The following is a 46,918-nucleotide window of genomic DNA, read 5'->3' as shown; positions in this document are numbered from 1 at the left end:
TCGACGAGCAGGTCGCGCTCGAACTGCGCCACCGCGCCTATCACGCCCATCGTCATCCGCCCGGCCGACGAGGTCAGGTCGACCCCGCCCAGGGCCAGGCAGTGCACCCGCACCCCCATCCCCTCCAGCCGCGCCACCGTGCCCGCCACGTCGATCGCGTCCCGACCCAGCCGGTCGAGGCGGGCGCCTACCACCCCGACATCGGCGGCGTCCGGATCGGGCAGATGTTCCTGATTACCGAGACCGGGCACGAGATCCTCTCGCCCTTCGAGATCGCGGCCGAGCCCGCCGCCGTCTGACGCCATCGGGGGCGCCGTCCGGGATCAGCGCGCGGGCGGGCCGGCCTCCGCCGCGACCCCCGCCTCGGCCGCGCAGGCCGCCAGGCGCCGGTCCCGCGTCCAGAGCGCCGTGCCCGGCGCCAGGAGGCACGACGCCAGGAGGCTCGCGTCGGCGTGGCCGATCCCCCGGCCCCACAGGCGCCGGCGCTCGATCAGGGCGCGCAGCTCGTCCGGGGCGGCGACGGGAAGGCGCGGCAGCCCGTCCAGCAGCTCCAGCACCAGGGCCCGGTCCTTCAGCGATCCCAGCGCCAGCTCGGCGGCGACGACCGGATGGCCGGCGATCCGCCCCCGTCCCAGCGCCTCGGCCAGGGCGGCGTCCCCGCCGCGCAGGTGGTCGATCCAGACGGACGTGTCCGCCAGGATCACCGCGGCGGCGCCTCCGACCGGCGCCGCCCCGGTGCCTCCGCCCCCGAATCGGACCCGCCCAGCCGGGCGAGGCGCCGCGCGCTCTCCCGCTCGACCAGCGCGCGCAGGGCCTCGTTCAGCAAGGGCCCGCGGGGGCGCAACCCCGTCAGCGCCTCGGCCCGGTCCAGCAGCCCCTCGTCCAGCGTCACCGTCGTCCGCATCGCGGCCTCCCTCATCGCCATATGCATCATATGATACGCCGCGCGATGCGTTCAATCCTTTCCGTCGCCCGCCCAGCCGGGGTTCTCGGGGCGCTGCTCGGGGCTCTCGCCTCGGCGCTCGGCGCGCCGCTCGGCCCAGTAGCGGACCAGCTCGAGCAGCTCGCGCTCGCCCTGCGCCCCGATCCCCTCGTGGACGATCCGCATCTCGGTCCGGGTCCGCACGACCCGCAGGCCGGGCGCGAGGGACTCGCCCCTGGCGCTGCCCGCCCGCTCCCTCTTCGGGGCGCCGCGCACGCCCTCGTCGAGGGCCGCGGCCTCCTCGGCGGCGGTGGCGGCGTCCGCCCCCTCCAGCGCGGCGCGGATCGCGGGCCCCTGCCCCGCCTTCAGCGCGGCCGCCACGGCGAGGCCCTGCCGCTCGGTGATCGCCGGGCCGAAGCGCAGGAGGTCGCCGAGCTCCTCGTGGATCGCGGCGAAGGCCTTCACCTTGGACCGCTTCGCGTGGCTCGCCGCCCCGAACAGGCCCGCCACTGCGCCGTGGACGTCCGGATAGGCCCCCAGCCCCGCCGCGATCACCGCGATGCGCCCGCGCTCGTAGGCGGTCAGCTGGACGCGGACCTCGTTCTCCTCGACCATCCCCTCGTAGGAGGTGGCGAGGTCGGCGGGCCTCTCCCGCACCAGGGCGGGCACGGCGCGCAGCCCTGCCTCCGCCGCGGCCAGGATGCGGCGACGGCCCGAGATCAGGCCGAACCGCCCCCCCTCGACCGGCACCACCTCGACGGGCATCCGCACGCCCCTCGCGCGGACCGAGGCGACCAGCTCGGCCATCTCGCCGGGGTCGAGCACGGTCCGGTCGCGGGCGATCCACCCGGTCTCGATCAGGTCGATGTCGACGTTTCGGACCACCCTGCCCTCGCCCTCGCCCTCGGCCTCTCGCCAGAGCGCGGCATCCTGCCCGTCGAAGGTTAAGGGCGCGTTGCCCGACCGCGCGGTGACCCCGGCCACCTGCGCGATCGGCGCGATCCCGGGGCCCCTCGGGAGCTCGGGCGGGAGCTCGGCGGCCAGGTCGGCCGGGTCCGGTGTCCAGTTTCCTGCGCTTCGCCGTCAGACGCCCCCTTCCGCCGTTCTCGCAGCGAAGATCTTCGTTGTCAGAGGTTTGAGTTCGGTGAGCGGCCTTTGCGCCGGGATCGGCAAAACCCCTGAAGAAGCATCCAACCCCTTCGGGGGCAACGTTTTCGCTGCGAAAATCACGCCCCGCCCTCCATTTGCGCGTCGCGCCACCAGGTGCCCAGGAGGATTTCCTTGAACTCGGCATAGGTGCGGTCGAAGATCTCGCGCCCGCGCAGGTAGGTGTCGCGATTGAAGTCGCGCGGGTCGGCCTCGTAGATGCCGCTCACCTGCTCGCCCGCCTGGCCCACGAGGGCGGTCTGCTCCTGCCGGAAGGCGTTCATGAAGTCGCCGAAATAGGCCTGGATCACGTTGGCCAGGTCGGTCTGCTGGGCGGCGTCGAAGCGCGTGACCAGGGCCCGAACCGCGTCCCATTCGAACTTGATCGGCGGCAGGCCAGCGGCGCGCAGGCGGGCGTTCTCCCCCTCCTCGATGGAGGCGAAGGTGGCGTAGAGCATGTCGAAGAACCGGCCCGTCGAGTCGAACTCGAGGAAGCTCGCGCCGAGCGGGACGAGGAGGATGTCGGCGGCGGCGAGCGAGTTGATCGTCAGGTAGCCGAGGGCCGGGGGGGTGTCGAGGAAGACGATGTCGTAGTCGGCGAGCAGCCCCTCGTCCGACAGGAAGTTGCCGACCGCCTCCCAGAGCGGCCAGCCGGGCAGCTGCATCCGCCAGACGGGGATCTGGAACTCGGCCCAGTAGAGGTTCAGCTGCGCGCCGATGAGGTCGATGTTGGGCCAGTGGGTGCGCTGCACGACGCGTTTCGGATCGAAACCAGCGGCCTCCTGGAGCGTCTCGTCGAGGGGCAGGGGGGACGCGCCGCGGGCGTGGCGCAGGGCGTTCTCGGCCTCCGCCGTGCGGGCGTAGTCCTTGGCGATCAGCGGGAAGACGGTGCCCCACTCGTCCTCGACCGTGCCGCCCAGGATCGAGGTCATGGAGGCCTGGGAATCGAGGTCGATCACCAGCACCCGGTACCCGTCCAGCGCCGCGGACATCGCGAGGTGCGCGCAGGTCGTGGTCTTGCCGGAGCCGCCCTTGAAGTTGGCCACGGCCACGACCTTGGCCTCCGCGCCCTCGGGCTTCCAGGGGCGGTACTCCTTGGCGGCCGAGCCCTCGGCGGCGAGGTGCTTTCGCAGCGAAAGGACCTCTTCGAGGGTGAAGGAGCGGTTGCCACCCGACGCCTGGCCCTGGGGCAGGTCGGGATTGGCGTTCAGCACCCGGCGCAGGTGCGCGGGGGCGACGGGGATCAGGTAGCGGGTGACCTCCCAGAGGGAGAACCTGCGAAGGCGCTTGCGGCCGTCGGGCGCGTAGCCGCGCCGGGCCAGGTCCGCGCGGCCCCGGGCGCCGAGTGCGGCGGCGCGGGCGAAGCGGGCGGTGTCGACCGGGGGGCCAGCCTCTCGGCCATCCCCTCCGACAGGCGCTCGACCGCGACGAGGGCGGCCGCTGACCAGGCCTGCGGGCTGCAGGTCTCCAGGTAGGGCAGGGGGGGCAAGGCCTCGCGCGGGTAGCCGCCGACCAGCTCGGGCAGGCGGCGTCCAGGCAGGTGGGCGGCGAGGTCGCGAAGGGCCTCCGCGACCCGGCCGAACGCGTCCCAGAGGCCGTAGCGCGCGAGGCCGACCGCGAAGAGGCCGGTGTCGTGCGGCCAGACCGAGCCGTTGTGATAGGAGAGGGGGCGGTAGCGGGGCGCCTGCGTCGAGAGCGTCCGCAGGCCCCAGCCGGACCAGAGGTCGGGGCGCATCATCCGCCCCGCGACCTCGGCGGCGCGCTCCGGCGTGAGGACGCCGGCCCAGAGGAGGTGGCCGGGATTGGAGGAGGCGACGTCGAGCTGGCGCCCCTCCTCCGTCAGGGCGAGGGCGTGGAGGCCGAGGCGGGTGTTCCAGAAGCGCGCGTCGATCGCCTCGCGCAGGTCGGCCGCCTCCTGCCGGAGGGCGCCGGGCTCGCCGCCGACCGCCTCCTCGAGGTCGGCGCCCGCGTCGAGGGCGGCGGCGAGGTAGCCCTGGATCTCGACCACGGCGAGGCGGCCTTCGGCCAGCGTGCCCTCGGCGTCGGACATGGAGTCGTCGCTGTCCTTCCAGGAGTTGTTCAGCAGGCCGCGGCCCTGCTCGGCGGCCGGGTAGCGCAGGAAGCCGTCCGGCGTGCGCTCGGCCCGGCACCATTCGAGGGCGGCGCGCCAGTGGTCCTTAAGCTCATGGGCGAGGGCGGCGTCGCCGGACTGGCGGGCGTGGTCGCGCATCAGGATCACGTAGAGGGCGCTGGCGTCCGAGGTGCCGTAGTAGCGCCGAAAGGGGATGTCGCCGGTGCGCGAGAGCTCGCCCGTGCGGACCTCGTGGGGGATCTTGCCGGGGGCCTCGCGGGTGACGGGGTCCTGGCGGGTGCCCTGGTGGCGGGCGAGGCCGCGCAGCGCGGCGGCGGCGAGGTCCGGGGCGGAGGGCAGGAGGAAGGAGGCGGTCAGGAGCGCGTCGCGCCCGAAGAGGGTGACGAAGTTCGGGATCCCGGCGGCGATCTGGGGCCCTTCGGGCGAGGCGAGGAGCAGCATCTCGACATCGTCGAACGCGCGTCTCAGGGGCCCGCCGCCGCTCTCGCGGGCCGCGAGTGCCTCTGGCGTCCAGCCGGCCGAGGGGGCCGTGGCCTGCGTCCCCGACGCCTCGGACGCGAACCGGGCCGCGACGCGCAGGACGCGGCGCTCGCCGGGCGCGAGGCGGATCGCGTCGTCGCCGGTCCATCCCTCGAAGGCGACCTCGGTCGAGGAACGCAGCCCGTCCTCTGCGGTGTAGTCCCACCGCCAGCCGTCGCGGCGGGGCGGGGTGCGGTCGATGGAGCGCCGGTCGCGGCCGCGCGCCTCGAACACGTCGCGGAAGTCGGCATCGGCATGGAGGCGGACGCGGACCTCGTGGGGGCGGGCGTCCTCGTTCACCAGCTCGAGCACGTCGTCCAGGCCGTCGGGGCGCAGGGTGAGGCTGCGGCGGGCGCGCAGCTCCTGCGCGTGGTCGCGGAAGCGGCCCAGATGCCGCTCGGCCGTCGCGGTGCCGTCCGAGCCGGCGATGGGGGCGAAGCCGGGCAGCCCCCACTCCCACCGGGAGAGGTGGCGGGTGTCGTCGAGATAGACGCCCGCCACGCCCGGCGCGCCCGCCGGGGCGGCGGCGTCTGGACCGAGCGAGGCGAAGCAGCGGTTGCATTTCAGGGGCAGGGGGCGTGCGGTCATTTGATGCCTTCGGAGAGCTGGTTGTCGACGATCCGGCGCTGGAAGATCAGGAAGACGATCACGACCGGCACGACGGAGATGAAGGCCCCCGCCAGGACGAGGCCCCAGTCGCTCTCGCCCCCGGCACCCTGCTGGCGCAGCGAGAGGAGGCCGACCTGCACGGTCAGCGATGAGGGGGGCGAGGACAGGAGGACGAAGGGCCAGAAGAAGTCGTTCCAGGCGGCCTGGAAGGCGATGATGGCGTTCGTGACCAGGGCGGGCCGGGCGTTCGGCAGGACGACGTGGCGGAAGACCTGCCAGTGGGACGCGCCGTCGGCGATGGCGGCCTCCTCGATCTCGCGGGGGAAGCCCTCGAAGAACTGCTTCATCAGGAGGACGTGCGCCGAGAAGGTGAAGACGACGATGACGCCCCAGGGGGTGTTCAGCAGCCCGAGGTCGCGGATCACGAGGTAGTTCGAGACGAAGGTGACCTGGGGCGGGATGGCCATGGAGAAGATGACGGCCGCGAACACCGCCCCAGCCCCCCCGAAGCGCAGCCGCGCCAGCGCGTAGCCGGCGAGCGAGGCGAGCGCGACGATCATCGCGACCCGTCCGGCGGCGATCAGGAAGGAGTTCAAGAGCCACCAGGGGAACAGCCGCTCGCCCGAGGAGATGTCGACCGTCTCGTTCCAGACGCGGCGGTAGTTGTCGAAGACGAGGCCGAGGGCGCCGGGGGCGAGGTTGGACCAGGAGGCGGTGCGGCCGCGCCGCTCCATGGCGCTGACGGGCAGGTCCGCGTCGATCAGCACCTGCCCGCGCGGGACGGTGGCGGTGAAGGGCAGGCGGTCGACGAGGGGGCCGCCCCCGGCGTGGGTGATGCGCCAAGTGTGGCGGGCGGCGGGCCAGAGGGCGCCGTCCGGGCCGGTCACGGTGGTCTCCTCTACCGCGACGACCTCGACCGCGGCGTGGTCGGAGGCGTAGTCGGTGGTCAGCGCCCGCGCGATGGACGAGCCGGGGACGCGGCGCGGGACCTCGACCACGGGGGTCTCGAGGGTCTCGCCGGGGGGCACGGCCCAGGTGGCCGAGAAGAGGAGGTCGGCCCCCGGCCCGAAGCCCCCCCAGAACGCGCCGCCCCCGGCCTGCGCCCCGAGGTCGGCCGCCGCGAACCAGGCCGAGGGCTGGATCTGGGGGAAGACGAAGCGGAACGGGCTCTCGAGCGGGTCCTCCTTCAGGGAGGCGAGGAAGGCGATCACGAAGGTGCCGAGGAAGAGGCACACCAGCCCGACGAGCGCGAGCCAGCCCCAGAAGAGCGCCGCGAGCTGACGGCGGCGCAGCGCCCCCAGCGGCATCCGCCCCCGCGGTCCGGGGGCCGCGACGTCGGCATCGGCGGCGGCGGCGGCGGGCGCGAGGGCGTTCGCGCCGTTCATGCCGCGCGGTCCGAGATGCCCAGGGCGCGCTGGAGGAAGACGATCCCCAGCGTCAGGACGGCGAGGGTGATCGCCCCGGCGGAGGCCATGCCGATGCGGGGCGCGCCGCCGGGCGGGAAGGCGTTGTAGTAGGTGTAGTAGGCGAGGGTCACGCGGCTCTCGATCGGGGCGGCGTTGCCGAGGATGGCGACCTGGTCGAACATCTGGAGCGTTCCGATCAGGCCCAGCGTGACGACGGCGAAGGTGACGGGCGCGAGGAGGGGCACGGTGATGCGCAGGAAGGCCGTCCGGCGCGAGGCGCCGTCGATCTCGGCCGCCTCGTAGAGGTCGCGGGGGATCGACTGGAGCCCCGCGAGGTAGAGCAGCATCATCAGGGGGATCGTCGTGAAGACGTTGATCGCCGCGACCGACCACAGCGTCACCGGCATCCCCAGCCAGGTCCGGCGGGTGTTGAGCCAGGAGATCGGCTCGTCCGCCTCGCCCGCCGGAAGGATCTGGGCGGTGCGCAGGAGGACCGTGACGGCGAGGGCGGCCGCGACGGCGAAGATCAGGAAGTAGGGGTCGAGGGGCGCGACCCCGTCGTAGCGGCGCCGGGCGTTCCAGACGAGCGCCGTCTGCACGGCGACCAGCACGAGGGCGAAGCAGGCGATGGCCGCGCCCTCGTTCGCCACCCAGTTCGCCGCGTCCGTGACGAGCCCGCGCCGCTGGAAGAGCCAGATGAAGATCAAGGTCATCACCGTCGAGGAGACGATCGAGGGGAAGTAGAGGGCCGTGCGCGCCGCGCCCCGGCCCCGGACGATGCCGTTCACGAAGACCGCGAGGATCAGCGCCAGCACCGTCTGCGCCGTCGTCACGATCACCGCGAACATCAGCGAGTTGCGCAGCGCCAGGAGGAACAGGTCGTCCGTCAGCAGGGCGCCGTAGTTGCGCAGGCCGACGAAGCGCGCCTCCGAGAAGAGGTCGTAGTCGGTCAGAGAGAACCACGCCGTGCGCGCCGCCGCGAAGAGGAAGAACACCCCCAGGAGCGCCCCGAACGGCGCGAGGAAGAGCCAGGCGGCGCGCCGCTCGGCGGCGCCGAGGGGGCCATGGGGGTCGGTGTCGGCCATCGCGGGGCCTCCTGATGCGGGACGCGGCGGGTCGGGAGGGGCCCGCCGCGTCCCCTGGCCCCTCAGCCGTCGTGGCCGGTCAGGCGGTCGAGGGCGGCTTGGGCGTCGGCCAGGGCCGCGTCCACGTCCCGCTCGCCCAGGAGGACCGCGTTCAGGGCCGAGTTGATCGGCTCCATCCAGGCGCCGCCGTATTCGCCGAACTCGTAGGGCATGACCTGTCCGTCGCCGGTCCCCTGGAAGGCGTTGCGGGAGGCGACCTGGGCCACGTCGTCGCCCTGCAGCCATTCGTTGTCGGCGAGGTCGGCGCGCGAGGGGATGGCGAGCCCCTCCTCCAGGACCCATTGCTGGGCCTCGGGCGAGGTGAGGATGGCCGCCAGCTCCTGCGCGGCGTCCTGGACCTCGGAGGCGGGGTTCACGGCCCAGGCGACGGTGAAGATCAGGTTGCCCCGGTCGCCGGTCTCGGGGTCGCGCGGCATCAGGGTCGAGTTCCAGACCATCGAGGGGGCCGCGTCCCGCAGGTGCGCGATCATCCACCCCCCCTCGAGGGCGACGGCGGCCTTCTCGGAGGACATGCAGCCGCCCATCCAGCCCTCGCCCACGTCGGCCGCGACGACGCCCGCGCCGCTGTCCGCCATGCCGGTGTAGAAGGCGAACGCGCGGCGGAAGTCCTCGTCGAGGACGGTGCGGCCGTCCGCGTCGAAGGGCTCCCACCCGGTGGCCAGGGCGAAGGGGCCGAAGCGGGCGTAGTCGGGCACGAGGCACAGGCCGGCGACCTCGCCGTCCAGGGCGTCCGAGACGGCGACGAGCTTCTCCTCGAACTCGGCCCAGGTGTCGTCGGCGTCCGGCACGTCGACCCCGGCCTCCTCGAACACGTCCACGTTGTAGTTGACGTTGAGCGAGTTGAAGTCCTTCGGGATCCCGAGGAGCGTGCCGTCCCGCGTGAACGCGGCCGCGAGGTTGGGCAGCAGCGCGTCCGCGACGGACTGGTCGGCGATGGGGGCGGCCTGGTCCGAGCGGAAGACGGCGTCAGCCCAGAAGATGTCGACGTAGAAGAGGTCGGCCGCCGTGCCGGCGGAGAGCGCGTTCAGGATGAACTGCGAGAAGTCCCCTTCGATCGGCTCGTAGACGACCTCGATCCCCGCCTCGGCGATCCGGTCGCCCACGGCCTCGGTGATGAGCCCGTTCACGACGGCGGCGTCCTGGCCGCCGAAGCCGGCGATGCGCACGGTCTCGGCCGTGGCCGGGACGGCGGCGGAGAGGGCGGCGAAGCCCCCTGCGAGAAGGCGGATGGGTAGATCGATCATGCGGTTCCTCCCTGGGTCGTATCCTCGACGCCTCGTGCATGAATGCGCATTCATAGCCGTCCTGTCAACGTGGTCGCGGTCCGGCGCGGGGGCCTGTATGCAGTCCCGATGGTCCTCGCCCGCCCCCCGCGCCAGTCGGACGTCGCCCGCCTCACGGGGCTGTCGCAGGCGACGGTCAGCCGCGTCCTGCGCAACGACCCTTCTGTGATCCCGGCGACGAAGGCGCGCGTCTTCGCCGCCTGCGAGGAGCTGGGCTACCGCGTCTCCGTCGGCGCGCGGCTGCTGGCGGAGGGGCGGCAGGCGCTGGTGGGGCTGTCCCTCTCGACGCGGGTCCTGCCGACGGACCGATACACGTCGATCATCCACCAGCACCTCGTCCGCCATCTCGAGTCGAGCGGGTGGGGCACCGTGCTGATCCCGGCGGACGGATTCGACGCCGGCCTCGCGCAGGTCGGGGCGGTGATCCTGATCGGGGTGTCGCGGCGCGACGACCGCCTGCGGCTGGCCCGGGCGGCGGGCATCCCGGCGATCGCGATCGGGCATCCCGAGGAGGAGGCGCCGTCGGTCGCCCCGGACGACCTGGAGGGCGGGCGGATCGCTGCGCGGCACCTGATCGCGAAGGGCCGCCGGACGCTCGCCATGCTGTCGGCCGCGCGCGAGACCGGCGATCCCGGCCTCGCCCGGCGCCGCGAGGGCTTCGTGGGGGCCGCGGGGGAGGCCGGCCTCTCCGTCGCCGTGCTGGAAACGGACCACGCGCCGACCGCGGCCGTGGACGGCTACCGCAGCGCGCTGGCGCTTCCGGGCGGGGTGGACGGCCTGTTCTGCGACACGGACGAGGCGGCGATCGGCGCGCTCTGGGCGCTGCGGGACCGGGGGCGCCGCATCGGCCCGGACGGCGACTGCGGCCTGGTCGGATTCGACGACCTCCCCGGCATGGCCGAGGAGGCGGGCCTGACGACGGTCGCCCAGGACTTCGAGGAGATCGCGCGCGCCGCCCTGTCCCTAAGGGGGCCCACGATCGAGGGAAGGGACGCGGCGCCGGCGATCGTCCCGGTGCGGCTGCGGGAGAGGGCGACCTAGGCCGGCAGGCCGCGAAGGGCGGCGCCGACCCGCCCTCGCCCGTTCCTATCCGACCCTTCGGCCCCGCACCGCCGAGGGCCGGACGATGCGCCTTCAGGCGGGGAGGGGGCAGAGTCCATCGCCTCCCGCCCGAGATCGCCGAGGAGGTGCGGGCGGGCTCCAGCCTCTCCGCCGCGCTCGAGGCCCGAGCAGTCGTGGACCCGGCGAGCCTGTCGATGATCCGAGCCGGCGAGGAGGCCGACCGCCTGCCGGATATGCTCCGCTCCGCCGAAGCGATGCTGCAGGGGCGGATCGCAGCGCGGACCAAGGCGGCGACGGACCTCCTGACGCCCGTCCTGACGCTCACGATCGAGCTCCTGGTCGCCGGTCTCATCCTGTCGGTGATCGGCGCGATCCTGGATCTCAACGATGCCGCGCTCTGACCGCTTGGGCCGGACCGGGGGCTTCTCGCTCCTGGAGACCCTGATCGCCCTTGCGATCCTAGTCGCAATCGCCGCCGCGGTCGCGCCCCGCCTGCGACCGCCGTCCGATGCGAGCCAGGCGGCCCGGATCGCCGCCGCGCTCGGACGCGACCTGGCCGCGGCGCGGGACGACGCGGTGAGGGCCGGGGAAGCGATCCCGTTCGAGGTGGACGGGGCCCTGTCCTGCAAGGAGCCAAGCATCCTGTGGTTCTTTCCGGACGGCACGGCGCTCGACGGTGACCTCTGCGTCGCGTTCGGGAAAGCCCGGCTGGACCTTCGCCTCGACGGCGCTTCGGGGCGCTTGGTGTCGCGATGAGATGGGGGCGGGGCGACGCCGGCTACTCGCTGGTTGAGGTCCTGATCGCCTTCGCGGTCATGGCGCTCGTCCTCGGCGCTCTGATCCCGGGCCAGGCGCGTCTCGGCGAAGCCGCCATTCGCGCGGAGGAGCGCCTTCTGGTGCTCACGGCCCTCCTGGCCGCCACGGCCTCGCGGAACGTCGGGACGGCGACCGTCGGCGGGACGGAGCTGCGGCTCGCGCGCCAGCATGCCGAGGGGGTCGACCTCCTCCGGGCGCTCGCGGAGGGCGGGGGCAAGTTGGCCCTTCCGGAGGGCTATCGGGTCCGGCCGGTGTCCGGCCTCGTCGATCTGAACGCGGCGGACCTGGCGCTGAGACAGATCCTGTTCGACCTGCTCGAGCTCGGACCCGAGGCGGAACGGACCTACGTCGCCTTCCGCAGGAACGCGCGCTTGGCCCGGCTGGACGATCTCGCCGCCCTCGCCGGGCTCGATCCGCCCCGGCGGATGCTCCTGCGACAGGTGTCCACGACGAACTCCGGTGCGCCCGGTGTCGATTCGGACGCGGCTCCCGAAGCGCTACGCGCGGCAATCGGCCTTCGGGGCGATGCCGCCGCGGCGCCGACGAGCGGCACGGTCCTTCGTCTCGAACGCGGGACCATCCCGGTCGGGGAGATCGATGCCGCCGAGGGATCGAGTCGCGTCGTTACACTTCATTGAAGCCGGTTCTCGCGGGGACGGAAGGCGGGCCGGCCGCCTCGTGCACGACGGCGGCCGATGAAGCGGATGGCATTGCACCTATCGCGCGAAACGCCATATCATGGCGCAACACGACATGCGGAGATCGATGATGCCGAACGTCTCGCTGCCCATCGCGATGCAGGATTACGCCGACCGCCAAGTCGAGGCGGGCGTCTACGCCAACCTGTCCGAGGTCGTGCGCGCCGGCATGCGCCGTCTGATGGAGGAGGACGGCGCGGCCGCCTTCTACCTGTTGCGGCGCGATCTGGCCTCAGCCCGCGCCGAGCCCAGCGAAGAGATCGACCTGCGCGAGCTGCTGCTGCCGTGAGGCTTCGGCCGAGAGCACGAGCCGACCTCCTGGCGATCCGGGATTGGGGCACGGAACGCTGGGGCGAGGATCGGGCGAAGGAGTTCCTGGAGGGGCTGATCGAGGCCATCGAACGACTGGAGGCCCATCCCGAGATGGGCCGACCGAGGGAGGCGTTCGGGGCAGGTCTACGGTCGATACGGCATCGGGGCTACGTTATCTTCTACGAGATCGACGGCGGCCGCCCCGTGATCGTCGCGGTGATCCACGAGCGGCGCAATCTCGCTGCCCTTCAATTCGGCGACGCCCTCGAAAGTGAATGACCACGGGAGATGGGCGGCGAGCCTCGTATGCCCCTCTCGGCAACTCCCGTCGGTGGCGCTCTCGGCAAGACGAGGACGGCCGACGGGGGGAGGGGCGCCGCATCGATGACGACTGCTATCCTCTCCTTATGGTGCGAATGGCCCCACGGGCAGCGGGAGGACGACGACGCTCTACGCGATGCTCTCGCGGATCGACGTGGAGCGGCGGAAGGTGGTGACGGTCGAGGACCCGATCGAGTACGCGCTTCCGGGCATCACGCAGACCCAGGTGGACGGGCACGTGGGGCTTGGCTTCGCGCAGGCACTCCGAGCCATCCTCCGGCAGGACCCGGACGTGGTGATGGTGGGCGAGATCCGGGACGAGGAGACGGCGGAGATCGCGGTGCGAGCGGCGCTGAGCGGGCGTCTGGTGCTGTCGACGATCCACACCGGCACCCCCGAGGCGGCGGTGAAGCGGCTGACGGACTTGGGCGTGGCACGCTACCTCTTGGACGACACCCTCCGAGGGGTCATGGGGCAGAAATGCTACTACCCTTAGTCTCCTTCAATTTGAGAATCAGGATAATTTTTTGAAAAAAATTCCTGAGCGCGGTCGAGTGCTTCCATCAAGTCCTTCAGTGACACAGTTCGCTCTGGCACTTTACGGGTCCATACATGATCTTGCCAAGACGCGTCCGATTTGACTGAAATGAGCGCTCGAACATCACTACCATCTGCCTCCGCGTATATGATTACCCCCAAAAGGTCGGGAAACTCGATCTCTACAAAAATGTCATCATAATCAGGCGCATCTCCAACTTGGAAGTTGTAGCTATCACTCCTGATATGAAGGTCTTTCTCGTCGCTCATCGATCCAAGAATCCCCGAAATCGGCCATCTGGCCACCAGAGACCACCTCGGCCGGTCGGTCCTCGGACGGTCGTTCGTCCATCTCCGTCAACTTCGATTGTGGAACCTGGATCACCAAGCAGATCATCCAACATGTCTTGGCCCTGGTCGTTAATGTCATCAGGTGTGCCGCTGGTCGGCGGGTAAGGAGAATCGGGTCTGCTGCCGTGCTTCTCCGCGGATCGGCCAGCGCGCGTCCTGCCTCCATGATCTGGTTCTCTACCAGCTGCCGAAAGGCGATCTCGTTCTTCATCGGTTAGGGGGCGTGGCCCATGCGTTTCCGCGCCGGAACCAACGCCACTCCCTGCATCCTGACCCCCATCCGCTCCTTCGTTGAAGACCGCGTTGATATCGATATCGAGCAGTTCGATGATGCTCTGGGTCACGATGGCCGTCGCGGCTGTGATGGCGAGGCCCGTGCCGATCCCCATCTTCGCGCTGTTCTTCGCGTTCTGCGCGTTTGCCGCGGCGCCATTCAACCCGCTCGGGTCGGTCCATCCGTATGGATCGTTCCAGACGTACGCGTACGTGTTGAGGTCTCCTGCCGCGAACCCGATCGGGTCGCGCTGGAGGAACGTCCCCGTCCGTGGGTCGTAGTGCCTGGCCCGGTAGTAGGTGAGCCCGCTCTCTTCGTCGTGCTCGCGGCCGGTGTAGCCGTAGCGGGGGGCGGTTTGATCTGACCCCTGGAGATAGGTCCGCGCCCCGAAGGCGTCGTACTCGGCCTCCATCGCGACGCTGCCCGTGGCCACGTTCACCGCGAGCAGGATCGAGCCCAGCCGCGAGGCCAGGAGCGAGGTCACCGTGCCCGAGCCGGGGCCCGTGCCGGGCGCGCCCGCACCCGGTCCCGTGCCGGCGTAGCTCTCGACCTCCAGCGGCTCGTCCACGCGGGGGCCGAACGTCCAGCGGCGCAGGAGGGTGGGCGTCCCGCCCCCCACGCTCTCGAAGTCCAGCGCCACGTCGTTCGCCACCGGGTCCGGCGACCAGGGGTCGAGCACGTAGCTCTCCACCGCCCCGTCCACCTCCCGCGCGATCCTTCGGTCGAGCGCGTCGTAGGCGTAGCGCGCCGTCCCCGCGTCGCTCGCATAGCCCACCAGCCGGTTCTGGCTGTCGTAGCTGTAGGTCTCGACCGCCCCGTCCGCCTTGGCGGACCGGCTCTCCCGGTTGCCGCGGGCGTCATAGGCGTAGGTGTAGTCCTCGTCCTCCAGCAGCTGGTTGTGATCGTTGGACACGTGCAGCGCCGAGAGGTGCGAGGCCAAACGGTTGCCCTCCTCGTCGTACGCGTAGTCCTCCACGGGGATCGGCACGCCGCCCTCTCCCGCCGGGATCCCCTCGGCCACCTGGATCAGCCGGTCGAGCGCATCGTAGGACAGCGTCTCCGACCGGGCGGGGTCCAGGCTGTCGACGATCTCCAGAAGCTGCCCGTCGGGGGCGTGGAAATAGGCCAGGTCCGTGAGCGGCGCCCCGGACTGGGAATGCCGCAACTCGCCGAGGAGGCCGTCCACGTAGGCGTAGGCGCTCTCCCGCCCCGAGGTGGAGAGCAGAGAGGTCCGCCGCCCCTCCCCGTCGTAGCCGAACGTGAAGGCCGTGCCCCAGGGCGCGACCAGCCCCGTCAGCCGGTCCTCGGGGTCGTAGGCGTAGCTCAAGGTGACCGCGGGCTGCGGGCCCACCGTGCCGTCCGTCGTCGTGGAGACGAGCCGGTTCCTCTCGTCATAGGCGAAGAGCACGCGGCTGTCGTCGTCCGCCGCGAGCACCAGGTTGCCCCGTGCGTCGTAGGCGTAGAGCAGCACGTAGTCCGGCGTGACCACCTCTATAGGCCGCCCGAGCCCGTCATAGGCGGCGGTCTCGACCAGCCCGTCCTCGCGGGTGAGCGTCGTCAGGTTGCCCCTCGCGTCGTAGGCGCGCCCGATGAACAGCCCGAGCGGGTCCGTCCGCAAAACCATCCGGTCCAAGGGGTCGTAGCCGAAAAGCGTCGTGCCCCCCCGCCCGTCCGTCACCGTCGTGACGTTGTCCCGCGCGTCGTACCCGAACGCCTTCACGAACCCCTCGAGATCGGTGACCTCCACCAGCCGACCCACCGCGTCATACGCGTACTCGTGAACCTCGCCATCGCCGTCGATGTGGCGGACGACGTCGCCGGCGGACGGGGTCGTCGAGGCAAGCAGCAGGACGACGATAGCGCAGAGGCAGTGCATTGAACGATCGTAGCACAGAGATGGCGAACTCGAAGAAGCTCGATCCGCTAAGACCATCCGGCTCGTCAGTCCGCTTCGATCGTGCTGTCGAGACTGCGGCTGTCGATGACGCGTAGGATCTCGATGCGCTCAGGGGCAGGCCGGTAGAGGACGAAGAACGGGGTGCGCGCAATCCGCAGGCGGCGCACCTCCGGGCGATGGGTCGCCGTCCCGATGAACGGGTTGTCGAGGAGCAAACTCTCCATTCGGCGGACGGCCGCCCGCGCTTTGGGCACCCCATCCGGGAAGACCCGCCCATAGTAGGATCGCAGCCAGCGCAGATCAGCCGCGGCCGAACGAAGATAGACGACCCTCATGAAGGCGCCTCAGCGCACGCCTTCCTCTGGACGTATGTCAGCCTCCGGCAGAGGGGCCTCGTGCTCCGTGTCCCAGCCGTCCATCCAGGCGCCCACAGCCTCGGAGGACACGAACTTGCCTTGGTCTGCCTCGTCTACGGCGGCGTCGATCTGACGTCGCAACGCGTCCTGAGCGTCGAGCCAGGACCGGATGGCGCGGGTGGCGACTTGGGCCGCGGGGCGATCAAGCCGCGTCGCCTCCGCCGCGAGCCGGGCTCGCGTGTCGTCATCCAGGCGCAGGGAGACGGGAGTGGTGGGCATAGAGACCTCCGAACAATCGTAGTGTGAGAGAATACGGCCGACGACGAGACGGTGCAAGACGTCCGGCTGCTGCTCGCCGAGGCACGGCGGGCTTCCACGACAGGGATCCATTGTGGGAGGGTTGGTTTTAGCTCAACCACGCCTGGGCTGTCACTTTTCGAAGTCGCTGACAGCGCTGGTCGTTGATCGGCGGGCGTTTGTACTGTCATAGTTGACGCCATTTTCGGTCGGAGCGGTCGTCCTTGTGCGGCGGTTGTCTAATCGCGGGTTGGGGATCGAGCGCTTTCCGCCCTTTTGCCGCCTGCGCTGCCGCTTGCCGTCTTCATGTCGGCGCCGTCCAGCAGGTCCCGTCCCGGCTTCTTCAGACCCCCGTCCGCGTGGAGGTAATGGTAGAGCGTCGAGGGGCTGACGCCGCCGAGTTCCTCGCAGATCGACGGGATCGATCGCTTGGCGTCCGCCATGAGGTGCATCGCGTAGCGCAGCTTGTCGAGCGTCATCACGCGCGGGCGGCCGCCCTTGCGGCCACGGGCGCGGGCTGCGGCGAGGCCCTCGCGCACGCGCTGGCGGATCACGTTGCGCTCCATCTCGGCGAAGGCGGCCTGGATCTGCAGGAAGGCCCGGCCCTGTGGCGTGGTCGTGTCCATGGGCGAGTTGAGCGCCCGGAAGCTGATCGCGCGCGCGGCGAGGTCGTCGATCAGCTGCACGAGCTCACCGGCCAGGCGCCCGAGCCTGTCGAGATCGAGCACCACCAGCACGTCGCCCTCGCGTAGCCAGTCGAGGCAATCCTTCAGGCCCGGCCGCTCGTCGGCCTGCCTGGCTCCCGAGATGCGATCCTCGAAGACGCGCTTGCATCCGGCGGCGCGCAGGGCATCGAGCTGCCGGTCCATGACCTGCCCGCCCTCGGCGGTCGAGATGCGGGCATATCCTACGAGCGCCATCGATCTCTTCCTCCATCTCACGACAAACGCCCGGCGCGTGTCGGTATCGGATCACTGTTTCCTGCGGGGTTGTCGTGAGCGCAAGGTGGCGCTGGCAGTGCCCTCGGGGCGACGCGTGGCAGTTCGCGGCAAACAGATGGTTGTCGCGAGGCGTCGTAGGGTCCGACCGGATCGGGGCGGGCGCATATGCCGGGCTCGGGGTTGTCTTCGCGGTCGGCACGGATCCGCTGCACGGGCGGCCGCCGCACGATGATATCCGAAACGAAGTCCCGCAGGGTTAGCGAGCGCAGTTCTCCACTCGGAGCTGCCGCGGGCGGCGTAGCGCGGTGACCAGGTCGCGTCCCGGCGGACGCTCCGCCGCGAGCGACGGATCTCAGTGATCTATCCCTTTTCCAGTTCGGGTCGAATGACGGGGTGGGAGCGGCTCAGGCTGTCGCCTCACTGGCCTCGAAGGGCCGCTCGCTGCGCCACATGGCGTGCAGCACCACGACGAGCTTGCGGGCCACCGCCACGCTCACGCGCTTGAACCCGATCCGCTCGCGCAGCGCCGTGCCCCACTGGCGGATCGCGCTGTCGGTCTTGCAGCGCGTCAGAATGTGCGCAGCCGCCTCATAAAGGTACGAGCGCAGGAGCTTGTCGCCGTGTCGCGAGGTGCGTCCCTGCATGTCGATGGTGCCGGACTGGTAGCGCCGGGGCGTGAGCCCGATCCAAGCCGCCGCCGTCCTGCCCGACCGGAACGCGGTCGGATCGCCGATGGCGCCCACGAATCTCAGGGCCGCCAGGTGGCCCACGCCCGGTTTCGTCATAAGGAACTGGCATCTGGGATCGGCGCGGACGACCGCGCGGATGGTTCGGTCGTGCTGCACGACTTGCGCGCGGACCGCTTGCCAGGCCTCCAGCATCGGCATCGCGATCGGCCCGAGGTCGGGGCGGCCCGCGAGGTGCTCGCGCACGCGGCGGTCGAAGACCCGCGCACCGCCATTGCCTGGCCCCGCCGCCAGCATCAGCCCGAAGGTCCGCAACGCGCCGCGCAGGGCGTTGCCCACGTCGATCTGCGCGCGCAAGAGCGCCCGCCGGGCGTGGATCAGCGTCCGCATGCGCACGTCGTCCCACGGCTTCAGGCGCACCTCCCGATAGAGGTCCGCGCGGAGCAGGTGCGCCAAGCCCTGCGCGTCGTTCGCATCGGTCTCGTTCGTCGTCAGCGACAGCGCTGCATGCGCTTGCCGGGCATCCATGCAGACCGCCGGCGGCCCGCGGTCGCGCAGGCCATGGCAGAGCCACGTCGCCCAGCAGCACGTCTCCACGACCGACCAGGACCTCGCCCTCCAGCGCGAGGCGCTCGAACGGGCGGGCTGTACGGTGATCCGCGAGGAGAAGGTGTCGGGCACCTCGGGGCAGGGCCGGGAGGAGCTGCGGACCCTCCTTGAGTTCCTCCGCCCCGGCGATGAGCTGGTCGTCACGCGGGTGGACCGACTGGCCCGCTCCATCGGGGATCTCCAAGACATTGTTTGGGAACTGCGCGCGAAGGAGGTGGCCCTCGTCGCGACCGAGCAGCCGATCGACACCTCGACCGCTGCGGGCAAGGCGTTCCTCGACATGCTGGGAGTGTTCGCCGAGTTCGAGACCAATCTGCGCCGCGAGCGGCAGATGGAGGGGATCGCGAAGGCCAAGGCGCGAGGGGTCTACAAGGGGCGCAAGCCGTCGGTGGACGCGGAGCGCGTGCGACGGTTGCGCGAGGCGGGCCGCCGCCCGACCGAGATCGCCGCCGAGATGGGGATCAGCCGGTCGACCGTCTGGCGGGTGCTGACCGCGGACGGGCAGGGGGACCGGTCGTCGGAGACCGCCGCCGCCTCTGCCGGTGAAGACGCATGACCCAGCTCGACCTCTTCCCCACCGCCGCGCACCTCACCCGGATCGACCCCGAGGAGGACGCCTTCCGCTACTACTCCCTCGCCGTCATGCCGGACCTCTTCGGCGGCGCCGCCCTCGTCCGGCCCTGGGGGCGGATCGGGGTCAGCGCGACGGCGCGGATCGAGCTGCACCCGAGCGAAGGCACCGCCGTCGATGCTCTGCAGGCCTGGAAGATGCGCAAGACCCGACGAGGCTACAGAGAGGGGTAGACGGCATCGCGGTCACGCCCGGGCACGGTTGAGTTCAAGCAGCCGGGCGAGGGCGTCGTCCTCTGCGATGTCCTCGGGCCAGCCGTAGGCGGCGGCCACGGCGGCGTCGAGGCGGCGGTGGAGGCCGTCGAGCCAAGCGGGCCGGGCGTTGTAGAGGTTGGTGAGGGTGCGCTTCTTCAGCTCGGTCGCGGCGGCCTCGTCCACGGGGAGCAGGCGGTCGGGATAGCCCTCGACCACCTCGGGGACGCGGCGCACGAGGTCGGGCGGGTTCAGCCAGGCCTCGCGCTTGTCGTCCAGCTCGCGCGCGGCGGCGGCGATGGCCTGGGCGCGGGGGTCGGCGGCGTAGGCGGCGGCGGGGAGGTCGGGGGTGAGGCCTTCGGGGAAGGGGAAGGTCTCGAAGGTGGTGGAGGGGGTATAGCGGGGACGGTCCTCCAGCGAGGTGCCCATGCGGAGCGACCACGCCTCGTGGAAGCGGGAATGGAGGATGCCGAAGGTGGTGTCGTCGTCGCGGGCGACGCAAATAAGCTGACTGTCCGGCAGAACTGACTTTGCTGTCCAAACGAAAAGTCGATGTTTAGCAACGCGAGGCGTAGCAACGTATCGCAGACGTGCACCCAAGGCTTCGAAGAGTGCTGGTCGTGGCCGTTCATGCTCATACCAGACCTTGGCGTAGCCCTTCGATTGGATCGCCTTCCGTTTGTCCATGACGTGAACGACAAGATACTCGAAGGGCTGCTCGTATAGTGAAGCCTCCTGCAACGAGAATTGGCCCATCCCGTAGTCGATGATCCACTTGTCAGGCCAACGTCGAGTCAAGGCCATCCCGTTCGCCCAGGGTCGGACGACGTCGCTGTTCGGCTTCCCGTTGGGGTTTCCGCGCGCGCGGAGGAACCGACGTGCAATCTCCCCATCCACGTCAAAGGCCCCGCCTTTGGTATCGCCCATAAAGGCGACACCCCGGTTCTCCCCCAACCGCGCCGCCCCCGTCAGGTCCAACCCCGCCGTCAGGTCCGCCGCGATCCGCCCCACCGCCTCGCCGTCCAGCCGGGGCGCCTCCGCCTCCGCCCCGAACATCACCATCGACACCCGCACCGCCGCGCCCGCCACCGTCCACGGCTCGTCCGACCACGCCTCGAAGATCGCGCCCGCCTCGGCCGGGCCGGCCAGCACGCTGCGGTTGGCCCCGCCGCGGATCGAGTTGGTCGTCACCAGCCCCACGCGCGCCGCGCGCCCGGCCGCCACCGCCCGCCAGGCCGCCGCGACCCAGTAGGCCACGAGGTCCACGCCGCCGGGCACGTCGGGATAGGCCGCGCGCAGGGCCTTGGCATAGTCCTCGCCCAGCTCCGCGATCATGCGCTTGTTGCCGAGGAAGGGCGGGTTTCCGACGATGAACTCCGCCTCTGGCCAGGCGGCCGCCGTGCCGTCCTCCGCCAGCACCGCGTCGCGGCACTCGATCGTGCCGAGCGGCTTCAGGATCGGATCCTTGGACGCCTCGAACCCGTTGCGGCGCATCCACTGGATCTCGGCGATCCAGGTGGATACGCGGGCCAGCTCGGCGGCGTAGGGACTCAGCTCGATCCCCAGCACGCATTCGGGGCCGACGGACGGGGCAGGGCGGGGCAGCCCCATCGCCTCGGCGTCGAGGTTGGCCCGGTGCTCGAGGTCCTTCAGCGCCGTCAGCGTGAGGTTCAGGAAATTGCCCGAGCCGCAGGCCGGGTCCAGCACGCGCACGCCGCGCAGCCGCTCGAGGAACCCGAGATGCGCCTTCATCGCGCGGTCGTGCGCCCGGTTGGCCCGCCGCGTCGCCGCCCCCGCCTTGGCTGCCGCCCGCGTGGTCGCGGCGTCCTGCTTGGCGGCCCGCTCCTCCTCCAGCGCCGCTTCGATGGCGGCGCGGGCCGCGTCCCACTCGGCGCGGAGCGGGCGCAGAACGACCGGCTCCACGATCTGCATGATCTTCGCCGCGTCGGTGTAATGCGCGCCGAGCTGGCTGCGCTTGCCCGGGTCGAGCCCGCGCTCGAAGAGCGTGCCCAGGAGGGACGCGTCGATCTGGCTCCAGTCCATCTTCGCGGCCTTGCGGAGCATGGCGATGTCGTCGGCGTCGACGGGCAGGGCGGTGTCGTCGTCGAAGAGCCCGCCGTTGAACCAGGGGATCGCGGTGAAGCCCACGCGCCCACCCCGGCTCGCCATCGCGGCGAAGAGGGCGCGGCAGTTCTCCTCGAAGCTGCCGGGGTCCGAGGCGAAGACCATCTTCTCGAACATCTTCTCGGGCAGCAGGCGCACGTCCTCGGCGAACATGCAGAAGACGAGGCGGTTGACGAAATGGGCCACGACGGGGGCGTCGTGCCCGGCCTGGCGTAGACGCAGCGCTAGGTCGGCGAAGGTGGCGGCTGCGTCCTCCGTCAGGTCGGCGCGGGTCCTCTTCGGGCGGAAGCTACGCGGCTCCTGAAAGGCACGGCGGAGCAGGTCGCGCTTGTCGGCATCGCGCAGGTCGCCGATCGCGATGTCGTGCCGCTCCTGCACGGCGCCGGTGAAGGCGGTGCGGATGACGATCCGCTGCGTGTCCGAGACGATCAGAAGCGGCGGGTTGTCGAGCGCGGGGGCGTAGCGCTGCACCTGCGCATAGGCCGCGTCGAGGTTCGCCTTCGTCTTCTTGTATTCCCAGGCGAAGGCATCCCTCAGCCAGACGTCCGCCCAGCCGTCCCCGCCGGTGGTCTTGGCCGCGCCCTTCTCGAACTCGAAGCTCCCAGCCGTGGCGGGGGAGGGCGGCTCGACCCCGAGGAGGCCGCAGAGCGCGATGAAGTGGGCCTGCGCCGAGGCCCGCTCCGACAGCGGGTTGTCCGACCAGGTGCGGATGAACTCGTCCGGCGTCATAGGCGGTCCTTCAGCCGGTTCACGAGTTCCATCCGCTCGTGGAGGACCGTGATGACGATCGGCCGGTCGCTAGTGATCCAGAAGATATAGTGATGCTCGCAGCGAAAGACCCGCACGTCCTCGGGCAAGGGATCGTTCGCCCGCTCCCGCGCGCTCCCATCGCCGATCGCCGCGCAGCACGCCTCGATCTGATCGAGGTACCTGTCGGCCTGGTCGAGCCCCCACCGGCCGGAGGTGTAGTCCCAGATGCCCCGCAGGTCCTCTTCCGCCGCGAGGGCGAGGTCGTAGTTCTTCATCCGGTGCCGCTATCGTCCCGCTTGCGCGCGAGCCTCGCGACGGATGTCAGCCGCTGACTTCGTCGACAGCTCCCCCCGCTGGGCTTGGTCGATCCGCAACCTCAGGAAATCGGTCAGTGCGCCGAACGCCTCCTGCTCGGTCATATCGTTGAGCAGGGGGACGTCACCGAGGGTTCGCTTGAGGACGAACTCCTTGATGCTCTGGCCCCTGAGGGCGGCGATCGCCTTGAGCTTCTGATGCTCTTCCGGCGTAATGTCGATCGAGAGGCGGGGCATGGATCGAACCTACCATCTTCTCCGCACAAAACAACATTTGATGTTCCCGTGCGATGTTCGCCTGATTATGGTCGATACACCGCAACCAAAGCACGATGGATGGATGAAACTCCTACGGTTCAAAGTCACTAGCTTCCGCTCGGTCGCCGATAGTGGATGAACCGAAGCGTCCGATGTGACCGCGCTGATCGGGGAGAATGAGGCGGGCAAGACTGACCTTCTTCTGCCGCTACGCCGATATGCGCGCGCAGCCAGAGAACCATCGGATCATCTACTGCGAGTTCGAATTGGACGACGATGAGTGTGCCCTGGCGGAGCGCTTCGGAGTCGATCCGAACGCGAGCGATAGGATCACCGTTCGTCGCAACTATGCCGGTCAGTATGACATCGACTTCACAGCCGACACGAGTATCTCGACGACATAGACCTACGAGCAGGTCGAAGTCGCTAACGAGCCCGACGAAGAACAAAATGAGATCGATAGGAGTCCGACCCTCTTCGCTGAGCTCCTTGAACCGCGCCGGTTTTGCCGGAGGCTAATTGGTCCTAGTTACGCGGCCATGTCCGATCTTTCTGGGTTCGCGTAGAAGTTTGCCTCGGCCTCTGCTGGCGGAATGTTACCGATAGGTTCCAGCAGGCGGTGGTTGTTGAACCAGTCGAGCCATTCGAGTGTGGCAAATTCCACCGCGTCGAAGCTGCGCCATGGCCCACCCCGGTGGATGACCTCGGCTTTGAACAGGCCGTTGATCGTCTCGGCCAGAGCATTGTCATAGCTGTCGCCGACGCTGCCGAGGAACGGTTCAATGGCCGCTTCTGCCAAGCGCTCGGTGTAGCGAATGGACAGATGTTGCGATCCGCGATCCGAATGATGAGCCAGGCCCGCTCCAGGTCGTCGCTGATGAACGGCCTGTTGGAGGGCGTCGAGAACGAGCCTGGCATGGGCCGTTCGACTGACCCGCCATCCCACAATGCAGCGCGCAAACGCATCGATGACAAAGGCTACGCGAACGAAGCCCTGCCAGGTGACGACATAGGTGAAATCGCTGACCCACAGCATGTTCGGTGCCGAGCCTTGAACTGACGGTTCACCTTGTCCAGCGGGCACGACTGGGACTCGTCCGGGATTGTCGTCTTCGGGTTCCTGCCTCGAATGACGCCCTCAATCCCCATGTCCTTCATCAACCGCGCCACCGTGCACCTAGCCAAATCGAAGCCTTCCCGGCTCATCTGGTGCCAGACCTCGCGAACGCCTTAGACCTTGTAGTTCTGTTCCCAGGCGCGCTCGATCTCGGGCTTCAGGGCCGTATCCCGCTTCGACCGATCCGACATCGGATCGCGGTTCGCCCGCCTGGCCATGTGATCGTAGAACGTGGATGAGGCGATCGGCAGGTGCCTGCAGATCGGCTCGAACCCGATTGCCTCTCGGTGTTCTTCGATGAACGCGGTCATGTCCGGGACCGGCGGTCGAGCTCCGCCTGCGAAAAGAACGTCGATGCCTTCCGCAGGATCCATTGGCCTGCTTCAGCTCGCAGTTCTCGCGTTCCAGAGCCTTCATCCTCTCGGCCATCTCGGTCGTGACACCTGCACGGTCTCCGCGATCGACCTCGGCCTTCTTGACCCACTCGTTCAGCGTCCGGGGCGCGCAACCGATCTTCGATGAAATCGACAGGATCGCCGACCAGCGGCTCTTATGTTGCCCGGCGTTGTCCAGAACCATGCGAACGGCACGCTCGCGCACTTCGGGGAAACACTCGTTCGTCGTCTTGCTCATGATGCTCCATCCTACTCAGGAGTTGGAGCCCCCGGCAAAACCGGCGCGGTTCAGTCGACCATTCCGACCCGGCCGGCCGGTCACTCGCCGACCGTCGGTGCCGCGACTGCCGGCGGATGACCGGGCCCCTGCCTCCTCCCTCCTTTCCGCGGTTGCTGCCGTAGCTCCAGTCCCAAGAGGATGGCACCCAGAAGCGCGAGGACTGCGGCGAAGAGGCCGAACACCGCGCCGAGCGGAAAGGCGGTGGCCAGCAGGCCCGCCAGAAGCGGCGAGGCGAGCTGGCCGGCGAAGACGAGGGTCGTGAGCAGGCCGGCGGCCCGGCCGCGGGCCGCCTCGGGCACCTCGGCCATGAGCCAGCTGAGCTGGTTCGGCATCGTCGCCCCCAGGCCGAACCCGACGACCAGCGTGCCCGCGATCACCTGCGGCAGCCCGCCCGCCGTCGCGATGAGGGCGTAGCCCGCGGCCATCAGCAGGAAGCTCGCGCCGAAGATAGCCTGCGGCCCCATGCGGGCGCGCAGCGCCGGGAAGGCGAGGGCCGAGAGGGTGCTCGCCGCCGTCACCGCCGCGATCGCGGCGCCCGCGGCGAGGGGCGCGTCGATGCCGATCTCCGTGAGCAGGAACGGCAGGCGGGTCGGGATCACGTAGAACATTGCCATCGTGAAGAAGGCGAGCGCCCCGATCCGCGCGACGACGCGCCAAGGCATCGGCGCGGCCCCGTCCGGCGCCGGGCCGGCGGGCGCGGCCCGCCCCAGCAGGCCCAGCATCACAGCGAGGGCCAGCGGCAGGGCCGCGAGGTAGATCGCGAATGGCCCGCGCCAGGATAGCCCCGCCAGCAGGCCCCCGAGCAGGAGGAACGCGATCCCGCCCGCCGACATGGCGGCCGCCTGACGCCCCATGAGGCGGACCCGCGCGGCGCCGCTCCAGTATTCGGCGGCGAGGATCGTCGCGACCGTCATCGTCCCCGCCACCCCGATCCCCAGGAGGACCCGCCCGGCCAGGAGCTGAGGAAGCGTCGTCGCCACGAGTCCCGAGGCGCCGCCCGCCGCATAGAGCGCCATCGCGGCGGCGAGCAGCCACTTGCGCTCGATCCGGTCGGCCAGCGCCCCCGCCAGCCCCGCCGTCAGGACGATCGCCAGGGAAGGCAGGCTGAGGACGAGCCCTGACAGCGTCTCGATGTTCGGCACGTCCGCGAAAGCCGCCGCCAGGCCGGGGAGGGAGGGCGCGATGGTCGCGTTCGCCATGATCGTGAGGCACGAGACGGCGAGCACGATGGCGGTGATCGCCGGGCCGGGGCCGGCGGCGCGGGGGGAGGCCATGCGGCCCTATCCCGCCCGCCGGTCCGCGAAGGCGGTCAGAGCGCCCATCAGCCCCGCGGCGAAGGCTTGCCGGAACCCCTGGAGCTCTTCCACCGTGGAGGCGACGAACGGCCCGCCAAGGATCGGCTCGCGGTGGAGGGGGCAACCCGCGAAGAGGACGAGGCGCGCGCCCTCCGCGCCCGCCTCCACCGTCAGGCGCGTCCCGCCCGGCGCCGTGAACAGCGCCTCGTCGGCGCGCGCCCGGCCGCCGCCCGCCGCCGCCTCGCCCGACAGGACGTGGAGATAGGCGTGCTCGCCGTCCTCGAGGTCCTGCGCGAAGCGCGCGCCGGGCGCGAGGGTCGCGTCCACCAGCCGGAACGGCGTCGGAAGGCCGATCTGCGTCTCCATCCCGTTCGACGCCCCCGCGACCACGCGGATGCGCGCGCCGCCCTTCTCCGAGATGGGGATCCGGTCATTCGTGACATGGATGGCGCGCGGCGCGTCCTGGCGGTTTGCATCCGGCAGGTCGATCCAGATCTGAAAACCGAGCGCGGACCGGCCTTCGACGACGTTCGTCTCCTCGTGCTGCAGGCCGCGTCCCGCCAGGGTGACGTGCAGCTCGCCCGGCGCGATCGTGTTGACGAAGCCGGTGCTGTCCTGGTTCAGGAAGGCAGTCTCGCTCTCGGGCAGGATGTAGGTCATCACCGCGAAGCCCGCATGCGGATGCGGCGGGAAGACCGGGCCGCGCATGTCGAAATGGCTGGCGACCAGGAACGGGTCCATCCGCGCCCCGACGAGGCCGCGGGTGACGTCGCGGGTGGACAGGGCGGGCGTGTCGAAACCCTTCGGAATCGCGACGATGGTCTCTGCGGTGCGGTCGGTCATCTCGGGGCTCTTTCCGTGCGGTTGCGTCTGCGGAAGAAATACATGGTCCCGAAATCGGAGGTAGTCCGCCGATCCTGGTTTCATCGTCCAGAGATCTGGATAATAGGACGCATGGATCTCAACGCCCTGAAGGAGTTCGTCGCCGTCGCCCGCGCGGGCTCCTTCGCGAAGGCCGCACTGGGGCTGGGGACGCCCAAGTCGACCGTGTCCAAGCGCGTGCAGGATCTCGAGGCGGCGCTCGGCGTGCGCCTGATCGAGCGCACGACGCGCGCCTCGCGCCTGACCGCCGAAGGGACGGCCCTGCTGCCCCGGGCGGAACGCATCCTCGCCGACGCGCGCGAGGCAGAGCGGCTCGTCGCCGCGGGCGGCTCCGAGCCCGAGGGGCATCTGCGCCTGCGCATGCCCTCGCTCTTCGCTCAGGCCTTCGGGGGCCGGCTCATCGCCGCCTGCGGCCGGGCCCATCCCGCGATCACCCTCGAGATCGTCCTGCTCGACCGCCCCGTCGACCTGATGGCCGAGGGCTTCGACGGCGCCGTCCATGTCGGGCCCCTGGCGGATAGCGGGCGGGCCGCGCGCGTGTTCGCGGAGGCCGAGACGATCCCGGTGGGCGCACCGGGTCTGTTCGAGGCGAGGGCCGTGCCGCGGACGCCGGCGGACCTGTCAGACCTGCCGGCGCTCCTCCATGGGCGCGACCTCAAGGCGACCTGGCCGCTCTTCGCGAATGGCCGCAGGTTCGACGTGCCGGTTTCGGGCCGAGCCGCGGCCGGCTCGCTGACGGTGCTGCGGGACGCAGCCCTCGCCGGAGCCGGGATCGCCTACCTTCCCGAGTTCGTGGTCCAGGGCGACCTTGAGGGCGGCGCCCTCGTGCGCCTCCTGCCCCACCATTCCGGCACCCGCACGCCCCTGTCCTTCGTCTACCCGTCCCCCCACTCGATCACCGTCCGCCTGCGCGCCTTCATCGAGGTGCTCGTCGCCCAGTTTCCCGAGCGGACGTTGCCGCGACTGTAGGATCGATCGTCATGCCATCGGCACTCCGGCCGGCCAACGTCGGGTCTGGTCAAGACCGTGAACGGCAGACGGCACATCTCGACGTATCGACGGGCATGCCTCGTCGAGACGCCCGTCGGGGCGATCCGCGCATCATTTGGGTTGCAAAGCGGATGTTGTCGCCTGCCGTATGGGTGTACCTGCATCGACCGTCTGATCAGTGCCGACTCGTCGCGATCGACGGCGGTCAACACGTTCGGGAGCCTAGCCACCGCCGCACGGCGTCCTCACCCGGGGCGCAGGAGCGCATGAGTTCGTCACGTTCTTCGGTATGCAGGTCGGGGATCCGGCTTGGCCGACGCCGGGGCAGCCGCTCGGCGGCGGCCAGCCATGCCTCCGGCGCGTCGCCCGCGATGTACAGACCCAGGCGCTCGATCTCCGGTCGAGGGGCGCGGCACAGGTCCTGGTAGCGGATCGCGAGAGGCGCATGCCCATCGAGAGCGCGCAGCCCGGCGGACGTGACGGCAGACCAGAAGGCGCCGCAATCGGTCAGGGAGGGCTGCGTCGCGGCGATGCGCCTGACCGCGCCGAGGCCCCCCAGGGCGGCGACGAGCGGCCAAGCGGCGCCGCGCCCATAATGGCCGGCCTCGCCCAGAAGGTCGATCCCGATGGGTCGCAGGCGTCGCCAGGCCCAGATGGCGACCCGCGCCGCCGGATAGTCCCGCATCGACAGCGCGGTCTCGGCCCCGTCGCGCAGCAGCAGCACGGGCCGCGCTTCCGGAAACGTCGAGAGGAGCGTGCGGGCCGCCACCAGCGAGCCGCCCGACCGCTCGACCCAGATCCGCCGGCCGCCGACGTGCCGTGCCAGCGCCGCGAAGAGGGCCCGGTACTGATCGCCCAGGTCGCGCACGCCCCAGTCGCGCGCCTCGGCGCCGAGCTTGGCGAAGAGGGCGTCGGGATCGTCGCTCAGATGCGGCAGCGTCACCGCGAGGATCGGCGGGCATCGCCAGGGATCGTGCGCGGAATACGGCGCCGCGCCGTAAAGGAACTCGCCGGGCGCGGTCTCCGGGTTCGCGATGGCCGAAAAGGCCCGCGAGGGCGTCGAGAGGCGGGCCCAGAAGCGCGCGCCCGACACCCGCGCCGGCCGGAAGGCATAGGGCCCTGCGGTGGCGAACAGCTCCGACAACGACAGGATGCTTGGATGCAGCCGCAGGATGCGCGACACCAGCGTCGAGCCGCAGCGGGCCGAGCCGAGGATCAGCCCCCCGCCCGCGAGGGCACTCATGCCGGCCCGGCCTTGATCGCGCGCACGGTCGTCTCGACCGCCTCTCGCGCGAGCGCCTGCGCGGGGCGCGCCGTCACCATGTCGAGCCGCCCGATCGCCGCCAGCGCGACCACGCCGTGGACCGACACGAAGAGCTGCTCGGCCAGGTCGCGCGCCCGCGGCCCGGCGCCCAGCTCCGCAAGCGGCGCTGCGATCCGCCCGATGAGGCGGTCGATCAGCTCGGTGTACCAGGGCGGAAAGCTCTCGGTCTCGCGCGGGCCCTCGAAGAGGCCCCGCCAGACGTCGCGCCGTTCGAGCATGAACGCGACATAGGCGTCGGCGAGCCGGTCGAGCCAGTCCGCCGCGGGCCCGTCCGGGACGGCGTCGATCACCGCGGCGAGCTCGAGGAACGTCTCGCGGTTCACCTCAAGCAGCACGGCATTGAGGTTCCCGAACACCGCGTAGACCGTGCCCGGCGTGGCGCCGACCGCCCGCGCGAGCGCGCGCGCCGTCAACGCTGGTGGCCCGCCCTCCTCGAGCAGGCGCCGCGCGACACGGATCGTCGCCGCGCGCAGCGCGTCGTGGTCGTAGGAGCGGGGTCGGGCCATGATCGGTTCCTGAACGCTGTTCAAAATAGTTCTTGACGACCGGCGCGCCGTTGTCAATGTTCCTGAACAGCGTTCCATAACGGAGGCTCAGATGCCATCCCCGACCGCCTCGCCGTCGCTCACGATCCGCGGCACCGGCAGCTACCTGCCGCGAACCCGCCTGACCTCCGCGCAGGTCGACGCCATGCGGGGCTGGGCGCCAGGGCGGTGCCGCGCGCGCTACGGCATCGACGCACGCCACGTCGCGGGCGCCGAGGAAACGACGTCCTTCATGGCCGTCGAGGCGGCGCGCCGCGCGCTCGACATGGCGGGGTGGACGCCTTCGGACCTCGACCTGATCCTCGGCGCCTGCGGGGTGATGGAGCAGCCGATCCCCTCGACGGCGGTGCTCGTGGCGGACCGGCTGGGCCTCGGCGGCTCGGGGGTGGCGGCCTACGACGTGAACGCCACCTGCCTGAGCTTCGTGCAGGCGCTCGACCTTGCGGCGCTGAAGCTGGCCGCGGGCGAGGCGCGGCGGGTGCTGGTGTTCTCGTCGGACATCGCCTCGGCGGGGCTCGACTGGGACCGCCCGGAGGCGGCCGCGATCTTCGGCGACGGCGCGGCGGCGGCGGTGCTGGAGGCCGGCGAGGGCGCGATTCTCGCGCGCGGCTTCGAGACCTACGCGGAGGGGCACGGCGCCTGCGTGCTCGCGGCGGGCGGCACCCGCGTGAACCCCGCCCGCGGCATCGCGGCCGGCGAGGACCGGTTCCGCATGGACGGCGCGCAGGCGTTCCGCGTAGCGTCGCGGTACATGCCGGCGTTCCTCGCGCGCCTCTTGGCGCGCGGCGGCCTCGATCGCGGCGCGATCGACTGCGTCCTGCCGCATCAGGCCAGCGCCCAGGCCCTGCGCCATGCCGGCCGCGCGCTGCGGCTCGGGCGCGATCGGATCGTCGACATCTTCGCGCAGACCGGCAACCAGATCGCCGCCTCGATCCCGACCGTGCTCGACCATGCGGTGCGCACCGGGCGGCTGCGCCGTGGGCAGACGGCGCTGCTGATGGGCACCTCAGCCGGCATCTCGTTGGGCGGCGCGGTGCTGCGGTTCTGATGCGCGCCCTCGTCACCGGCGCCAGCGGCTGCCTCGGGCGCGCCCTCGTGGACGAGCTCGCGGCCGAGGGCTGGCAGGTCCGCACCACGGCCCGTGCGCCCGCGGCGCTGCCCGACTTCCGGCCGGCCGACCTTGTCCACGACGATCTCGGCCCATTGGTCGAGGGGATGGACGTGGTCTTCCACTGCGCCGCGCTCAGCTCCGCCTGGGGGTCGCCAGCGGCCTTCGAGGCGGCCAACGTCGCGGCGACGCGGCGCCTGCTCCACGCGGCCCGTGCGGCCGGCGCGACGCGCTTCGTGTTCGCCTCGACCCCCAGCCTCTATGCCGACGGGACCGACCGGCTGAACCTGCGCGAGGACGCGCCCCTGCCGCCGCGCGCCCTGACGCCCTACGCCGACACCAAGCGGCGGGCCGAGGCGATGGTGCTGGCCGCCGACGGGCCGGCGATGCGCTGCACCGCTATCCGGCCACGGGCGATCTACGGGGCGCACGACCGCGCGCTGCTGCCCCGGCTCCGCGCGGCGCTGGCGCGCGGGCGGATGCCGCTGATCGGCGGGGGGCACGCGCTGGTCGACCTGACGCACCGGCGCGACGCCGCGTCCGCCATGCGCATGGCGGCGCGGGGACCCGGTGGAGGGGTCTGGAACGTCGCCTCGGGCGAGACCTTCGCCTTCCGCGACCTCGCTCGGGAGGCCGCGCGCCGGGCGGGGCTCGACTTCCGGCCCGTCCACCTGCCCTACCGCGCGGCGCTGGCCCTGGCCGGAGCGCTGGAGGCTGCGGCGCGCCTGCGCGGCGCGAGCGAGCCGCCGCTGACCCGGCAGGCCGTCGTCTCGCTCGGGCGCAGCCTCACGCTCGATATCTCGGCGGCGGAGCGGGACTTGGGCTACCGCCCACGCGTTGGCTTGGAGGAGGGGCTGGCCGAATGCTTCGCCTGACCACGCTCGCGCTCGGCCACTGCACCGTGCTCGCCGCGTCGGCCGGGCTCGCCGGCCGCGGTCGGATCGAACTTCCCGCCCTCGCCACGCTGATCGAGACCGGGGACGCGTGCATCCTGGTGGACACCGGATACGGCGCGGCGTTCCTGTCTGCCACCGCCCGCTTCCCCGAACGCCTCTACCGTTGGGCGACGCCCGTCACGCTGCCCGCCGCACCGCTGCCCGACCTGCTGCCGCGCCCGCCGGACCTCGTCCTGCTGACGCACATGCACGGCGACCACGTCGCGGGCCTCATGGACCTGCCGCGGGACGTGCCCGTCCTCGCCTCGCGGGCGGCCATCGCGCATCTGCGCGGCCTCGCGGACTGGGCTGCCACGCGCGCCGCCTGCCCGGCCGGGCTGCGCGACGGGGTGCTCGCGCGGGTGCTCAGCCCGGTCGAGGCGTGCCCCCGTGTCGCGACGGGCCTGCCGGGCTTCCCGGAGGGCCACGACCTGCTGGGCGACGGCTGCCTGATCGCGGTGCCGCTGCCTGGTCACGGGGTGGGCCAAACCGGCCTGTGGGTCCCCGAGGCGGCGCGCCTCCTCGTCGCGGACGCCGCCTATGCCCGCGCGGCGCTGCGCGCGGGGCGGATGCCGCCGCGATGGCTCCTGCGTCGCCTGGGGGACGCTGATGCCTACGCGCGTACCTTCGACGCCCTGCGCGCCCTGATGCAGGCGCGTCCAGAGATCCGCATCGACCCGTCGCACTGCCGGGAGACGGCTGCATGAGCCTCGCGGCCTTCCTGCGCACGCGCTACGCCCCGGCCTTCGCGAGCCGCGCGGCGATCGAGGCGCACCACGCGCGCGGCTTCCGGCGGTTCCGCCGCGCGGTCATGCCCCGCTCGCCCTTCTACCGCCCGCTGTCTGCCGTGCCTCTCGAGGCGCTACCACGGATGACCAAGGCGCGGCTCATGGAGAACTTCTCGGAAATCAACACCTGCGGCATCGACCGCGAGCGGGCCTTCGAGGTGGCGCTCGCGGCCGAGCGAAGCCGCGACTTCTCGCCCACCATCGGCGAGGTGTCGGTCGGCCTGTCGACCGGCACCTCCGGACAGCGCGGGCTGTTCCTCGCCACCGTGCGCGAGCGGCGCCTCTGGGCGGCCATCCTCGCCGGACGCTTCTGGCCAGGCCTCGCGCGCCGGCAGCGTGTCGCGTTCTTCATGCGCGCCGACAACCGGCTCTACCGGACGCTCGCGAACCCGATGCTGCGATTCGAGTTCTTCGACATGCTCGCGCCCGTCGAGGATCACCTGCCGCGGCTGGCGGCGCTCCGTCCCACGGTACTGATCGCGCCCGCGCGGATGCTCGGCCTCTTGGCCGGGGCGCAGGCGGCGAGCGCGCTCGACCTCGCGCCCGCGCGCGTGATTTCGGTGGCGGAGACGCTCTCGCCCCAGGACCGCGCCGCCGCCTCGGCCGCCTTCGAGTGCCGGGTGGACGAAGTCTACCAAGCTACCGAGGGCGTGCTCGCCTTCACCTGCCCCGCCGGGCGGCTGCACCTCAACGAGCGCTGGCTGCGGATCGAACGCGACGTGGTCGATCCGGACACGGGCGCCTTCTGCCCGGTCGTGCACGACTTCACCCGCGAGAGCCTGCCGATCCTGAACTACCGCCTGGACGACGTGCTCTTGCCCGACCCGCGGCCCTGCCCCTGCGGCTGCGCCAGCGCCCGGCTCGCGCGGATCGAGGGGCGCGAGGACGACATGTTGTGGTGGCCCGGCGAGGGCGGGCGGCGCTTGGTATCGGCCGAGGCGATCCGCAGCATCCTCGCCGCCTTGTCCGAGCCCGTGCGCGACTGGCGCGTGATCGACCACGGCGACCGGCTGGAGGTGCGGCTGGACGGCGTCGACGCGGCGGGCGCGGCGAGGGCGGGCGCTCAACTGGAACCGGAGATCGCGGCGCTCGGTCGGCGCTTATCGTGCACGCCGCCGCCGCTCGACGTCCAGTCGGGCCTGCCGCCGGAGGGAGGTGCCAAGCGCCGCAGGATCGTCGTTCGAAGGCAGGGGAACCTCGATGCCTTCGCCCATCCATCTCCTTCGTCCGGGCGGACGCTACAGAAATCTGGCGGAGGAATCGGAACCTAGATCAGGCTTCCCATCAGTGAACCGGGAGACCGTGGATCTCGTGGCCCATCGTCATCGTTTGAAGACAGGGCGTTATCGCCTCCGCCCGTGTGCCGGCATTTCGCTCGACGAGATACATCCGCCAGAAGTCGTCGCCGCTGATCCGAGTACCGAGTTGCTCGCCCAGGTGATCGCAGGCGAGGTCACAATCGCCCAAAGGCGGCCCCCATCCGCGAACAGACCCGAACCCGCCTGACAGGCTTCGTGGCACGAGGAGATCGTCGTCGACACAGAGTTCGCACGGTTCAGGGCCTTGCTTTCGGGAAAGGCCTCTCATGCGAAGGCCTGGGCACAGATCAGCAGCGTTGCCGTAGCAGCATACTCCTGTTTCGTCCTTTGCTGGAAAGACGTTTGGCTTTGCCGCATCATGGTCGGTAGCCCTTGTCATAGGTGCGCGAGAACGGCCCCACATCATGCTGCAAGGAGAGAGCCCGTGAACGACGCGCGCGCGCAGGATGCCGATGACGAGCGCTTCGCGTCCGGCTTTCGGCTTCAGCCACCCGAGCGCTTCCCCGCATCGCTCGTGCGCAGCTTGCGTGCGTCCCTCGATGACGGAGCCGGCCGGATCGTGCGTCTGTGGATCGAGGAGATGGCGTTCGTCGACCGACGGCTCGGCGCCCGCCTCGTCGTGGCCGCGCAGATCAAGGCAGAGCCCTGGGACGAGGCCGCGCACAGCGAGGCGGAGGCCGATCTGCGCATGCGCGTGCTCGACGATCTCGATCACGGCCCAGATGATCACGGGGCGGTCGGCGAGGGTCCGGAGATCATGGTGTTCGCTCAGAACGTCGAGGTCGGGCCGGGCTCGCTCCCCACTCATTTCCTGGCGATCGAGCCCGTTTGGGGACCGCACGCTTCGCGCGATCTCGACCTAGAGGCGTTCCGTGCCCTGGCTCCCGCCCCGCGCACCCTGCCCAAGCCGCGGCAGACCCATCCCGACCAGACGAGCCTGACCGATCTTGCGATCACGTTGGGCGTCGCGTTCGCGGCCCTGGTTGGCCTGTCCCAACTCGCGTTCTGGCTCATCCCCTCGGACACGGTCGCATGGGTTCTGGTCGGACTGCTCGCCTTTCTGACCGTCGGCTTCGCATGGATCATGTGGCAAGGCTCGGTACGGGGCAGCATCGGCCGGAGCGGGCCGCTGCGCACGCTTCCCCTGACGCTGGCCCACGTCGTGCAGGCGCATGAAGCTCTGCGCGAGGACAAGCATCCGGGCTATCCCGACGGCGCGCGCTTCGGACTGGTAGCGGTGTTCACGCTCGATTCCGACTGGCGCGACGATGCGGGCTGGCTGTCGTGGATGGCCCGTCGCCTGGCGCACCTGCGCGATCATCCGACCCGCTCGGCCGACGAGACGCGGATTGCGCAGCGGCTGGAGGGGGAGCGCGACGACGGCACGAGCCGCATCCCGGCGTCCGTTTCGGGCAACGAGGCGACCTATTGGGTCAGCCCCCTCGTGACCAGGGACCAACTGCCCGAACGGCGCATACCTGACGACGAGCTGCTGCCCATCGTGTTGGAAGAGGGTGCCGCCCCGGGCGCTGAGGCCGTGCGCATGGTCCGGTTTTGGCCCGCCGTCTTGTGGCCGCTCGCGCCGCGTTCGGACCGCGCACGGTTCGTGCGGCCGGGAACGTAGCGGCGCGGGGGCCTAGCCGTTTCGCACGCATGGCTAGCGGTCCGGAGGATCGGAGGCTGCGGCACGGCGTGGCGAGACGTGTAACGCGACTTCCGCTGTGATAGTGCTGAGAAGGCCGGCAAGGAGGGGGATCGCGAGCGGGTGGAGCGCGGCGGACATGCCGCTCCAGCCCGCAGCGGCATCAGTAGCGGCGCCTGTCATGACCTCGTGCGCCCCGACCGCGACCAGCACGAGCACGGGCGTGGCGAAGGCGAGGAGACGAATCGCGAGCGCGGAACGGAACGAGCGACCCCTGGCGGCGTAGGCGGCCACGAGCAGGAGCGGGCCATACAGAAAGCCGATGTAGTAGACGCCCACGGTGAACAGGGCGGTGTAGGGCAGCAGCAGGTCCGCGAACTCGAACGCCTTCCCATGCCAAAGGTCGAACAGCACGGCACCGACGGCGATGAGGTAGGAGCCGAGCATGACGTCGAAACCCACCGCGAACAGCAGGCGTCGCGACAGGGATCGCTCCCGCCGCTGCGTCCAGCGTGGAGGCTCTGATGGGGGTGGTGCCATTCTGGCAGACTACCATCGAAGTCTGCGCGAGCGGGCGCTCGACCCGCAGGCCGCCGTCACCGTGGTGCGCGAGCCGACCGACGTCGTGACGGTCCAGGGAAGCGTCGCCTCACCCGGCGCCGTGCCCCTTACCGCGCGGGGCGAGCGGGTGCTCGACGTCGTGGCCCAGTCGGGCGGCGCCGAGGGCGATCCGGCCGTCACCACCATCACCGTGATCCGCGGCGGGCACAGCGCGACGGCGCTGCTCGCCGACCTTCGGCGCGTGCCCTCGCAGAACGTGCCGCTGCAGCCGGGCGACACGGTGATCGTAGGCGGGGCCGAGGCCTCCGTCCTCGCGGACGGGGCGGTGGTGGCGCCGGGGCCGATCCCGTTCGTCCCCGGCGCGCTGACGCTGCAGGACGCGGTCGCGCAGGCCGGGGGCCTCTCGGCGCGGCGCGCGCAGCCCGAGGACGTCTTCGTGTTCCGCCGCCAGCCTCCGGGGGAGAGCTTCCTGCTGCGCCAGCGCGACGGCGGCATCCGGACCGTGACGGGGGACGTGATCATCCGCGCGGACTTCGCGGACCCGTCCGACCAACTCGACGCCGCGCAGTTCCAGATGCGCGACGGCGACGTCCTCTACGTGGGGGAGGAGGCCCTCGCCCGCTTCGGCCGCGCGTTCGCCCTGGCCCGCGGCGCCTCCCAGGTGCCGGGGGAGTAGCGCCGCGAGGGGCCGGTGCTGTGCGGGGGCGTCAGTCCGCGTCCTTCGTCCGGAGGTAGTCGGCCACGGCGGCGTAGGCGGGAAGCGAGGTCGGGTCGTTGGCGGAGTTCGCCGCCACGGGGTGCGAGGCGAAGCGCACGATCACCATCTCCGCGTCGGGGTCGACGTAGATCGTCTGGCCGTGGACGCCGCGCGCGGCGTAGGCGTCCGTGTCCGTGTGCCACCAGAGCGAGCGGTAGCTCCACCCTTCGAGGTCGTCGTAATGGGACTGCTCGAAGGCCGCGCGGTCGCCGCCGCCGGCGATCCGCTCGACCGCCTCGGCGGGAACGATGCGCGTCCCGCCCGCCATGCCTCCGTCGAGCATCAGCTGCCCGAGGCGGGCCATGTCCTCCAGCGCGGCGTTGAAGCCTCCCCCGGCGGAGGCGATGCCGAGCGAATCGACGATGTAGTAGCCCTCGCGCGTTGCGCCGAGGGGCGCCCAGACGCGCTGCGAGAGCAACTCCTCCAGCGGCTCGCCGGCGGCACGCTGCACCAGCCAGCCGGCCACGTCGGCATTGGGCGTCTGGTAGTCGAAGGCACCGCCAGGGGCGCCGGCCGCCGTGAGCGTCGGAAGGTAGGCATAGGCGCCGCGCGGGCCGTCATAGCCCTCCGGCGCGGGAAGGCCGTCTATCGCCTGGGCGTAGGCCCAGATCTCGGCGTCCGGGTCGGCGTAGTCCTCCGAGTAGTCGAGCGCCGTGCGCATGTCGAGCACGTCGCGCACCGTCGCGCCGTCATAGGCGCTGCCCTCCAGCTCGGGGATCAGGTCGGTGACGGCGGCCGTCTCGTCCAGGGCGCCTTCCGCGATCAGCATCTCCGCCAGGAGGCCGGTCACTGACTTCGTGACCGACATCGCGCCATGGATGCCGCGGGCGCGGGCGCCCTCCTCGTCGAGGCAGCCGGCGTAGCGCTCGTAGACGACGCGGCCACGGTGCAGGACCATCAGCCCGTCCGTGTAGTTGGCGTCGAACGCCTCGTCGAAGGTCATCGGCGCTTCGGCGCCCCAGGGGGTGAACCGGACCTCGCCGACGGCCGGATCGATCGCCCGCTCCAGATCGCGCGCGGCCCCGGCGCCGTCCCGGACGGCCACCGTCGGCTGCAGCTCGCGGTAGTGGCAGACCGTCCAGCGCAGCTTGGGAAAGTCGTTGAAGGACGGGTCGGCACCCGTGATCACCTTGTCCTCGGGGGGTGGGAACCCCTCCATCCAGCCCATCCGATCGGGATCGGATTCGGCAGGCGAGAGGGGGGCGTCGTCGGACATGGCTGGGCCTCCGAGGGCGAGGGCGAGGGCGATCGGCAGGAGCGGGGCAGCGCGGCGCATGGGGGGCCTCCGGGGGCAAGTAGGTTCGCGGCGGGCGGGCCGGCCGCCTCGGGGCGGGCGGAGGGGCAGGCGGGTGCCCGCCCCCCGCCCGGAGGCTCAGCTCTTGTCGCCGAGCTTGCCCTCGACGTCGCCCAGGGCCTTCTGGGCCTTGCCCTTCAGCTGCTGGCCCTTGCCCTCGGCCTCGAGGCGCTCGTTGTGGGTGGCCTCGCCCCAGGCTTCCTTCGCGGCGCCGGCGGCCTTGTTGCCGGCGGCCTTCAGCTTGTTCTCATGTTCGCTCATGGTGTGTGCTCCTCGTCGGTGGGCGCGAATCGCGCGGGGACCAACGCCGCCGGGCCCGAGAGGTTCAGTCGCGGTCGAAGCGACCGGGCGGCACGCCGTGCCAGCGCTTGAAGGCCCGCCGGAAGTTCGCCGAGTCCGAGTAGCCGAGGAGGAACGCGGTCTCCTGCACGCTGATCCGGCGGGTCTGGAGGTATTCGAGCGCGAGGCGGCTGCGGACGCTCTCGAGGACGCCGCGATAGGACGTGCCCTCCGCCGCGAGGCGCCGGTGCAGCGTCTTCGGCGACATCTTCATCAGCCGCGCCGCCGCATCGAGGGAAGGGAAGCCGGCCTCGATCTCCAGCATCATCCGCTCCAGCCGCAGGGCGGTGGTCGTGGCGTCGGCGGTCCGCTCCAGCTCGCGGCGGCAGATCGCGATGGCTTCGGCCAGCACCAAGCCGTCCCGGGTGCCGAGCGGCCGCGCAGTCATCCGCCGGTTCAGCGACAGGCCCGACCAGTCCCTCCCGTAGGCGATCCGCGTGCGGAAGAAGTCCCGGACGAGCGGGGCGTGCGGGGGCGCCTCGTGCGCGAACGCGACCTCCTCGCAGATCCCTTCCTGAAGGACGAGGCTGTCCACGAAGTTCTTGACGGTCAGCATCGCGGCTTCGAGCACGACGCCCGTCGCATCGCCGAGGCTCGGCGAGGGATCGAAGGTCACGCGGACATGACCCACGGCCGGCCGGTCGTCGATGCCCAGCCGGACGAGCGAGGTCCGGAGGGCGAAGTAGGTCTCGGCGATCCGCAAGGCCTCGCCGACGGAGCCCGAAGCCGCCGCGGCGAGGCCGACCACGCCGTGCGTGCCGGGCGTGAGCGCCCGCCCAAGGGCCAGGCCGAGGGCACTGTCGCCCGTGATGCGTAGCGCGTCGCAGACCAGCGCGCTGTACCTTTCGATGGGGACGACCGTCCCGGGGTCGGCCAGCCCGGCCTCGGAGAGGCCGCCCCGCCGGAGCCATGCAGCGGCGTCGCCCCCTGCCGCCGTCACCTGCCGCGCGATCTGCGGCAGGTAGTTGATCGTCGTGCTCTCGGCGCTCGGCCGGACGTCGGGCATGCTGGAATGTCGGAAAATGACCCCCTTTTGTCCACGGCGGCCCTGAACGGGCGTGGCGAGCGGCGTCACTCTGCCCCGACGATGTTTCGGGGAGGCGAAATGTTGCACATCTTTTCCAGGCGCGGTCCGCGGACCGCGCGCATCAACGGCCGCGCCGTCGAGGTCGCGCCGAACGAGACGATCCTTCAGGCGGCACTGGGCGACGGGATCGATTTCCCCTTCATCTGCCGCGTCGGCGGCTGCGCCACCTGCAAGTGCAGGCTGACGGGCGGCGAGGTCGATGAGTTGACCGAGACTGGCTACGTCCTGACGGAGGAGGAGATCGCGGACGGCTACATCCTGGCCTGCCAGAGCCGCCCGCGGACGGATGTGGAGATCGAGCTGCCGGCCGAGCCGGTCGTCTCGGCCGAGAAGGTCGCGGGCCGCATCGTCGGCCGCGAGTTCCTGACCCACGACATCGTGCGCCTCGACGTCCAGCTCGACCGCCCGCTGGACTACAGGGCCGGGCAGTTCGCCAGCCTCACGCTGGACGACCTGCCGGAGGCGTCGCGCAGCTACTCCTTCTCCACCGCCCCGGATGACGGCGGACGGGTCGGCTTCACCATCCGCCGGGTGCCAGGGGGGGCGTTCTCGGGCCACGTCTTCGATGAGGACGTGGTCGGCGCGGGCGTCTCGGCGCGCGGCCCCGCGGGCGAGTTCCACCTACGCGAGGGCGAGGGCCGGGCCCTCTTCGTCGCGGGGGGAAGCGGCCTCGCGCCCATCCTGGCCATCCTGGAGGAGATGGACCGGACGGGCGACCGCCGTCCCGTCACGCTAATGTTCGGCGCGCGGCAGGAACGCGACCTCTACGCCTTGGAGGAGATCGAGGGCTACGCTGCGCGCCGGCCCGGCTTCCGCTTCGTCCCTGTCCTGAGCGACGACGACTACAACCCCGACTGGAAGGGGCGCCACGGCTTCGTCACGGACTTCATCGCCGAGGAGGCGGAAGGCGTCGAGGCGGCCTATCTCTGCGGCCCGCCGGGGATGGTCGATAGCGCCGAGGGGGCGCTGAAGGCCTTGGGCATGCCGGGCGAGGCGATCCACGCGGACCGATTCATCATCCGCGAAGGACGGCAGAGCAACTTCTGGGGCGCCGTCGGCCTGCCGGTCATCGACCGCCCCCGGGCGAAGCCGGGCGACTACCTCAAGTTCGGGGTGCTCCACATGGCCGGGCTCTTGGCGATCGCGACGGTGCTGCTCGGCGGGTTCTACGCCGTCATCGGCGTCGCCATCATCATGGTGGCCTACGCCTTCGGCGACCTCATCGCGGGCGAGGACGTCTCGACGCCGGACTACGGGCAGCCTTGGATCCTGACGCTTCAGCTCTGGACGGCGCTGCCGCTGGTGATGCTGCTGTGCTTCTGCTTCATGTGGCAGCTCTCGACGGGCGATCCGCTGGGCTTCGGCGCCCTCGTCCATGCCACCACCGGGTACGACATCGTCGCCGCGCGGGCCGAGGCGAACCCCGTCGTGCGCTACGTCACGGGGATCGTGGGCGTCGGCCTGATGATCGGCGGCCTCGCGACGATCACGGCGCACGAGCTGACCCACCGCACCTGGGACCCGGTGTCCATGTTCGTGGGCCGCTGGCTCCTGGCGTTCAGCTTCGACGTCGGCTTCTCGATAGAGCACGTCTACGGCCACCACCGCTACGTCGCGACCGACATCGATCCCGCCACGGCCCCGCGCGGGCGCAACGTCTACGCCCACATCGTCCATTCGATCGTGCACACCAACCTGGGCGCCGCGCGCATCGAGGCCGACCGCCTGCGGCGCAAGGGGCTGCCGGTCTGGTCGCTGCGCAACGCGTACCTCCGCGGCCTCCTGATGAGCCTCTCGCTGCTCGTCGCCGCCTTCCTGATCGCCGGCTGGCTGGGCGTGCTGATGTTCACGCTGACGGCCCTCTTCGCGCGCTCGCTCCTCGAGATCGTCAACTACATGGAGCATTACGGCATGATCCGGGTGCCGGAGCAGCCGGTCCAGCCGCGCCACTCGTGGAACACGAACGCGGTCTTCTCCTCCTGGGCGATGTTCAACCTGGGTCGCCACTCGCACCACCACGCCCAGGGCGAGGTGCCGTTCCAGGACCTGATGTCCCTGCCTGACGCGCCGAAGATGCGGTACGGCTACCTCGCCACCATGGGGATCACGCTGATCCCGCCGGCCTGGAACCGGATGATGGTGGAGCGGCTGAAGCACTGGGACGCGAACTACGCCTCGCCCGAGGAACGGGTGCTGGCGCGCGAGGCGAACCGCAGGAGCGGCCTTCGCGGGCTGATGGACTACGATCCCAGCGCCCTGCCGCCCGCGGGATCCTCCGGCGCCGTCCCCGCGGAGTGAGGGCATGCTGGACGCCTTCATCGACGAGGGCGCCGGCGGGCGGGGCCGCGCCGCGGTGCCCGACCGGAACGGGTTCGCGCTGGAGCCCCGCTCCTCGGCCCATGACGCCGCGCGGCCCCTCGCCCTTCTGCTGCTGCGGGGCGGGGGGCTGCCACGCGCGCGCCTCGAGGCGGCGACGGGCCTGCCCCTCGCCCGCCTAGACGACGCCAGGGCCCGCGTCGGGCGCGGCGCGGTGAACCGCCTCTGGGCGCTGGCGGAGGAAGTGCTGGGCGAGCCGACGATCGGGCTGCGCCTCGCCCGCCTCGCCCCGCGGAGCCGGCACCTGGTCTGCCACCTCGCCAAGCGCACGCGGACCGTGGGGGAGATGTTGGCGACATGGGAGGCTTATGCGCCGCTGATCTGCGAGGCCGAGGCGCTGGAGGTCGAGGAGCTGGAGGAGGGCGTCCTCGTCACGCGCCGCCTTCTGTCGCCGCGGCACGAGAACCGCTCGGCGAGCGAGCACGCCCTGGCGCGGCTCCTCGGCGCGCTGAAGGAGTTCACGGGGCTTCCGGCCCCCGCCAGGGAGGTCCGGTTCCGCCACCGCGATCCGGGATACGGCACCGCCTACCGCGAGACCTTCCGCTGCGAGGCGCGCTTCGGCGCCGAGGAGGACGCCCTCCTCCTCGAGCCGGGCGCGCTGGAGCGGCCCCTGCGCACGCGGGACGCCTACCTGCACCAGATCCTGAAGGAGCACGCCGCCGCGCTGCTGGCACAGGACCGGGACCCGGTCGTCGAGGCCTGGCGCCGGATCGCCCGCGGCATCCTCGGGGGCGAGGAATGCCCCTTCCGAGAGGTCGCGGCCCATCTCCACGTGAGCGAGCGGACCCTGAACCGGGTGCTGACGCAGCGCGGCGCGAGCTACCGCGCGCTTCTCGACGCGGCGCGGCGGGACCTCGCCCTCCGCGAGATCGGGAACGGCCGCCCGCTCCGCGAGGTGTGCGAGCGCCTGCGCTTCTCCGAACCCACCACGCTGAGCCGGGCGTTCGTGCGCTGGTTCGGCATGTCGATCAGCGAGTACCGCAAGCGCCACCCGGCCCCGTCCCCCGAACGCGCGCCCGATGGCTGCCCCGTGCGGGCATCCTGCCTAGAAGCGGATCGTCAGGCCCGCCTCGACCACCGAAGGGTCGAGGCTTAGCTCGACCTCGGTCGGCACGTCGAAGAGGAAGGGCAGGGTCGTGCGCGCCTGCGTCTCGAGGAAGACCTTGCTGTAGGCGAAATGGAGGCTCACGTTCTCGTTGACGGCGAAGTCGAAGCCGGCGCGCAGCACCCCGCCCAGGGCGTCGTCCACCTCGAGGCCGCTGGTCTCGTCGTCCTCGGTGGCGAGCACCAGGAAGTAGGCGGCCCCGACGCCGAGGAACGGCCTGAACGCCCCGAAGTTGGTGAAGCGGTACTGCACGGCGACGTTGACGGGCAGGTAGCGTACCGTGCCGATGTCGAGGTCCAGGAAATCCAGCGAGCCCGCCGCCTTGATCCGCGCCTCAGGGGGCGGGGCGACGAGCGTGCCGATGGACCAGTTCTCGTTGATGTTGAAGGCGATCGTGACCGACGGCAGGGTCGAGGACGAGACGTCGAGATCGGCGTCGGGTATGTCGAAGCCCGCGATCGCGAGGGACTCGACGTCGATGTCGAACTCGAGGCGGGCGACGCCGGGGGTGAACTCGAACCTGTCGACGAACCGCTGGCCCTGCGCCGACGTCGCGGCGGGCGGAAGGCAGCATGCCGCCGTGGCGGCGAGCAGCGTCCAGGTCTTGCCGAGGCGTCCGTTCATCGATCCCATCTCCCTTCGGAGGCTTCCCCGCATGGCTGGCCCGGCCACCCGGATGCGGGGAAAACCGCTACGGCATCCGCTGGCCGAAGGGACTGGCACGTCCCCCGGGCGGCATGTCGCCGCCGAAGCCGGCGTTCGTTCGGATCCCCGTCGCATGGCGCCGAACGTCGCAGGGAACGGCGGGGCCAGCCATGACCGGGCCAGCCAGTTCGGCGCATTTTGGCGGGCCGGGGTCTGGGTGCCCCGCCGGCCGGGCGCCTAGCCTCGGGGGTGCTTGTCGGCGCGGGGCGCCCACGCTCTTCGTGCCGCGCCGGCGGGCTGGCCCGGCATCGCGCCGGGCGCCGACCCGGGAGGAAAGAGGATGAGAATCGGACTGATCGCCGCGACGCTGGGCCTTCTCGCGATGCCGGCGGCCGCGCAGGAGGTGTTCGGCCTCTGGCAAAGCGAGCCGAGCGACAGGGGGGCGGACCGGGGGGCCTATGTCCACGTCCGCATCGGGCCCTGCGGCTCGGACGCATCGAAGGCCTGCGGCCAGATCACGGACGCGTTCGGAGGCACGAGCGAGCGGCGCGCCGAGGTCGTCGGGCGGGGCATCATCGACGGGATGGCCCCGACCGCGCCGAACGTCTGGTCGGGCGGCACCATCTGGGTTCCCGACATGAACGTGACCTCCGGGCGCTCCAGCTCGAGGCTGACCTTGCAGGGGCAGGTGCTGCGGGTCGAGGGCTGCGTCCTGGGCGGGGTCATCTGCCGGGCGCAGAACTGGACCCGGTTGGAATAGGACGCCTCGCTGGCGGGATCGGCGATCGGCCCGCTCTCAGGGGAGGCGGCCGTCGGCGCGTTGCGCGACCGAAGGTCCCGCAGCGGCGATCACCGCCTCGTTCGCGGGAAGGGGCGCAAGCCCCTGGCGACCCCTCGAAGTCATTGCAACGGCGACCATCCACGATCTCCGCATTTGTTGCCATCAAGCAACACATCAAGTTTTTGTCGAATTTGAGGCACTGAATCGACGTCTCAGTCCGTTGGCGCCCCGACTCCTGGGGAAGCTCCCCCGAAATGGGGGGGCCTATAGGATTATCGCCATGACGGCACTCTCCGTATTACCCGTCTTCGCCGATCAGCCGGCCGACATCCCCAAGCCGCCGCGCAGGCCGCTCGACCGCAGGCGCGGGGTGCCGGTCGCGGACCACCGCCCCGACCGACGCGCGAGACCTTGAGGTCTCCTTCCGAATTCCCTGCCGCCCTCCGCGTCGACGGGCGGCCTTTCCTACGCTTGCAGAGGTTCTTCATGTCCCGTCATCACTTTCGCCCCCTCCATTCCGCATCCGCCCTGGCACTCGTCGCGGGGCTGACCCCGCCGGCCCCGGCCTTCGCCGATTGCGCCGTCACGAGCGACGTCCCCCCGCCCAGCACCGCCTCCATGCCCAGCTCGGGCGATACGGTCACGTGCACCGCGGGCGATCCCCCGGTCGAGAACGCCCCGATCATCAATCGCGCGGCGAACGGGGTGACGGTGGTGGTGGGCGACGGGGAAGCGCCCGAGGAAGCGATCCGCACCCAAAGACGGGCGATCGAGCTGGGGGACGGGGCGACGATCACCGTTCTCGGAGACGGCGAGATCACGACGACCGGCCCCGACTCCGAAGGGATCCAGCTCGACGAGGCCGCGTCGATCCGCGTCGACGGCCTCGTGCGGGTCCAGGGCGAGAGCTCCGAGGCGATCGACATGGATTACGGCGACATCGTCGTGGGCCCGACCGGCGTCCTGGAGGCCCTCGGCCCGAACCGCACGGCCGCGCAGCAGGCCGAGGCGATCGAGATAGACAACGGCGGCGGCGCGCGGCCGGGGCGCTCGACGGTGACGGTGGAGGCGGGCGGGCGCGTCTTCTCGCAGTCGGCCGAGGCGGTGCAGGTGCGCAGCGGCGGCGTGGACGGCACGCTCGACCTGCTGCTCGCGGGCAGCGCCGCGACCGGCGTCGCGGGGGGCACGGCCCTGCGGTTCGGCGACGGCACGGACACGCTGACCCTTCGCCCGACCTACGAGCTGACCGGGCTGGCCGACGGCGGCGCGCTGTCGGACGACCTGATCCTGGAAGGCGGGGAAGGAACGGCCGCCGAGGCCGACGCCGAGCAGTACCTGAACTTCGAGCTGCTGCGGAAGACCGGCGCCGGAACGTGGACGCTGACCGGCACCGCGCCGAACTTCGCCCCCGACGGGATCGTCGAGGAGGGCACGCTGGTCGTGGAAGGCACGGTCGCGCGAACGGGGATGGCGGTTCCGGCCGGCACGCTGGCGGGCACGGGCACCATCGGCGCGCTGGACGCGACGGGCGGCACGGTCGCCCCCGGACCGCTGGGGGATGAGCTCGGCACCCTCGACGTCGCGGGCGACGCGCGCTTCGCCCCCGGCTCCACCTTCGCGGTCGACCTGGCGCCCGATCCCGCGCCGAACCCCGCCGGCACCGACTTTCCCGGCCTCGCCTCGGACCGGCTGGCTGTCGAGGGCGCGGCCACCATCGACGGGGGCACGATCCGCGCCGACGGGAGGCCGGGCGACTACCCGCAGGCCGGCGCGTTCACGATCCTCACGGCCGGCGGGGGCGTGTCCGGCACGTTCGACGGCGTTACGGACAACCTGCCGGACATCGACCTGCGCGACATCTACAACGCGAACTCCGTCCAGCTCGTCTATCGCCAGGCGCAGGAGGAGAGCCCGAAGGTGATCTTCCCTTCCACGACCGACGCCGTCGCCGATGCCGGGCGCCTCTACACCGAGACGCTCCAGCGGCGCGGCGGCCTCGTGGCGGGGGCGATCCCGACGACGCCCGAGACGGGCGCGGTCGCGCCGATCACCGCCGTTCCGGGGGCCGCCTACAAGGGGGGCTTCATCCCGCCGCCCGTCGTCGCCGCGCCGCGCCGCGTCGCCGTCCCGGCCTTCGGCGCATGGGCCGTGGGCATGGGCGCGCACGCGCAGGCGGACGGCGCCGAGGCATCGACGGGCGCCGTCCCCGGCTTCGACGCGGACGCCTACGGCGCCGCCGCCGGGATCGAGCGTCGCTTCGGGCCCGGCGGCACGTCGCTCGCCGGTCTGTCGCTGGGCTACACCCGCACGGACGTCGACACGGACGACGCTGTCCCCTCGTCGGCCGAGGTCGACGCGCTTCACCTCGGGGTCTACGCCTCCACGGTGCGCGGCCCGCTGACCCTGTCGGGCGCGTTGGGCTACGCGCGGCTGGACTACGACTTCGAGAGGGAGTTCGCGCTGAACGACGGAACCCTCGCCCGCGCCACGTCCGGCGCGGACGGCGACCTCTACGCCGCCTCCCTCGCGGCGAGCTACGACGTCTCCGAACGACTGGGGTTCGAGAACCTGCGCCTCGCGCCCACGGCGACGCTGGACGCCCTGCACGTGACCCGGGACGCGACGCGCGAGGACGGGGCGGGCGTGCTGGACCTCGACGTGGACGGCGACGACACCACGCGCGTCTATGCGGGCGTCGGCGTCACGGTCGGCACGACGCTCGTGGCGGGGGGGACCGTGCTGACGCCGGAGGCCTCCGTCATGTGGGAGCGGGCCTTCGGCGACCTGCGCACCGTCACCGCCTCGG

47 protein-coding genes, 2 pseudogenes and 1 other annotated feature (1 of these 50 only partly in view) are annotated in these 46,918 nt (G+C 71.3%); of the genes and pseudogenes, 21 read left to right on the top strand and 28 right to left on the bottom strand.

Annotated features, from left to right (window positions below):
- From BCF33_RS13720 to BCF33_RS13680, 9 genes and pseudogenes are all read right to left on the bottom strand, one after another.
- Nucleotides 1-305 (bottom strand): recombinase family protein (locus tag BCF33_RS13720; protein ID WP_146132829.1); only part of this gene is annotated, 305 nt, incomplete at its 3' end.
- Between the two features lie 18 nt (nt 306-323).
- Complete coding sequence (locus BCF33_RS13715) at nt 324-704, bottom strand: type II toxin-antitoxin system VapC family toxin (protein ID WP_106161857.1); 381 nt, start codon at nt 702-704, stop codon at nt 324-326.
- Nucleotides 701-925: a type II toxin-antitoxin system VapB family antitoxin gene (locus BCF33_RS14495; protein WP_211292402.1), complete on the bottom strand. Its 225-nt coding sequence runs from the start codon at nt 923-925 to the stop codon at nt 701-703. Before BCF33_RS14495 ends, BCF33_RS13715 begins: the two co-directional genes overlap by 4 nt.
- A gap of 30 nt (nt 926-955) precedes the next feature.
- Complete coding sequence (locus tag BCF33_RS13705) at nt 956-1,906, bottom strand: ParB/RepB/Spo0J family partition protein (protein ID WP_158259443.1); 951 nt, start codon at nt 1,904-1,906, stop codon at nt 956-958.
- A gap of 242 nt (nt 1,907-2,148) precedes the next feature.
- Nucleotides 2,149-3,516 carry an AAA family ATPase gene (locus tag BCF33_RS13700; protein WP_106161871.1) on the bottom strand — a complete coding sequence of 456 codons (1,368 nt, stop codon included), beginning with the start codon at nt 3,514-3,516 and terminating at the stop codon, nt 2,149-2,151.
- Nucleotides 3,517-3,554: 38 nt separating this feature from the next.
- Nucleotides 3,555-5,267, bottom strand: a pseudogene (locus BCF33_RS13695) (glycogen debranching N-terminal domain-containing protein); the annotation flags it as partial.
- A complete protein-coding gene (locus BCF33_RS13690; protein ID WP_106161851.1) occupies nt 5,264-6,673 on the bottom strand; it encodes a carbohydrate ABC transporter permease in 1,410 nt (469 codons plus the stop codon). The gene BCF33_RS13690 and the pseudogene BCF33_RS13695, both read right to left, overlap by 4 nt.
- Entirely contained in the window at nt 6,670-7,779 is a 1,110-nt protein-coding gene (locus tag BCF33_RS13685) for a carbohydrate ABC transporter permease (RefSeq protein ID WP_106161849.1), read from the bottom strand. Before BCF33_RS13685 ends, BCF33_RS13690 begins: the two co-directional genes overlap by 4 nt.
- A 62-nt stretch (nt 7,780-7,841) precedes the next feature.
- Nucleotides 7,842-9,083 (bottom strand): extracellular solute-binding protein, encoded by a 1,242-nt coding sequence (locus BCF33_RS13680; protein ID WP_106161847.1) that lies wholly within the window; start codon nt 9,081-9,083, stop codon nt 7,842-7,844.
- Between the two features lie 108 nt (nt 9,084-9,191).
- Between BCF33_RS13680 and BCF33_RS13675 the strand changes: the two genes are divergently transcribed.
- The 7 genes from BCF33_RS13675 to BCF33_RS13645 all read left to right on the top strand — a co-directional run bounded on the left by BCF33_RS13675 (nt 9,192) and on the right by BCF33_RS13645 (nt 12,827).
- A complete protein-coding gene (locus BCF33_RS13675) occupies nt 9,192-10,163 on the top strand; it encodes a LacI family DNA-binding transcriptional regulator (RefSeq protein ID WP_158259442.1) in 972 nt (323 codons plus the stop codon).
- Between the two features lie 47 nt (nt 10,164-10,210).
- Nucleotides 10,211-10,585, top strand: a complete 375-nt coding sequence (locus BCF33_RS13670; protein ID WP_106161869.1) for a type II secretion system F family protein — start codon at nt 10,211-10,213, stop codon at nt 10,583-10,585.
- Nucleotides 10,572-10,940 carry a prepilin-type N-terminal cleavage/methylation domain-containing protein gene (locus BCF33_RS13665; RefSeq protein WP_146132828.1) on the top strand — a complete coding sequence of 123 codons (369 nt, stop codon included), beginning with the start codon at nt 10,572-10,574 and terminating at the stop codon, nt 10,938-10,940. The genes BCF33_RS13670 and BCF33_RS13665 overlap by 14 nt, the downstream gene beginning before the upstream one ends.
- Nucleotides 10,937-11,638, top strand: coding sequence for a type IV pilus modification PilV family protein (locus tag BCF33_RS13660; protein ID WP_106161841.1), 702 nt, complete (start codon nt 10,937-10,939; stop codon nt 11,636-11,638). The genes BCF33_RS13665 and BCF33_RS13660 overlap by 4 nt, the downstream gene beginning before the upstream one ends.
- Nucleotides 11,639-11,753: 115 nt before the next feature.
- A complete protein-coding gene (locus BCF33_RS13655; RefSeq protein WP_245883856.1) occupies nt 11,754-11,987 on the top strand; it encodes a type II toxin-antitoxin system ParD family antitoxin in 234 nt (77 codons plus the stop codon).
- Nucleotides 11,984-12,289, top strand: a complete 306-nt coding sequence (locus tag BCF33_RS13650; protein WP_106161839.1) for a type II toxin-antitoxin system RelE/ParE family toxin — start codon at nt 11,984-11,986, stop codon at nt 12,287-12,289. Before BCF33_RS13655 ends, BCF33_RS13650 begins: the two co-directional genes overlap by 4 nt.
- Before the next feature lie 112 nt (nt 12,290-12,401).
- Complete coding sequence (locus BCF33_RS13645; protein WP_281260025.1) at nt 12,402-12,827, top strand: GspE/PulE family protein; 426 nt, start codon at nt 12,402-12,404, stop codon at nt 12,825-12,827.
- On the opposite strand, the gene BCF33_RS13955 is transcribed toward BCF33_RS13645, so the two are convergent.
- The 6 genes from BCF33_RS13955 to BCF33_RS13620 all read right to left on the bottom strand — a co-directional run bounded on the left by BCF33_RS13955 (nt 12,824) and on the right by BCF33_RS13620 (nt 18,267).
- On the bottom strand, nt 12,824-13,138 hold the full coding sequence (locus BCF33_RS13955; RefSeq protein ID WP_146132827.1) for a hypothetical protein: 315 nt from the start codon (nt 13,136-13,138) through the stop codon (nt 12,824-12,826). The genes BCF33_RS13645 and BCF33_RS13955 overlap by 4 nt on opposite strands.
- Nucleotides 13,135-15,369 (bottom strand): RHS repeat-associated core domain-containing protein, encoded by a 2,235-nt coding sequence (locus BCF33_RS13640; RefSeq protein WP_158259440.1) that lies wholly within the window; start codon nt 15,367-15,369, stop codon nt 13,135-13,137. Before BCF33_RS13640 ends, BCF33_RS13955 begins: the two co-directional genes overlap by 4 nt.
- 65 nt (nt 15,370-15,434) lie before the next feature.
- Nucleotides 15,435-15,725 carry a type II toxin-antitoxin system RelE/ParE family toxin gene (locus BCF33_RS13635; RefSeq protein WP_106161833.1) on the bottom strand — a complete coding sequence of 97 codons (291 nt, stop codon included), beginning with the start codon at nt 15,723-15,725 and terminating at the stop codon, nt 15,435-15,437.
- A gap of 9 nt (nt 15,726-15,734) precedes the next feature.
- Nucleotides 15,735-16,025 (bottom strand): CopG family ribbon-helix-helix protein, encoded by a 291-nt coding sequence (locus BCF33_RS13630; protein ID WP_146132826.1) that lies wholly within the window; start codon nt 16,023-16,025, stop codon nt 15,735-15,737.
- Nucleotides 16,026-16,282: 257 nt separating this feature from the next.
- The gene (locus tag BCF33_RS13625; protein ID WP_106161829.1) at nt 16,283-16,963 is read right to left on the bottom strand and encodes a recombinase family protein; all 681 of its coding nucleotides are present in this window, start codon (nt 16,961-16,963) and stop codon (nt 16,283-16,285) included.
- A 425-nt stretch (nt 16,964-17,388) separates the two neighbouring features.
- The gene (locus tag BCF33_RS13620; RefSeq protein WP_245883855.1) at nt 17,389-18,267 is read right to left on the bottom strand and encodes an IS110 family RNA-guided transposase; all 879 of its coding nucleotides are present in this window, start codon (nt 18,265-18,267) and stop codon (nt 17,389-17,391) included.
- Here BCF33_RS13620 and BCF33_RS14150 point away from each other — a divergent pair.
- Nucleotides 18,197-18,835, top strand: coding sequence for a recombinase family protein (locus BCF33_RS14150; RefSeq protein ID WP_245883854.1), 639 nt, complete (start codon nt 18,197-18,199; stop codon nt 18,833-18,835). The two genes, BCF33_RS13620 and BCF33_RS14150, sit on opposite strands and share 71 nt — an antisense overlap.
- Nucleotides 18,832-19,083, top strand: coding sequence for a WGR domain-containing protein (locus tag BCF33_RS13610; RefSeq protein WP_106161823.1), 252 nt, complete (start codon nt 18,832-18,834; stop codon nt 19,081-19,083). The genes BCF33_RS14150 and BCF33_RS13610 overlap by 4 nt, the downstream gene beginning before the upstream one ends.
- A 12-nt stretch (nt 19,084-19,095) precedes the next feature.
- On the opposite strand, the gene BCF33_RS13605 is transcribed toward BCF33_RS13610, so the two are convergent.
- The 3 genes from BCF33_RS13605 to BCF33_RS13595 are packed head-to-tail and all read right to left on the bottom strand — an operon-like array spanning nt 19,096 to nt 22,526.
- Nucleotides 19,096-21,954 (bottom strand): class I SAM-dependent DNA methyltransferase, encoded by a 2,859-nt coding sequence (locus tag BCF33_RS13605; protein ID WP_106161821.1) that lies wholly within the window; start codon nt 21,952-21,954, stop codon nt 19,096-19,098.
- Nucleotides 21,951-22,250 (bottom strand): type II toxin-antitoxin system RelE/ParE family toxin, encoded by a 300-nt coding sequence (locus BCF33_RS13600; protein ID WP_106161819.1) that lies wholly within the window; start codon nt 22,248-22,250, stop codon nt 21,951-21,953. Before BCF33_RS13600 ends, BCF33_RS13605 begins: the two co-directional genes overlap by 4 nt.
- Before the next feature lie 9 nt (nt 22,251-22,259).
- On the bottom strand, nt 22,260-22,526 hold the full coding sequence (locus BCF33_RS13595) for an antitoxin (RefSeq protein WP_106161817.1): 267 nt from the start codon (nt 22,524-22,526) through the stop codon (nt 22,260-22,262).
- 197 nt (nt 22,527-22,723) lie between these two features.
- Between BCF33_RS13595 and BCF33_RS14145 the strand changes: the two genes are divergently transcribed.
- Nucleotides 22,724-22,951 carry a hypothetical protein gene (locus BCF33_RS14145; protein WP_158259437.1) on the top strand — a complete coding sequence of 76 codons (228 nt, stop codon included), beginning with the start codon at nt 22,724-22,726 and terminating at the stop codon, nt 22,949-22,951.
- 125 nt (nt 22,952-23,076) lie between these two features.
- Here the strand turns inward: BCF33_RS14145 and BCF33_RS13590 are convergent.
- From BCF33_RS13590 to BCF33_RS13580, 3 genes and pseudogenes are all read right to left on the bottom strand, one after another.
- Nucleotides 23,077-24,297 (bottom strand): annotated as a pseudogene (locus BCF33_RS13590) (IS3 family transposase).
- Nucleotides 23,901-24,017, bottom strand: a sequence feature (AL1L pseudoknot). (Overlaps the previous pseudogene by 117 nt.)
- A gap of 80 nt (nt 24,298-24,377) precedes the next feature.
- Nucleotides 24,378-25,613 carry an MFS transporter gene (locus BCF33_RS13585; RefSeq protein WP_106161815.1) on the bottom strand — a complete coding sequence of 412 codons (1,236 nt, stop codon included), beginning with the start codon at nt 25,611-25,613 and terminating at the stop codon, nt 24,378-24,380.
- Nucleotides 25,614-25,619: 6 nt separating this feature from the next.
- Complete coding sequence (locus BCF33_RS13580; protein ID WP_158259436.1) at nt 25,620-26,477, bottom strand: pirin family protein; 858 nt, start codon at nt 26,475-26,477, stop codon at nt 25,620-25,622.
- 111 nt (nt 26,478-26,588) lie between these two features.
- On the opposite strand from BCF33_RS13580, the gene BCF33_RS13575 reads away from it, so the two are divergent.
- Complete coding sequence (locus BCF33_RS13575; protein WP_158259435.1) at nt 26,589-27,485, top strand: LysR family transcriptional regulator; 897 nt, start codon at nt 26,589-26,591, stop codon at nt 27,483-27,485.
- A gap of 226 nt (nt 27,486-27,711) precedes the next feature.
- Here BCF33_RS13575 and BCF33_RS13570 read toward each other — a convergent pair whose 3' ends face one another.
- Nucleotides 27,712-28,749 (bottom strand): sulfotransferase, encoded by a 1,038-nt coding sequence (locus BCF33_RS13570; RefSeq protein WP_106161809.1) that lies wholly within the window; start codon nt 28,747-28,749, stop codon nt 27,712-27,714.
- Complete coding sequence (locus BCF33_RS13565) at nt 28,746-29,336, bottom strand: TetR/AcrR family transcriptional regulator (protein WP_106161807.1); 591 nt, start codon at nt 29,334-29,336, stop codon at nt 28,746-28,748. Before BCF33_RS13565 ends, BCF33_RS13570 begins: the two co-directional genes overlap by 4 nt.
- A gap of 91 nt (nt 29,337-29,427) precedes the next feature.
- On the opposite strand from BCF33_RS13565, the gene BCF33_RS13560 reads away from it, so the two are divergent.
- The 5 genes from BCF33_RS13560 (at nt 29,428) to BCF33_RS13535 (ending at nt 35,149) form a co-directional block, all read left to right on the top strand.
- Nucleotides 29,428-30,423 carry a 3-oxoacyl-[acyl-carrier-protein] synthase III C-terminal domain-containing protein gene (locus BCF33_RS13560; RefSeq protein ID WP_106161805.1) on the top strand — a complete coding sequence of 332 codons (996 nt, stop codon included), beginning with the start codon at nt 29,428-29,430 and terminating at the stop codon, nt 30,421-30,423.
- Nucleotides 30,423-31,358, top strand: coding sequence for an NAD-dependent epimerase/dehydratase family protein (locus BCF33_RS13555; protein ID WP_106161803.1), 936 nt, complete (start codon nt 30,423-30,425; stop codon nt 31,356-31,358). The genes BCF33_RS13560 and BCF33_RS13555 overlap by 1 nt, the downstream gene beginning before the upstream one ends.
- Entirely contained in the window at nt 31,346-32,125 is a 780-nt protein-coding gene (locus BCF33_RS13550) for an MBL fold metallo-hydrolase (RefSeq protein WP_106161801.1), read from the top strand. Before BCF33_RS13555 ends, BCF33_RS13550 begins: the two co-directional genes overlap by 13 nt.
- On the top strand, nt 32,122-33,477 hold the full coding sequence (locus tag BCF33_RS13545) for a F390 synthetase-related protein (protein WP_106161799.1): 1,356 nt from the start codon (nt 32,122-32,124) through the stop codon (nt 33,475-33,477). The genes BCF33_RS13550 and BCF33_RS13545 overlap by 4 nt, the downstream gene beginning before the upstream one ends.
- Nucleotides 33,478-33,949: 472 nt before the next feature.
- A complete protein-coding gene (locus tag BCF33_RS13535) occupies nt 33,950-35,149 on the top strand; it encodes a hypothetical protein (protein WP_106161795.1) in 1,200 nt (399 codons plus the stop codon).
- A gap of 33 nt (nt 35,150-35,182) precedes the next feature.
- Here BCF33_RS13535 and BCF33_RS13530 read toward each other — a convergent pair whose 3' ends face one another.
- Nucleotides 35,183-35,614, bottom strand: coding sequence for a hypothetical protein (locus tag BCF33_RS13530; protein WP_106161793.1), 432 nt, complete (start codon nt 35,612-35,614; stop codon nt 35,183-35,185).
- On the opposite strand from BCF33_RS13530, the gene BCF33_RS13525 reads away from it, so the two are divergent.
- The gene (locus BCF33_RS13525) at nt 35,613-36,404 is read left to right on the top strand and encodes an SLBB domain-containing protein (protein ID WP_106161791.1); all 792 of its coding nucleotides are present in this window, start codon (nt 35,613-35,615) and stop codon (nt 36,402-36,404) included. The two genes, BCF33_RS13530 and BCF33_RS13525, sit on opposite strands and share 2 nt — an antisense overlap.
- A gap of 31 nt (nt 36,405-36,435) precedes the next feature.
- Here the strand turns inward: BCF33_RS13525 and BCF33_RS13520 are convergent, their stop codons facing one another.
- The 3 genes from BCF33_RS13520 to BCF33_RS13510 form a co-directional block, all read right to left on the bottom strand.
- Nucleotides 36,436-37,761 (bottom strand): serine hydrolase domain-containing protein, encoded by a 1,326-nt coding sequence (locus tag BCF33_RS13520; protein ID WP_106161789.1) that lies wholly within the window; start codon nt 37,759-37,761, stop codon nt 36,436-36,438.
- A gap of 96 nt (nt 37,762-37,857) precedes the next feature.
- Nucleotides 37,858-38,040 (bottom strand): CsbD family protein, encoded by a 183-nt coding sequence (locus BCF33_RS13515; protein ID WP_106161786.1) that lies wholly within the window; start codon nt 38,038-38,040, stop codon nt 37,858-37,860.
- A 64-nt stretch (nt 38,041-38,104) separates the two neighbouring features.
- Nucleotides 38,105-39,124 (bottom strand): AraC family transcriptional regulator, encoded by a 1,020-nt coding sequence (locus BCF33_RS13510; protein WP_106161784.1) that lies wholly within the window; start codon nt 39,122-39,124, stop codon nt 38,105-38,107.
- 99 nt (nt 39,125-39,223) lie between these two features.
- Between BCF33_RS13510 and BCF33_RS13505 the strand changes: the two genes are divergently transcribed.
- Nucleotides 39,224-41,503, top strand: coding sequence for a fatty acid desaturase (locus BCF33_RS13505; RefSeq protein WP_106161782.1), 2,280 nt, complete (start codon nt 39,224-39,226; stop codon nt 41,501-41,503).
- 4 nt (nt 41,504-41,507) lie between these two features.
- Nucleotides 41,508-42,677: an AraC family transcriptional regulator gene (locus BCF33_RS13500; RefSeq protein ID WP_106161780.1), complete on the top strand. Its 1,170-nt coding sequence runs from the start codon at nt 41,508-41,510 to the stop codon at nt 42,675-42,677.
- On the opposite strand, the gene BCF33_RS13495 is transcribed toward BCF33_RS13500, so the two are convergent.
- Entirely contained in the window at nt 42,627-43,310 is a 684-nt protein-coding gene (locus BCF33_RS13495) for an OmpW/AlkL family protein (protein WP_158259434.1), read from the bottom strand. The two genes, BCF33_RS13500 and BCF33_RS13495, sit on opposite strands and share 51 nt — an antisense overlap.
- Before the next feature lie 361 nt (nt 43,311-43,671).
- Between BCF33_RS13495 and BCF33_RS13490 the strand changes: the two genes are divergently transcribed.
- Together BCF33_RS13490 and BCF33_RS13485 are read left to right on the top strand one after the other, a co-directional pair.
- Nucleotides 43,672-44,091: a DUF2147 domain-containing protein gene (locus BCF33_RS13490; RefSeq protein WP_106161776.1), complete on the top strand. Its 420-nt coding sequence runs from the start codon at nt 43,672-43,674 to the stop codon at nt 44,089-44,091.
- A 507-nt stretch (nt 44,092-44,598) separates the two neighbouring features.
- A protein-coding gene (locus BCF33_RS13485; protein WP_106161774.1) for an autotransporter family protein crosses the window boundary here: on the top strand, nt 44,599-46,918 show its 5' portion. It continues 188 nt past the right edge of the window; the window shows 2,320 of its 2,508 coding nt (coding positions 1-2,320); it begins with the start codon at nt 44,599-44,601; its stop codon lies beyond the right edge, outside the window.

Source organism: Hasllibacter halocynthiae, from assembly GCF_003003095.1.
Taxonomy (GTDB): domain Bacteria; phylum Pseudomonadota; class Alphaproteobacteria; order Rhodobacterales; family Rhodobacteraceae; genus Hasllibacter; species Hasllibacter halocynthiae.
The sequence above is the reverse complement of the archived record's forward strand: the minus strand, read 5'-3'. Positions and strand labels throughout refer to the sequence as shown.

Coding starts and splice junctions, on each gene's coding strand:
- BCF33_RS13500 (WP_106161780.1), top strand. CDS start 41,508: ATGCTGGACGCCTTCATCGACGAGGGCGCCGGCGGGCGGGGCCGCGCC.
- BCF33_RS13595 (WP_106161817.1), bottom strand. CDS start 22,526: ATGCCCCGCCTCTCGATCGACATTACGCCGGAAGAGCATCAGAAGCTC.
- BCF33_RS13525 (WP_106161791.1), top strand. CDS start 35,613: ATGACGTCGAAACCCACCGCGAACAGCAGGCGTCGCGACAGGGATCGC.
- BCF33_RS13510 (WP_106161784.1), bottom strand. CDS start 39,124: ATGCCCGACGTCCGGCCGAGCGCCGAGAGCACGACGATCAACTACCTG.
- BCF33_RS13520 (WP_106161789.1), bottom strand. CDS start 37,761: ATGCGCCGCGCTGCCCCGCTCCTGCCGATCGCCCTCGCCCTCGCCCTC.
- BCF33_RS13580 (WP_158259436.1), bottom strand. CDS start 26,477: ATGACCGACCGCACCGCAGAGACCATCGTCGCGATTCCGAAGGGTTTC.
- BCF33_RS13610 (WP_106161823.1), top strand. CDS start 18,832: ATGACCCAGCTCGACCTCTTCCCCACCGCCGCGCACCTCACCCGGATC.
- BCF33_RS13505 (WP_106161782.1), top strand. CDS start 39,224: ATGTTGCACATCTTTTCCAGGCGCGGTCCGCGGACCGCGCGCATCAAC.
- BCF33_RS13530 (WP_106161793.1), bottom strand. CDS start 35,614: ATGCTCGGCTCCTACCTCATCGCCGTCGGTGCCGTGCTGTTCGACCTT.
- BCF33_RS13685 (WP_106161849.1), bottom strand. CDS start 7,779: ATGGCCGACACCGACCCCCATGGCCCCCTCGGCGCCGCCGAGCGGCGC.
- BCF33_RS13575 (WP_158259435.1), top strand. CDS start 26,589: ATGGATCTCAACGCCCTGAAGGAGTTCGTCGCCGTCGCCCGCGCGGGC.
- BCF33_RS13630 (WP_146132826.1), bottom strand. CDS start 16,025: ATGCCCACCACTCCCGTCTCCCTGCGCCTGGATGACGACACGCGAGCC.
- BCF33_RS13600 (WP_106161819.1), bottom strand. CDS start 22,250: ATGAAGAACTACGACCTCGCCCTCGCGGCGGAAGAGGACCTGCGGGGC.
- BCF33_RS13605 (WP_106161821.1), bottom strand. CDS start 21,954: ATGACGCCGGACGAGTTCATCCGCACCTGGTCGGACAACCCGCTGTCG.
- BCF33_RS13655 (WP_245883856.1), top strand. CDS start 11,754: ATGCGGAGATCGATGATGCCGAACGTCTCGCTGCCCATCGCGATGCAG.
- BCF33_RS13640 (WP_158259440.1), bottom strand. CDS start 15,369: ATGCACTGCCTCTGCGCTATCGTCGTCCTGCTGCTTGCCTCGACGACC.
- BCF33_RS14150 (WP_245883854.1), top strand. CDS start 18,197: ATGCAGACCGCCGGCGGCCCGCGGTCGCGCAGGCCATGGCAGAGCCAC.
- BCF33_RS13515 (WP_106161786.1), bottom strand. CDS start 38,040: ATGAGCGAACATGAGAACAAGCTGAAGGCCGCCGGCAACAAGGCCGCC.
- BCF33_RS13550 (WP_106161801.1), top strand. CDS start 31,346: ATGCTTCGCCTGACCACGCTCGCGCTCGGCCACTGCACCGTGCTCGCC.
- BCF33_RS13635 (WP_106161833.1), bottom strand. CDS start 15,725: ATGAGGGTCGTCTATCTTCGTTCGGCCGCGGCTGATCTGCGCTGGCTG.
- BCF33_RS13665 (WP_146132828.1), top strand. CDS start 10,572: ATGCCGCGCTCTGACCGCTTGGGCCGGACCGGGGGCTTCTCGCTCCTG.
- BCF33_RS14145 (WP_158259437.1), top strand. CDS start 22,724: ATGAGGCGGGCAAGACTGACCTTCTTCTGCCGCTACGCCGATATGCGC.
- BCF33_RS13570 (WP_106161809.1), bottom strand. CDS start 28,749: ATGAGTGCCCTCGCGGGCGGGGGGCTGATCCTCGGCTCGGCCCGCTGC.
- BCF33_RS13690 (WP_106161851.1), bottom strand. CDS start 6,673: ATGAACGGCGCGAACGCCCTCGCGCCCGCCGCCGCCGCCGCCGATGCC.
- BCF33_RS13490 (WP_106161776.1), top strand. CDS start 43,672: ATGAGAATCGGACTGATCGCCGCGACGCTGGGCCTTCTCGCGATGCCG.
- BCF33_RS13565 (WP_106161807.1), bottom strand. CDS start 29,336: ATGGCCCGACCCCGCTCCTACGACCACGACGCGCTGCGCGCGGCGACG.
- BCF33_RS13495 (WP_158259434.1), bottom strand. CDS start 43,310: ATGAACGGACGCCTCGGCAAGACCTGGACGCTGCTCGCCGCCACGGCG.
- BCF33_RS13585 (WP_106161815.1), bottom strand. CDS start 25,613: ATGGCCTCCCCCCGCGCCGCCGGCCCCGGCCCGGCGATCACCGCCATC.
- BCF33_RS13555 (WP_106161803.1), top strand. CDS start 30,423: ATGCGCGCCCTCGTCACCGGCGCCAGCGGCTGCCTCGGGCGCGCCCTC.
- BCF33_RS13675 (WP_158259442.1), top strand. CDS start 9,192: ATGGTCCTCGCCCGCCCCCCGCGCCAGTCGGACGTCGCCCGCCTCACG.
- BCF33_RS13955 (WP_146132827.1), bottom strand. CDS start 13,138: ATGAGCGACGAGAAAGACCTTCATATCAGGAGTGATAGCTACAACTTC.
- BCF33_RS13545 (WP_106161799.1), top strand. CDS start 32,122: ATGAGCCTCGCGGCCTTCCTGCGCACGCGCTACGCCCCGGCCTTCGCG.
- BCF33_RS13680 (WP_106161847.1), bottom strand. CDS start 9,083: ATGATCGATCTACCCATCCGCCTTCTCGCAGGGGGCTTCGCCGCCCTC.
- BCF33_RS13625 (WP_106161829.1), bottom strand. CDS start 16,963: ATGGCGCTCGTAGGATATGCCCGCATCTCGACCGCCGAGGGCGGGCAG.
- BCF33_RS14495 (WP_211292402.1), bottom strand. CDS start 925: ATGGCGATGAGGGAGGCCGCGATGCGGACGACGGTGACGCTGGACGAG.
- BCF33_RS13560 (WP_106161805.1), top strand. CDS start 29,428: ATGCCATCCCCGACCGCCTCGCCGTCGCTCACGATCCGCGGCACCGGC.
- BCF33_RS13660 (WP_106161841.1), top strand. CDS start 10,937: ATGAGATGGGGGCGGGGCGACGCCGGCTACTCGCTGGTTGAGGTCCTG.